The sequence below is a fragment of the Peribacillus kribbensis DSM 17871 genome, assembly GCF_000430765.1.
Taxonomy (GTDB): Bacteria; Bacillota; Bacilli; order Bacillales; family DSM-1321; genus Paraperibacillus; species Paraperibacillus kribbensis.
The window spans coordinates 1-42,389 of the sequence record NZ_AUMQ01000044.1 but is presented as its reverse complement, the minus strand read 5'-3'; the positions used below and the strand labels follow the sequence as shown (position 1 = coordinate 42,389).

Annotated in this window: 43 protein-coding genes, 1 rRNA gene and 3 pseudogenes; 17 read left to right on the top strand and 30 right to left on the bottom strand. The window is 42.6% G+C overall.

What is annotated here, in order from left to right; translation table 11 throughout:
• The 5 genes from H539_RS0110030 to H539_RS0110010 all read right to left on the bottom strand — a co-directional run.
• Positions 1-219 (bottom strand): 16S ribosomal RNA (locus H539_RS0110030); the annotation flags it as partial.
• Between the two features lie 361 nt (positions 220-580).
• The gene (locus H539_RS0110025; protein ID WP_026693412.1) at positions 581-1,042 is read right to left on the bottom strand and encodes a pyridoxamine 5'-phosphate oxidase family protein; all 462 of its coding nucleotides are present in this window, start codon (positions 1,040-1,042) and stop codon (positions 581-583) included.
• Positions 1,043-1,120: 78 nt separating this feature from the next.
• Entirely contained in the window at positions 1,121-1,351 is a 231-nt protein-coding gene (locus tag H539_RS0110020; RefSeq protein ID WP_026693411.1) for a non-oxidative hydroxyarylic acid decarboxylases subunit D, read from the bottom strand.
• 49 nt (positions 1,352-1,400) lie between these two features.
• Positions 1,401-2,819: a non-oxidative hydroxyarylic acid decarboxylases subunit C gene (locus H539_RS0110015; protein ID WP_026693410.1), complete on the bottom strand. Its 1,419-nt coding sequence runs from the start codon at positions 2,817-2,819 to the stop codon at positions 1,401-1,403.
• Entirely contained in the window at positions 2,820-3,401 is a 582-nt protein-coding gene (locus H539_RS0110010; protein ID WP_026693409.1) for a non-oxidative hydroxyarylic acid decarboxylases subunit B, read from the bottom strand.
• A gap of 253 nt (positions 3,402-3,654) precedes the next feature.
• Here H539_RS0110010 and H539_RS0110005 point away from each other — a divergent pair, with 253 nt between their 5' ends.
• The 3 genes from H539_RS0110005 to poxB all read left to right on the top strand — a co-directional run bounded on the left by H539_RS0110005 (position 3,655) and on the right by poxB (position 8,356).
• The gene (locus H539_RS0110005; RefSeq protein ID WP_026693408.1) at positions 3,655-4,533 is read left to right on the top strand and encodes a LysR family transcriptional regulator; all 879 of its coding nucleotides are present in this window, start codon (positions 3,655-3,657) and stop codon (positions 4,531-4,533) included.
• A 489-nt stretch (positions 4,534-5,022) separates the two neighbouring features.
• A complete protein-coding gene (locus tag H539_RS0110000; RefSeq protein ID WP_026693407.1) occupies positions 5,023-6,516 on the top strand; it encodes a peptide MFS transporter in 1,494 nt (497 codons plus the stop codon).
• Between the two features lie 115 nt (positions 6,517-6,631).
• On the top strand, positions 6,632-8,356 hold the full coding sequence (gene poxB, locus H539_RS0109995; protein ID WP_026693406.1) for a ubiquinone-dependent pyruvate dehydrogenase: 1,725 nt from the start codon (positions 6,632-6,634) through the stop codon (positions 8,354-8,356).
• 316 nt (positions 8,357-8,672) lie between these two features.
• Here poxB and H539_RS0109990 read toward each other — a convergent pair whose 3' ends face one another.
• Positions 8,673-9,530: a glycerophosphodiester phosphodiesterase gene (locus H539_RS0109990; RefSeq protein WP_026693405.1), complete on the bottom strand. Its 858-nt coding sequence runs from the start codon at positions 9,528-9,530 to the stop codon at positions 8,673-8,675.
• A 372-nt stretch (positions 9,531-9,902) separates the two neighbouring features.
• Here H539_RS0109990 and H539_RS28280 point away from each other — a divergent pair, with 372 nt between their 5' ends.
• Positions 9,903-11,084, top strand: coding sequence for a sensor domain-containing diguanylate cyclase (locus H539_RS28280; RefSeq protein WP_051348532.1), 1,182 nt, complete (start codon positions 9,903-9,905; stop codon positions 11,082-11,084).
• A 58-nt stretch (positions 11,085-11,142) separates the two neighbouring features.
• Here the strand turns inward: H539_RS28280 and H539_RS0109980 are convergent, their stop codons facing one another.
• The 11 genes from H539_RS0109980 to H539_RS0109930 form a co-directional block, all read right to left on the bottom strand.
• On the bottom strand, positions 11,143-11,325 hold the full coding sequence (locus H539_RS0109980; protein ID WP_026693404.1) for a hypothetical protein: 183 nt from the start codon (positions 11,323-11,325) through the stop codon (positions 11,143-11,145).
• A 35-nt stretch (positions 11,326-11,360) separates the two neighbouring features.
• Positions 11,361-11,492, bottom strand: coding sequence for a hypothetical protein (locus tag H539_RS33090; RefSeq protein WP_281171411.1), 132 nt, complete (start codon positions 11,490-11,492; stop codon positions 11,361-11,363).
• Between the two features lie 42 nt (positions 11,493-11,534).
• The gene (locus tag H539_RS0109970) at positions 11,535-12,554 is read right to left on the bottom strand and encodes an alpha/beta fold hydrolase (protein WP_081415840.1); all 1,020 of its coding nucleotides are present in this window, start codon (positions 12,552-12,554) and stop codon (positions 11,535-11,537) included.
• Positions 12,551-12,982 carry a hypothetical protein gene (locus H539_RS0109965; RefSeq protein ID WP_026693402.1) on the bottom strand — a complete coding sequence of 144 codons (432 nt, stop codon included), beginning with the start codon at positions 12,980-12,982 and terminating at the stop codon, positions 12,551-12,553. Before H539_RS0109965 ends, H539_RS0109970 begins: the two co-directional genes overlap by 4 nt.
• Positions 12,983-13,006: 24 nt before the next feature.
• Entirely contained in the window at positions 13,007-13,771 is a 765-nt protein-coding gene (locus H539_RS0109960) for an SDR family oxidoreductase (RefSeq protein ID WP_026693401.1), read from the bottom strand.
• 89 nt (positions 13,772-13,860) lie between these two features.
• Positions 13,861-14,391, bottom strand: a complete 531-nt coding sequence (locus H539_RS0109955; RefSeq protein ID WP_155889995.1) for a protein kinase family protein — start codon at positions 14,389-14,391, stop codon at positions 13,861-13,863.
• Positions 14,392-14,414: 23 nt separating this feature from the next.
• A complete protein-coding gene (locus H539_RS0109950) occupies positions 14,415-15,752 on the bottom strand; it encodes a cytochrome P450 (RefSeq protein ID WP_026693399.1) in 1,338 nt (445 codons plus the stop codon).
• 85 nt (positions 15,753-15,837) lie between these two features.
• Positions 15,838-16,002, bottom strand: a complete 165-nt coding sequence (locus tag H539_RS31445) for a hypothetical protein (RefSeq protein WP_155889993.1) — start codon at positions 16,000-16,002, stop codon at positions 15,838-15,840.
• Between the two features lie 139 nt (positions 16,003-16,141).
• Positions 16,142-16,969, bottom strand: a complete 828-nt coding sequence (locus H539_RS0109940) for an alpha/beta fold hydrolase (RefSeq protein WP_026693398.1) — start codon at positions 16,967-16,969, stop codon at positions 16,142-16,144.
• A gap of 154 nt (positions 16,970-17,123) precedes the next feature.
• Positions 17,124-17,699, bottom strand: a complete 576-nt coding sequence (locus tag H539_RS0109935) for a GNAT family N-acetyltransferase (protein WP_026693397.1) — start codon at positions 17,697-17,699, stop codon at positions 17,124-17,126.
• 400 nt (positions 17,700-18,099) lie between these two features.
• Positions 18,100-18,597 carry a hypothetical protein gene (locus tag H539_RS0109930; protein WP_026693396.1) on the bottom strand — a complete coding sequence of 166 codons (498 nt, stop codon included), beginning with the start codon at positions 18,595-18,597 and terminating at the stop codon, positions 18,100-18,102.
• Positions 18,598-18,899: 302 nt separating this feature from the next.
• Between H539_RS0109930 and H539_RS28275 the strand changes: the two genes are divergently transcribed.
• The 3 genes from H539_RS28275 to H539_RS31440 all read left to right on the top strand — a co-directional run bounded on the left by H539_RS28275 (position 18,900) and on the right by H539_RS31440 (position 20,754).
• Entirely contained in the window at positions 18,900-19,610 is a 711-nt protein-coding gene (locus tag H539_RS28275; protein WP_035322308.1) for a L,D-transpeptidase family protein, read from the top strand.
• Between the two features lie 370 nt (positions 19,611-19,980).
• Positions 19,981-20,268, top strand: a complete 288-nt coding sequence (locus H539_RS0109920; RefSeq protein WP_026693395.1) for a hypothetical protein — start codon at positions 19,981-19,983, stop codon at positions 20,266-20,268.
• Between the two features lie 207 nt (positions 20,269-20,475).
• Positions 20,476-20,754 (top strand): hypothetical protein, encoded by a 279-nt coding sequence (locus H539_RS31440; protein WP_026693394.1) that lies wholly within the window; start codon positions 20,476-20,478, stop codon positions 20,752-20,754.
• Positions 20,755-20,902: 148 nt separating this feature from the next.
• Here H539_RS31440 and H539_RS32805 read toward each other — a convergent pair.
• The 3 genes and pseudogenes from H539_RS32805 to H539_RS0109895 all read right to left on the bottom strand — a co-directional run.
• Positions 20,903-21,047 (bottom strand): annotated as a pseudogene (locus H539_RS32805) (GNAT family N-acetyltransferase); the annotation flags it as partial.
• A gap of 74 nt (positions 21,048-21,121) precedes the next feature.
• Positions 21,122-21,598, bottom strand: a complete 477-nt coding sequence (locus H539_RS0109900) for a flavin reductase family protein (RefSeq protein WP_026693393.1) — start codon at positions 21,596-21,598, stop codon at positions 21,122-21,124.
• A 125-nt stretch (positions 21,599-21,723) separates the two neighbouring features.
• Positions 21,724-22,494 carry a carbon-nitrogen family hydrolase gene (locus H539_RS0109895; protein WP_026693392.1) on the bottom strand — a complete coding sequence of 257 codons (771 nt, stop codon included), beginning with the start codon at positions 22,492-22,494 and terminating at the stop codon, positions 21,724-21,726.
• Positions 22,495-22,625: 131 nt separating this feature from the next.
• On the opposite strand from H539_RS0109895, the gene H539_RS0109890 reads away from it, so the two are divergent.
• Positions 22,626-22,808 carry a hypothetical protein gene (locus H539_RS0109890; protein WP_026693391.1) on the top strand — a complete coding sequence of 61 codons (183 nt, stop codon included), beginning with the start codon at positions 22,626-22,628 and terminating at the stop codon, positions 22,806-22,808.
• Between the two features lie 129 nt (positions 22,809-22,937).
• Here H539_RS0109890 and H539_RS0109885 read toward each other — a convergent pair whose 3' ends face one another.
• Together H539_RS0109885 and H539_RS0109880 are read right to left on the bottom strand one after the other, a co-directional pair.
• Positions 22,938-23,384 (bottom strand): DUF948 domain-containing protein, encoded by a 447-nt coding sequence (locus tag H539_RS0109885; RefSeq protein ID WP_026693390.1) that lies wholly within the window; start codon positions 23,382-23,384, stop codon positions 22,938-22,940.
• Between the two features lie 99 nt (positions 23,385-23,483).
• Complete coding sequence (locus tag H539_RS0109880) at positions 23,484-24,482, bottom strand: Gfo/Idh/MocA family protein (protein ID WP_026693389.1); 999 nt, start codon at positions 24,480-24,482, stop codon at positions 23,484-23,486.
• Positions 24,483-24,571: 89 nt separating this feature from the next.
• Between H539_RS0109880 and H539_RS28265 the strand changes: the two are divergent.
• Positions 24,572-24,993: pseudogene (locus H539_RS28265) on the top strand (methionine ABC transporter permease); the annotation flags it as partial.
• Between the two features lie 30 nt (positions 24,994-25,023).
• Positions 25,024-25,839, top strand: a complete 816-nt coding sequence (locus tag H539_RS0109870; protein ID WP_026693388.1) for a MetQ/NlpA family ABC transporter substrate-binding protein — start codon at positions 25,024-25,026, stop codon at positions 25,837-25,839.
• Between the two features lie 48 nt (positions 25,840-25,887).
• Here the strand turns inward: H539_RS0109870 and H539_RS0109865 are convergent, their stop codons facing one another.
• On the bottom strand, positions 25,888-27,075 hold the full coding sequence (locus H539_RS0109865) for a MalY/PatB family protein (RefSeq protein WP_026693387.1): 1,188 nt from the start codon (positions 27,073-27,075) through the stop codon (positions 25,888-25,890).
• A gap of 276 nt (positions 27,076-27,351) precedes the next feature.
• Here H539_RS0109865 and H539_RS0109860 point away from each other — a divergent pair, with 276 nt between their 5' ends.
• From H539_RS0109860 to H539_RS0109840, 5 genes are all read left to right on the top strand, one after another.
• On the top strand, positions 27,352-27,771 hold the full coding sequence (locus H539_RS0109860) for a GtrA family protein (RefSeq protein ID WP_026693386.1): 420 nt from the start codon (positions 27,352-27,354) through the stop codon (positions 27,769-27,771).
• A gap of 14 nt (positions 27,772-27,785) precedes the next feature.
• Positions 27,786-28,673, top strand: coding sequence for a UTP--glucose-1-phosphate uridylyltransferase GalU (gene galU, locus H539_RS0109855; protein WP_026693385.1), 888 nt, complete (start codon positions 27,786-27,788; stop codon positions 28,671-28,673).
• 19 nt (positions 28,674-28,692) lie between these two features.
• The gene (locus tag H539_RS0109850) at positions 28,693-30,393 is read left to right on the top strand and encodes a DUF6044 family protein (RefSeq protein WP_051348534.1); all 1,701 of its coding nucleotides are present in this window, start codon (positions 28,693-28,695) and stop codon (positions 30,391-30,393) included.
• Between the two features lie 20 nt (positions 30,394-30,413).
• The gene (locus H539_RS0109845; protein ID WP_026693383.1) at positions 30,414-31,415 is read left to right on the top strand and encodes a glycosyltransferase family 2 protein; all 1,002 of its coding nucleotides are present in this window, start codon (positions 30,414-30,416) and stop codon (positions 31,413-31,415) included.
• Between the two features lie 195 nt (positions 31,416-31,610).
• Entirely contained in the window at positions 31,611-32,240 is a 630-nt protein-coding gene (locus H539_RS0109840) for a VTT domain-containing protein (RefSeq protein WP_026693382.1), read from the top strand.
• A 507-nt stretch (positions 32,241-32,747) separates the two neighbouring features.
• Here H539_RS0109840 and H539_RS0109835 read toward each other — a convergent pair.
• A complete protein-coding gene (locus H539_RS0109835) occupies positions 32,748-33,176 on the bottom strand; it encodes a MarR family winged helix-turn-helix transcriptional regulator (RefSeq protein WP_026693381.1) in 429 nt (142 codons plus the stop codon).
• Between the two features lie 222 nt (positions 33,177-33,398).
• Here H539_RS0109835 and H539_RS31435 point away from each other — a divergent pair, with 222 nt between their 5' ends.
• On the top strand, positions 33,399-33,563 hold the full coding sequence (locus H539_RS31435) for a hypothetical protein (protein ID WP_155889991.1): 165 nt from the start codon (positions 33,399-33,401) through the stop codon (positions 33,561-33,563).
• A 443-nt stretch (positions 33,564-34,006) separates the two neighbouring features.
• On the opposite strand, the gene H539_RS0109825 is transcribed toward H539_RS31435, so the two are convergent.
• From H539_RS0109825 to H539_RS0109810, 3 genes are all read right to left on the bottom strand, one after another.
• Positions 34,007-34,198 (bottom strand): hypothetical protein, encoded by a 192-nt coding sequence (locus H539_RS0109825; protein WP_026693380.1) that lies wholly within the window; start codon positions 34,196-34,198, stop codon positions 34,007-34,009.
• A gap of 602 nt (positions 34,199-34,800) precedes the next feature.
• Complete coding sequence (locus H539_RS0109815) at positions 34,801-36,492, bottom strand: DUF6044 family protein (protein ID WP_035322299.1); 1,692 nt, start codon at positions 36,490-36,492, stop codon at positions 34,801-34,803.
• 593 nt (positions 36,493-37,085) lie between these two features.
• Positions 37,086-37,643 (bottom strand): hypothetical protein, encoded by a 558-nt coding sequence (locus tag H539_RS0109810; RefSeq protein WP_026693377.1) that lies wholly within the window; start codon positions 37,641-37,643, stop codon positions 37,086-37,088.
• A 289-nt stretch (positions 37,644-37,932) separates the two neighbouring features.
• Here H539_RS0109810 and H539_RS28260 point away from each other — a divergent pair, with 289 nt between their 5' ends.
• Positions 37,933-38,391 carry a VTT domain-containing protein gene (locus H539_RS28260; RefSeq protein WP_155889989.1) on the top strand — a complete coding sequence of 153 codons (459 nt, stop codon included), beginning with the start codon at positions 37,933-37,935 and terminating at the stop codon, positions 38,389-38,391.
• Positions 38,392-38,585: 194 nt separating this feature from the next.
• Here the strand turns inward: H539_RS28260 and H539_RS0109800 are convergent, their stop codons facing one another.
• From H539_RS0109800 to H539_RS28250, 3 genes and pseudogenes are all read right to left on the bottom strand, one after another.
• On the bottom strand, positions 38,586-39,830 hold the full coding sequence (locus H539_RS0109800; RefSeq protein ID WP_026693376.1) for a sugar efflux transporter: 1,245 nt from the start codon (positions 39,828-39,830) through the stop codon (positions 38,586-38,588).
• Positions 39,831-40,369: 539 nt separating this feature from the next.
• A pseudogene (locus H539_RS28255) lies at positions 40,370-41,807 on the bottom strand (glycoside hydrolase family 1 protein).
• A gap of 386 nt (positions 41,808-42,193) precedes the next feature.
• Positions 42,194-42,389 (bottom strand): IS3 family transposase (locus H539_RS28250; protein ID WP_035322297.1); only part of this gene is annotated, 196 nt, incomplete at its 5' end.

The window sequence follows — 42,389 nt, the reverse complement described above, 5'->3', positions numbered from 1 at the left end:
CGAAACCGTCTTTCCACTTCCCTTCATGTGAAGGAAAGTCATATCCGGTATTAGCTCCGGTTTCCCGAAGTTATCCCGATCTTAGGGGCAGGTTGCCCACGTGTTACTCACCCGTCCGCCGCTGATCTCAGGAAGCAAGCTTCCATCGATCCGCTCGACTTGCATGTATTAGGCACGCCGCCAGCGTTCGTCCTGAGCCAGGATCAAACTCTCCGAAGAATGTTTGATGTAGCTCATAAAAGTTTAAAACTTGTTTTTGTATTTTCTCGAAAGAAAATAACGTTGGCGTCTTGTTTCGTTCAGTTTTCAAAGAGCAGTTCGTGTTGGTCAAGAATAATCAATGTCTCAACGACAACTTAATTAGTATATCATGTTCGAATGAACAAGTCAACACTTTAATTGCTTCAGAGTGAATCTGTGAAACAGCATTACTGCATTGAAGGATATCATTTTCCACAACAATGGTTATGTCGTGTATTAAATATACTATCACCCTCCAGCAGATACGTCTACCTAAAACCAGCAATTTATAATCGGTATTTTTTTCCAAATCAGTAAACCCTATTAATATAAGAAAGAACTAACACTTTCTCATGGCTTTCACGGTATTCTTCCAGCGGGCCAGCACTGATTCGGAATCCAAAAGAGATATCTGAATACCTGTTGTTATCTCCGCGTACTTGGCTTCGTCTTCCTTAAAAGCTTCCACTTTTGCGTTAAATAGCTCCAGGCTGGTCTTTTGATCCGGTAAAGCTCCCATGCTTTCCAAGGACAGACGCACATAATTAACCCTGCCTTTATAAACAGCTGCTAAAAGCGCTCGTTTATTCCGCTTGATATTTTCTGTTGTCGTGGTGCCCTGCCAGAGTGCAAGTCTTAATGTGCTTTTATCGAATGCGGTCAGCTCCCCCACGCTGATCATCGCATTGTGCGGCCACCCGTCTTCAGTGAGTGTCATTAGGAACATTGCCTCATTCTGTTTTTGTTCCAGCTGTTTTCCGTTCAGAAGCTCGAATAGTAAATCTGAAATTTTAATTTCCATGTCCAATCTTCCCTTCTTTCTTCTATTATATATGAAGGCTGACTCCTCATGCCAAGGAGTCAGCCTTGTTTCTTATCCTTATTTATTTACGTATTTAGCAGGCAGCGGCGGCACATTTTCCGCCAACGGAATATCAGCCGGGTCTACTTTAAAAGCACGGTTGTATTTTTCCGGCTTCGTAATGCTCTCCGGTTCAATTGAACGCCAGGTAAAAATACAGACGGGGCACATATAAACTTCCCATGCACCTTCTACCGGTGATTTTGCCATTAAATCTGCTTTAGATTCACAGCGTGGACAAGTATGCATCATCGAACAACTCCTCGTATCTCTTTTGTATTCATCAACTGAAAACTATTTACTGCATTAATTCCCTTAGGCGTTTTTCCCATTTATCTACATCAAGAGGTGAATCCAGCGGCTGTGAATAATGGCCTCTTGTTTCAGGTGCCAGCGGCGTAGTAGCATCCAAAATCATCTTGTGGGAAATTCCTGCTGGAGATGAACCAGGATCAAGCGGCAAAACAGACAAATCTGGAATGATGACGGCATCGTGCTTAGGGTGCATCTTGGTTGACAATGCCCACATGACCTGCGGCAGATTGAATGGATCCACGTCCTCATCGACGACAATGACCAATTTACAATACCCTAGACCATGCGGAGTAGTCATTGCACGCATGCCGACTGCTTTTGCAAAACCACCATAACGGCGCTTAGTAGAAACAATGGCGACAAGTCCATGTGTATACATAGCATTTACAGCCACGATTTCATTTGGATAGGCTTCCTTCAGCTGCTGATAAAGCGGAACACTTGTATTAACACCGATCATATAATCTGTTTCAGTCCATGGCATACCGATATACAAATGCTCAAATATTGGGTTAGCCCGGTGGTATACTCTATTGATCTTAATTATAGGCATACTGCGTCCGCCAGAATAATGGCCAGTAAACTCCCCGAAAGGTCCTTCGAATTCCCTAACACCAGCAAGAAGTTCCCCTTCAAGCACCACTTCGGCTCCCCATGGAATATCAAGGCTGGAGTCCTTGGCTTTTACGATTCGGTATGGCTCACCCTGGATCGCACCTGCCATTTCATATTCAGATTGATCATATAAAAGCGGGGTAGCAGCAGCCGTTGTAATAGCTGGTTCATTCCCCAGAGCAATAACCACCGGGAGGTTTTCACCGCGCTCCTCAGCCTGCCTTAAGTGGATGGCGATATCATGCTGTGGAACAGGCTGGATTCCCAGACGATCTTTACCTTTGACCTGCATACGATAAATCCCCACATTTTGCTTGCCAAAATGTTCAGGATCATCCAGATCGCGGGAAATGACACATGCCTTATCAATATAAAAGCCTCCGTCACCTTGATTCAAACGGAATAACGGCAGGATATCAAATAGGTTAATATCTTCTGTTATTTCCACTTCATGAAAAGGGGCTTTTTCTTCGCGCTGTACAGGCATAGGGAACTTGCTGTAACGGTCTGCGAATTCAAAAAATTGATCTTTAAGCGGTGTATTTTTCGGCATTCCCATCATAAGGGCATGGTTAGGCCATGAGCCCATGACGTTCATGGCCACACGTGCATTTGTGTATCCATAAATGTTATCAAACAGCATGGCAGGTGTCTCCTGGCCAAGCTTGCTCATTGCATTGGTTGCCGCTGCAATATCCGGCTCAGGTTTTACTTCATCATGTATGTTTAGAAGCTGTCCTTCTTGTTCGAGTTTTGTTAAAAATTCTCGAAAATCTTTATATGCCATTTAATTTTCCTCCTGTTTTTTAGATTTCATGCCTTCCCAGCGCTTCGCCTTCGTCAACTGGATGTCAAACTGATCCAGTGCCCGGACTGCGATGTGATCTACCATATCATCCAATCCTTCAGGATGATTATAGAAGGCTGGCATCGGCGGGAATATGATGGTCCCCATTCGTGAAAGCTCCAGCATATTCTGAAGATGAATGGAATTTAAAGGCGTTTCCCTTGTCATCAATAAAAGTTTTTTTCTTTCCTTGAGCATGACATCAGCCGCTCTTGTAAGCAGGTTATCAGCCATCCCCATCCGTATGGAAGCAAGCGACTTCATGCTGCACGGCGCCACAATCATTCCATCAACCCGGAAAGAACCGCTCGAAATTTTTGCCGCCTGGTCTTTATAGGAATAAACAAAATCGGCCATTTCCTCTACCTCTTTGACGGTAAAACCTGTTTCAAAAGGAATATTGGCTGTCGCCCATGACGACATGACCAGGTGGGTTTCAACATCTGTTTCTTTCAAAAGCTGAAGGATGCGGATGCCAAAAATAACACCGGTAGCTCCGGTAATCCCAACAATAAGTTTCATCTGCCCCCGCCTTTCCTGACTCTTACTGCTTATCTAGTGCCTTGCAGTGTCAGTATACACTTCGTTATTCAATCAATAAAATATATATATTTTATGCTTTACATATATTTTTCTTATGCAATATACATCCAAGGCATTTCTGCCGGCTGTTTATGCCTGGGTTAACTTTCCATTCTATTTTTATAAGCCCTTCGCTTTCCCTTCCTGCCAGGCTTTTATATAATAAGCACACCAGTTTTTTAAGGAGAATACGATGGATATCCGCCAATTACGCTATTACATTACAATAATTGAAGAAAAACAGATTACGAAGGCAGCGAGGCACCTTCATATTGCCCAGCCAGCATTAAGTCTGCAGCTTCGTCAGCTGGAGGAGGAACTTGGGGTGACCCTGATTGTACGGGAGGGAAAGCAGTGGCAGATAACCGAAGCGGGAAAAGCCCTTTATTCACGCGCTAAAACGATGCTGCAAGATGTGGATTCCATAAAAAAAGAGATATCCGAGATTAAAGAAGGAATCAGCGGAACGGTCTGCATCGGGACCTCCACGATTTGTGTATCTCATCTAGCTGAACATTTGACTAACTTCCATCGAATGTACCCGAAGGTTTATGTGAAAATCCTGAATGGCGATACACATTATCTGGAGGCATTGCTGCAGCAGAATAAAATAGATATGGCCTTGCTGCTGCTTCCTATAGAAGGAGATAACTATGAAATGATTTCCCTTAATGAAGATCCTTTCGTAGCGGTCATCCCGAGGAAATGGGAATCGCGTTTTCCTGAGAACTGCATTTCTTTGAGCGAAGTAGCCAGGCAGGACCTTTTGTTGACCAAGAGAATTTCCGGGCATGGAGTTTACGAGGATATCCTGCAGACTTTTAAGGATCACAACTTAACTCCCAGAGTGGTGATGGACGGACCTGATATTTCCACTATTCTGACCCTTGTTGCTACGGAAATGGGCATGACGATTATTCCTAAGTCTGAAATCCACCAGGCCTATGATGGAAAATTCAAAGTCTTAGAAATAGAAGAGCCCTTTATGACGGCAAAGCCGGCAGTGATATGGTTTAAGGATCGATATCTCTCAAAGGCTGCCTGTGAATTGTTAAAACTTCTGAAAGAGTAATTCTTAAGTAAAAAGCGTGGATGAGCCTCCCTGCTCTCCACCCTTTTTTGCCCATAAGGCGGCATCCCCCCCCCCCGCTTCATATGGTTTCCTTCTCTATTAGCCTGATTGTATCGTTGACCCATTTTTTTTGATTAGAAAAAATCATGAGGATTTACCTACGAAAACCACCTCATTATGAATGACATACTTTCTAATGGTGATTTAAGGGAGGGCCTTATATTATTTATCATTTCCAGTTCAGGGTACTTTTTTCAAGTACCTGCATCGTTCTACTCTTGATTAAAAACTTGGAATGCATACAGGACGGAGGTGAAGTTTAATCCAGGTCATATTCAAATAAATTTAAATAAAATTCTAAACATTATCATTATTCTTAAATAACTATTTATCTGCTTACTCCTAGTTAAAACTTTATAAATTCACAAAATATTATTTACATAATCGACAATTAAAGTTATTATAAAATAACTTAAAGGAGGAGAGATGATGGCAGAATTAAATAAACAGAAAATTGCGGATTCTGTGCCACAAAAAGGATTCTTTGGACATCCTAAAGGACTGTTCACCCTTTTCTTCACAGAATTTTGGGAGAGATTCTCCTACTACGGCATGCGCGCAATTCTCGTCTATTACTTATATTATTCAGTTTCTAAAGGCGGACTTGGCATCGACCAAGGCACTGCTCTTGCGATTGCTTCCATATATGGGTCACTCGTTTATATGTCCGGAATCATCGGCGGCTGGGTAGCTGACCGGCTTCTGGGTACTACCAAATCCGTGTTTATCGGCGGAATCTTAATTATGTTCGGGCATATCGCCTTGTCCATTCCAGGCAGCCTGGCGATGTTCTTCGTATCCATGGTCTTGATTGTCCTTGGTACAGGGATGCTAAAACCTAACGTATCCAGTGTTGTGGGACAGATTTATCCTGAAAATGACAACCGCCGTGACGCAGGTTTCAGTATTTTTTACATGGGAATCAACTCCGGTGCGTTTCTATCACCTCTGATCGTCGGGACGGTCGGTATGAATTACAGCTTCCATCTAGGTTTTCTTCTGGCAGCGATCGGAATGCTTCTGGGCTTGATTGTCTTCATGGTGACTAAAAACAAAAATCTAGGGCTTGCCGGGTCTGCTCCAGCTAACCCGCTGTCCCGTGAAGAAAGAGCATCTGCTTTCGTCAGAATCGGAGGCGGAACGGTGATCCTTGCTGCTATCATCGTAATTTTTGTGGTTACCGGCAAGTTTACCATTGGTGGATTTATTAATACCGTAGCCATTTTAGGCTTCATCATTCCGGCTCTTTATTTCATTTTCATGTATTTCAGCAAAAAAACAACCACTGTTGAACGTTCCCGTTTGATCGCTTATATTCCGTTGTTTTTAGCTGCGGTTATGTTCTGGGCCATCCAGGAACAGGGATCTACCATTCTTGCAAGCTATGCCGATAAGCGCACTCAGCTTGATTTTGCCGGCATTCATATTTCTCCTGCGTGGTTCCAGTCCCTTAATCCATTATTCATCATCGTCCTTGCACCTGTATTTGCATGGCTGTGGATCAAGCTTGGGAAACGCCAGCCTACTATTGCGCAAAAGTTCTCCCTGGGATTGTTATTCGCAGGACTATCCTTCTTGGTCATCCTTCTGCCGGCATATTTCGGCGGAGACCATTCTCTTGTGAATCCACTATGGCTCGTACTCAGCTACTTCCTGGTGGTGATCGGAGAGCTTTGCCTGTCTCCGGTAGGCCTTTCTGCTACTACTAAACTAGCTCCTGCTGCATTTTCTGCACAGACGATGAGCTTATGGTTCCTGGCAAGTGCCGCCGCTCAGGCACTGAACGCATTAGTTGTTAAGTTTTACTCTCCAGCCACTGAAATGGTGTACTTCGGAGTGATCGGTGTAGCATCCCTTGTTCTGGGGCTCATCCTGTTCGTACTCGCCCCTAAAATTCAAGATTTAATGAAGGGTATTCGATAATAATTTTACAGAGAGACATCCGGCTTTCCCGGATGTCTTTTTTTGTTTTTATACAAGGATAGTATAGCCAGTTCAGGGCAAATTATCGGAAGAACTTTGTTTAGGAGAGATGTATATGAAGAAAACCATCGCGGATCTGCTGATCGACTCTCTGCTTCAGGCAGGAGTTAAGCGGATTTATGGCATTGTCGGTGATTCGCTCAATGCTGTACTTGACTCAATAAGGCGCTCAAAAAAAATCGAGTGGATCAGTGTCCGACATGAAGAGGTTGCCGCCTTTGCTGCCGGTGCCGATTCACTCCTGAGCGGAAGCATTGCTGTCTGCGCCGGGAGCAGCGGTCCAGGGAATCTGCACCTAATCAACGGATTATACGACTGCCACAGAAGCAGGATCCCTGTCCTTGCCATCGCTGCCCATATTCCCAGCAATGAGCTCGGAAGCGAATATTTTCAGCAGACCCATCCCGAACAGCTGTTTAAGGAATGCAGCCATTTTGCCGAGGTTGTAACCCGTCCGGAGCAGATGCCTCGAATGGTGACCATCGCTTTGCAGCACGCAGTATCCAATAAAGGAGTGTCTGTTTTGGTCCTCCCTGGTGATGTAGCTGCCCTTGGAGATGATGAGACGGTACCTGAGCATGTCATGCATGTCACACAGCCTGTAATTATTCCATCCCAGGATGAATTGACAAGGCTCGCCGGTTTCCTGAATGAGGGCAAAAGAATTACCCTTTTGTGCGGGGCTGGCTGTGAGGGAGCTCACTCCCAGCTTATGGAGCTGTGTGACCGGCTTAAATCCCCCATGGTCATAGCCCTAAGGGGAAAAGAGTTCCTTGAATATGATAATCCTTATTCCGTAGGGCTCACCGGGCTGATTGGATACTCTTCCGGCTATCATGCCATGATGAACTGCGATGTTCTTTTAATGCTCGGAACTGATTTTCCATACCGCCAGTTTTTTTCAAAAAAGGCCACCACCCTCCAGGTCGATATAAGGGCTCAGCATCTCGGCCGCCGCGCATCGCTCACGATGGGTGTATGCGGAGACATAAAGCATACCGTTAATGCACTCCTGCCTCTTTTGACTGACGCCCATGATGACACTCATCTGAGAAGGCATGTTGAGGATTACAGTGAGGTACGAAAAGGGCTGAATGAACTCGCCACCGGAAAGCCGGGAAGGAAACCGATTCATCCTCAGCACCTTACAAAAGCTGTAAGCGACCTTGCCAGTGAACATGCGGTATTTACCTGTGATGTAGGAACACCGACCCTATGGGCAGCGCGTTACCTTGAAATGAATGGAAAGAGACGGCTCCTCGGCTCATTTAATCATGGGACAATGGCAAATGCCCTGCCACAGGCAATCGGTGCACAAGTCGCTGACCGCAAAAGGCAGGTCATCGCTCTATCAGGCGATGGAGGTCTCGCCATGCTGATGGGGGATTTATTGACCCTGAAGCAGCATAATCTTCCTGTGAAAGTAATCGTATTCAATAACAGCGCATTAAGCTTTGTCGAGTTAGAAATGAAAGCAGCGGGATATCTTGAAACAGGCACCGGGCTGGAAAATCCCAATTTCGCCAATGTCGCTCAGGCGATGGGAATTGAGGGCATCCGTGTTGAAGACCCAGGAGATGTAGAATCCTCCATTAAACGTGCCTTTGAAATAGATGGCCCTGTTTTGCTCGATGTCCTGGTCAACCGGCAGGAGCTTTCCCTGCCTCCAAAAATCGAATTGGAACAGGCCCACGGATTCACACTGTGGATGATCAAAGCCGTCTTGAATGGCGAGGGAAGCAAATTGATCGAGCTGGCTAAAACGAATCTGCTTCGATAATTAAAGCGATCAAGAAAACGAAAGGCGCAGATATCTGATTCCTTTCGTTTTTTGTTTGTTGTAGCAGGCTTGTCCAAGGCTGGATCCGAAAAGCTTTCAATAGTTGGAGCCATAACTTGTCCGAACCCCTTCGGACTACTTTGACAGTCAACCGGCTCTACCTGTCCGAATTCAGTCATTAAAAAAAGCCTTCGACGGCACTTTTATGCTTGCATAAAAACCCCCGAGAAAGCTAAAAAAAACAGCAGCCGCTGCTCTATTACATGAGCCGGCTGCAGTCTATTATTCACATTCATCATAAAATAAAGTGCTGCTTCTACTTCCCTTTTTTAACTTCCTCCAAAAGATTTGGGAAATTCGTGAACATTCCTGTTACTCCCCAATCAATCAGTTTTTTCATCGTTTCCTTATCATTTACAGTATATGGATGAATCCCAAGTCCAGATGAGATCACTTTTTGGACATAGTCTCTGCTTAGGTAGGTATAATTAGGGCCGATTGCTTCTGCATATTGCTTAATGTCTGATATTTGTTCATCCGTAATGACAGCATTGGATGAATAAGACAAGAGCTGAACAAGATGCAGGGATGGATCCAAATCATGGACAATCTTCAGGCTTGGCGTACTGAAGGATTGAATGAGAAGCTTGTCCTTGTTGATGTGATATTTATTGACCAGGCGCAGGAGCTCCTTTTCCATTCCTGGGTAAACTTCTGGTGACTTGGTTTCGATATAATAAGCATTATTTTTCCCGAATTTCGTGAATATTTCTTCAAGGGTTGGCACCTTCAGCCCCTCATAACCTTGAACAGCATATTGGGGATATTTTTCATTGAACCAGCTTCCGGCATCGAGTTTTTTAATTTGATCAAGGGTATAGTCTCTGACAAGACCCTTCCCATTGGTTGTCCGATCCACACTCTCATCATGCATGGCAATCAATTTGCCGTCCTTTGTCATCTGAAGATCAATTTCAATATAATCTCCGTGCATCTTTTCTCCAAGAGCATAGGAAGCCATGGTATGCTCAGGCGCATAGCCTGAAGCACCGCGGTGGGCCACATTGACAATATTTTTATACTTTTCGGATGCAGCAGCTTCCCCTCCTCCGCCAGAGGCCAAGCTGATTCCAATGGCAAGAGCTCCAATCATCGACAGCCATTTCCCTTTCATTCTATCCATCTCCTATTCTATGTATGGTACAATCATAGATTAAGGGAAGGATATTAAGCTAGCATTTCATGAAAGTAAAAGTTGCTTTTCATTGAAGTAAATTTGAAGTAAAGATTCAGTCCGTTTTGCACAGCTTTTCACAGCAGCCAGGACAGCATAATGGGGCCAAAGGGGCGGCCCTTAGTTCCAACATAAATTCTGCCGATATATTCCCCGCTAGTCCCGAGATGGAATGTCAATTAATTCAAGATTTTTCTGAAAAATGTCTTTTCGAAATAACCTAAAAGCGGTAATGTATTATGTAGGCTTTCTTACAGCAGGGATGCTCCTAACTATAAAGCTTAACAAAAATTAGCGATTTGGATGATGCCAATGAATAGCAGTAAATATAACAATCAGCTGGAGAATATCCTTCAAACCATAAAAAGCCTCGGGACTTCCCAGTTTATCCGCATAAACCTGAATGAATCAGACAGTACTGATTTCCCGACTTTATCTTCCATTTACGAGACATTGTACGAACTGGATGAGTCTTTAAGAGACTTAACCTGGCTGAACAGCCATTTGCGTATCGTCCATGATTTTGGACGGACCTGTGCACAGACCCTTGATGAGAAAGTATTAATGGAAAAAGCCTATGATCTGGTGTCGCGCGTGATGCCTACGGATGCTTTTTTCATTGCTCTAAAAGATGATTCAAGAAATGTGATTGACTTCCCCTTCATGGTTGATGAGGGAGAGATTGTGGAGCCTGATACCCTGCCTATGGATAAGGACAGTTTTACAATTAAGGTCATAAACTCTAAATCGACCCTGCATGCTAAAACTGCGGAGGAGCTCGATCAATTCAATGTGCAATTCGGGACAGGCAATCAGGGGAAAACATGCATCTTTGTGCCAATTATCATCGATGACAAAGTCAGGGGTGTCATTTCTGCACAAAGCAACCAGGAATTTGCCTACCGCAAGGAGCATGAAGAACTGCTGCAGATGATCGGAAACCAGGTGATAAGCTCCATTATCACAGCACAGCTTTATTCCAGGAATTACAAAATGTCCCTTACGGATGAAATGACCGGGCTTGGGAATTATAGGGCTTTTCATTCTGATCTGGAGACCTTCATTGCCAATAATGAACCTCTTGCTTTATTAATGATCGATACGGATGGATTAAAAGGAATCAATGATACGTATGGGCACCATGCAGGTGATCTATATATAAAAACACTGGCAGAAGGAATTGATCAGATCCGTCCTCCACATTCTACAGGGTATCGGTATTCTGGTGATGAATTCATGATTATTCTGAAGCAGCCCACTACCCAAAGCATCGTTGAATTATTTAATAATCTCCGCCGGTATATGAGCGATCATCCATTTGAAATCAATAACAGCAAAATTACTGTTGCGTTCAGCGGAGGAACCTCTCTATTTCCGTGTCAGACACTGGATGCTGAAGAATTAAAAAAGTTTGCCGATCTTTCCTTATATGAGGCAAAAAGGAATGGAAGGAATCAGGAAATGATTGTTTCAGTTGAGTGCCTTTCTACTTGATTGGCAAAGTAAAAACGGCGGTTTCTCAAGAAACGCCGTTTTTTAGGTTGAAAATCATCTATCTTCTTAAGCATCTTAAATCGTCCAGGAAAGCTTTTTGATCTTCTATCGACTGTCGAATAAACTCTCTTTGGCTTGCAAGTGATTGACGAAGGAATTCTCTTTGGGCTCTAAGGGAATCTCTTTGAAAATCAACCGTTTTTTCAATAGCTTTTTTAAGCCGGCTTCTTCTGTTCTTCATTAGATCACCTCCTTAAATATAGAAAGCTGAAAGCTCTAGTCTTCATCACCCTGTCCATGCTCTTCTTGCAGATCTTTAAAAAATCCAGAGAAAACATAAGCACCAAATCCAAGGTATTCATGGACAGGCTCAAGGGGAGCATCCCCGCTTGGAAATAGCATGTACATTCTCCATCCCTCCTTTCCTGATATAGACCTCATGGTTTACGGTCATGACCTTGAAGGGAGCCATTCTGCCAAAAAGTCTGGTAGTTCACCGTTTGATATCATAGCCGAATGTCCGTTATCCAGGAATCTAAAGGTTTTATCCCCGCTTGATACAAGTTCGGTTATTTTGCTGCTCATTGAATCCGGTACCAGCTTATCATCCTTACCTGCGACGCCAAGCAGATTGGCGGTAATATTCTTTAGATCTGCCCTTTTTTCTCTTATCATGAGAGTGCCATTGACAAGCTTATTCTCTTTTCCAATATCATTCATTAACTGCTTCATCACCGCGCCGGGAACAGGAAGTGTGCTGTTCACCCATTCGTTGAACCTCAGCCATTTCTGAACATAAGCTGGATTATCTGCTTTATTTAAAAGGGAAAGATACGGAGAGTAATAGATTGGTGAGGTAATTAGACGGATTCCAAATTGGACAGCAAACCCAGGAAGAACCTGCAAGACATCCAGAACATCATCAAAATTTGCTTTACCTTCCTTAAAGGATTGTTCCCACTGATCAAATTCGGAATGTGAGAAATCGATTGGAGTAGTGGATAGTATGATATTTTTAATTGGCTCCTCCGCAATGGCGGCATACATCGCAGTAAGTGTCCCGCCAAGACAGAAGCCGTAAAGGGTGATTTCCTTTGCTCCAGAATGCCTGAGTGCCCTTTGAACTCCTTTTTGCAAATAATCTACAACCAAATCATCTACATTTATATGTCCGTCCTCATAGCCCGGGACTCCAAAGTCCAGTAAATATACTTCCCAGCCGCCATTTGTCAGGCTTTCGATCAGACTCATTCCTGGTCCTAAATCAAGGATTACGGGCTGGTTTATAAGGGAGAATACAAGAAAAACTGGAACCTTGTATTTCTTTTCAGCCGGCCGATAGTACCATAAGGTAGCTTTATTCTTCTTCCATACTTCTTCCCTTGGAGTTACTCCCATGTCGGGAGCAGGTCCGCTTAGAGCTTCAGCTGCCAATTTCCATTTTGACGGTTTCCGTTTCTTTTTCTTCATGGTAATTCCGTCCCTGATTTAAATGGACTGGATGCCGTTATAGCCTTAATAAGGTCATCAATCCTTTTTTCTTTATCCATTTTTATATCTGTAATGGACTTTTTTTTCTTCTTTTTCCTGATGTTTTTTTTCATCTCTAAAAGAATTTCTTCTAGATGGTCGATTTTCTCCTCCATCTGAACCTGCATTCGAGCGACATTTGCGACATCCCTTTTTGTCGGGATATTTCCGATGACAGACATCATTTCCATTAATTCCTGCAGTTTTTTTGCTTCTTTCGCTGCAGCATTCGATTCTAGGCTTGCCTTTTCAATTAATTCTCGGCTATTTAGCCATTTTTGAATTTTCTCATTTAACTCTGCCTCTAATTTGGTTCCCTTTTTTTTAAGCACCTTCAACAATTCATCTTCTGATTTCTTTTTCCCCATAAGTACTCTCCTTTCCTGTTCATTTTACGCCTGAGCAGTTATGCCCCCATCTATATTTAGAATCTGCCCCGTCATATAATCGGACGCATTTGAGGCTAAAAAGACCGCAGCTCCTTTAAGGTCTGAGTCCCCCCCAAAGCGCCCTGCAGGCACGCCCTTCAAAAATGAACTCTGCAATACTTTACTCGTTATCTTGGTCGGAAAAAAACCAGGGGCAATGGCGTTCACTTGAATGCCATACTTAGCCAATTTAAGGGCAAGATCCTTAGTGAATGTAATAACGGCACCTTTGCTAGTGTTATAAGCCAAAGCTTCCATCACCTCCGGCGGTGTCCCCCCATGTCCGGCAATCGATGCGATATTAATAATTTTCCCCGACGACTGCTTGAGCATTTCCCTAACAGCAGCCTGCGAAAATAAAAAGGTGCCGTTCACATTTACATCCATGACCATCTTCCACTTATCTTCCGGATAATCAACAACGGGAGAAATCCATGAAATCCCACTGTTATTCACAAGAATATCGATTTTGCCAAAGGCTTTTATGGTTTCATCTATAACATTTTGAATCTCTTCTTTTTTGGTAATATCACAGGAAAATGCCAGAATATTAACACCCTGTTCTTTTAATTGCGTGCATACTTCATTGCAGGCAGCTAAGTTTCGTGAACAAACCACAATATTGGCGCCAGCCTCGGCAAGCCCTTCCGCGATCTGCTTTCCCAGCCCCCGCCCGCCGCCGGTTACAATAGCCGTTTTACTGGTTAAATCAAAAAGTTTATTTTCCATAAGGGCTCCTTATCATTCAATAGAATCGTTCATTGCTTTCTACTAAAATATGTCCTTCCATCCAAAAGGCAACGGACAAGTGTGTAACTTTAGACAAATTTCATAAAAAGGCCATAGTCAATAATCTTCAGTTTTCCCTTTTTATCCAGCGCAGTATTCACTGGCCGCAAGTCTACGGGTAAAATCCCTTGAGAAAAGAATCTTGCATGCAGGTTTATCAGTTTATTAAAGTTTTGTAGGGTTGGAGGGAGTTTGTCATCCATCTTCTTCATTACAATCCACCCATTTCCATGCTCTTTCACAGGACAGAGATATTTCTTAACGCTTGGATGACAGTCAGTGTATAGAGAGTGTTCATTCTTGTTGCTCAATAGTCCAACTTCTGATAATGCTATCTTTAATACATGCCCATTTCCAAGATCGAAGACAATGCGGTTCAGTCCCTGCCCAAGGATACGGTAAGAATGGCTGAACATATTCTTGATATAAGTTATTTTTTGGTTCTGAGTATGCAAAGAATAGCGGTTTAACTTTTTGATCCAGGTTTCAATAGACGTTACTTCTTCATGTGTTAAGAAGCTGCTTTTTGTGATCCTCTGGCTTATACTGTCCTTGCCCACCGTTAATGCTCCTTTCTTATGAATCATCTTCTTTCTATCCGCATTTTCAAGCCGCCCTTAGGCCTAAGCGTAATGGAAGGAAAAGGCTTCACGATCTGACCTTCGGGAAGAATGACTTTAAAATGCTGGAGTATGGAGGCGAGTACAAGTACAGCTTCCATAAGTGCAAAATGATTCCCTATGCAGACCCTTGGTCCGCCCCCAAAGGGGAAATAAGCAAAGGCAGGAATCGTTCTTAGATAGTTATTGTCAAACCTCTCAGGCCTAAAAGTCTCTGGTTCCGGAAAATATTCGCTTTTTCGATGCATAACATATTGACTTGCCAGCACCATATCGCCTTTTTTGAACGTATAGCCATTAATTTCAACATCTTTATCAACCTTACGGCCTGCCACAAAACCTGGCGGGAACAATCGCAAGGATTCCCAGACAACATTCTGGGTATATACCAGCTTCATAAAATCCTCTGGCCTAGGGTCCCTGCCGCCAATCACTTCGTCAATCTCACGGTGCACTTTTGCTTCTGCCTCCGGATTCCGAGACAGCAGATAGAGTGTCCAGGAAAGCGCATTAGCGGTCGTTTCATGTCCGGCAAGGAAGATCGTCATCAGTTCGTCACGCACCTGTTCGTCTGTCATACCAAGACCATCCTCAGATCTGGCGTCCAGTAAGATCCCCAGCATATCATTTCTGCTTCCCGCATCCTGTCTTCGTTCCCCAATCAGACTATAAAGAACCTCATCAAGGGTCTGTATCGCTTTTTTATAGTTTCTGTTGTTTTTTGTCGGGACCCATAACGGAGGCTTAATAAGGCCTCTCATACTCTTAATGGCCATTCGCATTGAGGTTTCAATCGAATTGCCAATATGATCGTATCCACCCTGGAAATCCTTGCTGAACATGGTTTTCGATACAATAGCGAGTGTAATATCCATCATATCGTGATTGATAATTCGCTCCTCTCCTTCCTTCCAGGCTGAAGCATAGCTTTTAGTGATGTCAATCATATCCTGGCCGTACTGCATGATTTCAGTCTTTTTAAAAGAAGGCTGTATTAATCTTCTCTGCCGCATGTGAAACTCTTTCTCGCTGGTGAGCAAACCTTCCCCCAGCAAAGGCTTTAATGATTCGAAATCCTGCGATTTAACAAAATACTTTTGCTTAGTGACCAATACTTCTTTAATCATTTCAGGGTCTGAAATGAGATACACCTTTTGAAATGGCCCAAAACGGAATTTGGCTACCGGTCCGTAAGATTCGGCCAGACCTGCCATAAAACCAAGCGGATCTGCCGAGAACATCTTGGTATGGCCGGTGAAAAGTTTCCCCTTCGGCCCTTGTGCCTTTTTATTCTTAGTCAAGCGAACATTCCCTCCCGATATAATAGTCTTCTATACTATATGGATAGGATTTATTAACGCTTGTACTCTATAATGAAAAAATGATTCAAAGGCCAAATTCCGCAAGAGCCCTCTTTTCCTGGTAGGAAATAGGAATAAAAACCACTTCCTCTTTTTTAGCTGCACCAAGATTCAAGCTCAGCTCAATCAATAGATAGAACTTCCCGCCAATCCTGACCACAAAAGAATCATTTATATTTACAACTTCCAACTATCACTACCTCCATCATCATCGAAATAGATCTTTCCCCGGGTTGGCTGCTAAAGAGACAAGACTGCCTTTGATTATCGGTTAGGATATAAAAATGCTAAAGAATATTTATTCTTGATAAAATTAAGCAGGGATATGCTCATTGCTTTAATCGGGTAAGGTGAAGTAAAACATGTTTATTCACAGCATATGGATTTTCAATTTGTATAAAGTGTCCTATATTATTGATAACCTGCACATCTGCATGAAGAAGACTTTCAATTTTTAGCTTGAATGCAAATTTCAGAGGAACGTACGGATCAAGTTCCCCCCATAGGATTGTTACCGGACATTTGATGGCTTTCAATTTTCCCTGGTAAAGCTGAACATCTTCCTTGTTCATTGAACGATAAAGTTCTAATATCACCCTGCTTGTATCTTCATTACGGAAGACCTGGTAAAAATCCAAGAGAGTCTCATCATCAATATTAGGTATCGATTTTTTTGTTTCTGCATGAAAACCCATAAAGTCTTCCATTTGCTTCATTACCTTTTCCCCTGTTAAGGGGGTCCTCCACAGCTGCGCCAGCTTATGCCATACATAATCAGTAGAAATAGTGGAGTTCGAGACCATCAGACTTCGAACGCGTTCAGGAAAGTCACACGCCCACCTTAATCCAATTAGTCCTCCCCAATCGTGGACTATTAAATGAAAATCCTCCAAATTCATATGGGCTGTAAACTCTGTAATAAACTCTGTATATCGTTCCCAAGTGGAAGCTTCTTCAAAGGGTTCACTCTGCCCAAATCCGGGAAGATCAGGCGCGATCGCTCTAAACCCGCAGGAAACAATCTCTGGTATCATTTCCTTCCATACAAGACTTGTTTCTGGCACGCCATGAACCAAAAAGACTGCAGGATCATTTTCATTCCCTGCCTCTAAATAGGCGACCTTCCTCCCATTTAGCAGTACATCTTTTTTTTTCATTCCAGGTCCCCCTCTAAAGTAAATTTACAAAACTTGTCCATATTTATATATGCTTTTCCAATTAGTTTGATTGGGTTATACCGGAATTTAAATGCTGCGCTTAAAAGCTATATGAAACAAAAAAGGCACCTTCTTAAAGAAAGGTGCCTTTAACTTATATATCCTCTAAAATATTTTCTGTTTGTTCTTTTTCTTTGAAGGTCAGGACCTCTTCTACCCGCTCGTAAGAGGATCCGTAAAACTCTTGGTCTCTATAAGTATGGATCAACTTATACGTTTTTTTCATTGCTTCATAAATCTCTTCTTCAGATTCATTATTTGGTGCCCAATAAAGGATTTCCATTTCATTGATTTCATTCGTTGCGAGAGATCTTCTTCTGTACCCAATCGAGGAAGCATGAGTGAAGTCTTCCCGCTTGTAAAATCTCAGCCTTTTCTCCGTATCGGTTTCCTCGTAATTAACCGGCTCGACTTCAAGAATGATGGGCTTCCCCTTTTCCTTCATTTTTTCGATCAGCTTGTGGCCAAGCCCCTGTCCCCTGGCATCCTTAGAAACAAACAGATAGTCGATAAAGACAAAATTATCGAGTTCCGCATACATCAGCACATGATTCGGGCCCTCATCCTTGTGATAAATATCGGAACGCTCCTCAAGCAGCGTCTCCATGTGTTCTTTTGATTTCATTTCTTCGATCGGGAAGTACTTATTTAATTTCTCATACCAGTGCATCCAACTAACTCCTTTTTGTCTTCCTATTAGTCATTATGATTTCACTATGTTCTCTTACCCTTATTTTTAGAACTTAATAATGGAAGTATCTGCTTTTTTTATGATTGGCATGCATGTATAAATGAAGCTTATGCCGCGCCAGGGCTGTTTATTTCCGTTCCAGACACTTCGCTTTCCGCGGGGCGGGCGGTGAGCCTCCTCGGCTTCGCCTGCGGGGTCTCACCTGTCCCGCTAATTCCGCAGGAGTCTTCGTGCCTGGACCGTAGATCAACAGGTTTTCTCCATTAGATCGTGCGTTACCGAAACATGTAAAAAAATAATAAAGATTCTTTCAAAAACTCTACCTTAAAAAAATTAAAGGGTTAAATTGTAAAAATCCCTTTGTTCACAAGGAACAGCTTTATTCAGATTTCCCCCAAAAGTCATAGATAGCGGTTCGGAGGATTTGGTCCAGTTCTTTCTTTTTTTTGCCTGCGATCCATTCAGCTTGGTCGATCGGGAGGGTGAGGTTGAGTTTAACTTTTACCTGGGGCATTTCCACCTTCCGGATTTCTTCAATGGTCAGGTCTTGGTCGATCCGCGGGAAGCTGGTTTCATTTTCATTTACAATCATGACATCAGGATATTCATTGGCATCATCTATATAGGTATACAGACTTAATTGAGGCAGCCCACCCGGTATTGGCTGTATATGCATGATGGAATTAAATACTCTTCCATCCTCAAGCTCGATTTCCAAAATAAGGTTTTCTTCCTTTTTGTATCTTTCCTGCGTGATTTCAGTGACAATCATATCAAGGATCAGGCTCCATCCGGCACTTGCTTCAAGAATATATAAGACACTGTTAAATATATATATATCTTCACCATCAATTTTTACAGTTTTCACCTTAGTCATATCTACAATCCTCTCCTGAAGGTCTTGAAGAAGGAAAATATTCTTTACGGATAACCAATTCAACTTTTATTTTAGTACCTAAAGGTCTTTTTATAAAGACTCTTTATACCATTTTTCCATCTTTGTCTATTTCTTTCTTCATCTATTCAACTAGTAATGCGTGTCCATTCTTTTCCACTAAAATCCTAATGCTGAAACGATAGTTGCAATGTACAATATATTGATATAGTGCATCTGTACTACATATTTTTTTGCACAGAGTTTTCCAAAGGCAAGATTTTTTGGTTGAAGGGGATAGGAATATGAAAAAGCTGACAGCCCTTCTGTTAGGCTTCCTGGTGTTTCAAGCATCAGCCCATACTGCGCTTGGCGCACAAATGGTTATAGTGAACAAAGCTCACAATGAGCTCGCCTTTTATGATCAAAACAAATTGGTCAGGACTTTCAAAGTGGCTACAGGGAGAGATAATTCCCTCACACCTCAAGGTGCCTTTAAGATTGTTACTAAAATTAAGGATCGTCCTTATTATACAGGCCATATCGCGGGAGGAGATCCACGCAATCCTCTTGGGACCCGCTGGCTGGGCATAGATGCGAATGGGACCGATGGGAACCATTATGCCATTCACGGAAATAACAACCCAGCATCAATTGGAACGTACGCATCAAGCGGCTGTGTAAGAATGCTCAATAATGAAATTGAATGGCTGTTTGATCAGGTATCTATAAAAACACCTGTGGTGATTACTTATACTTCACAGACCTTTGATCAGATTGCAGACCAAAACGGATATTACATCTCAACCTGGACCCTGCTGAAAAAGGGGTCAAAAGGAGAAGCAGTGAAACACCTGCAGGCACGCCTGACTTCTCTCGGGTATTCAACAAAAGGAACCGATGGAATTTATGGAGAGAACACGGTGCTGGCAGTTAAAGCATTTCAGTCCAGCCATCATCTGAATGCGGACGGCGTAACAGGTTCTCTTACAAAGAAAGCTCTAGGCCAATTATAAAAAACTAAAGAAGGGGCTGTCCAATAAGTCCCTAAATCAAGCAGGTGGAGAAAAACTAACGTTATTCTCCACCTGTTTTTTGTTTGTCTGTTTTCTCCATTCGTTTTTTGTGCCCGCTTATGCCGCCCTGACGGATACATAGACGGAAAATATCCGCTTAATTCGTAATTAGTATGAAAAAAGCTGGTTATTTAAAATGGAATATGTCGGTTACTATGAGGAGTTTTACTTTTTTCATTTTCAGTACATATTTTAAAAAAGCACCTCAAAACAGGACTTATTAAAATGCCCGCTAAAAAACTATCATATTTTCCTTCAAAACTGAATGTAATAGATATAGAAAATCTATTAAGACTGGAGGCGGGCAAACATGGGCCGTATCAGGGTCACTCATCCCATTATGTTAGTGTTTTTAGGCATTACTATTATTCTCGAATGCTTCTTCATCCATTTTTATTTTTACGGAGGTGTGCATGTTATTCTGGCAAAAATATACCTGTCCCTCTCTGCCGCCCTCGGCATTTTCCTCGGAACCTATTGCCTTATAAAATACCGTGAAGAAATGATTTCCTTTCTATTATCAGGCATTTCCCTCCTTCTCGGTACAGCCCTCCTTTGCATCTTTGCCCTGGAGGCTGCCCTGTCCGCAACTACTTAAAAGCATTCTACGAAATCAATCAGCGTTTCTTGATTTTCGATAAAAGAAACCCTCAGAATATCTCTATAAAAGAGTAAAATAGAGGTTTTTGACGGGAATTTGGCGATAAAAAGAGCCTTTCTCTTGAAGGATTCCTTAAGGGATGCGTGGAATTTGATAGGCATAGGGAACAAAGACCCTCGATTCTTTTGGAAAGGTAGTGAAAGTATGTATCATCTGAAACTGCGTACCAAAAATCGTGCCAAAGCTCCTTCATCCAGCCGCAAAGAGGCGGTTCTAAAGGGAATCCTTGAATTCTTCCGCGAAGGTCAAAAATCGATTCTTGTGTCCGAACCCGCTGCTGGCTCACTGACAAACCGTCCAATCCGAACACTTCTTGAGGGTCTTAAGGTGAAATTTGAAGCATACTCTCCGGCTGGCCTATTGTTCCTAGGTCCAGGCGATACATGGGCAACTTCAATGGGGAGAGGAGTGGTAGCCGTATAAAGCAGGCCTTCTTCAATGGCCTTTAAAGGAAGTGCACACCTTTTAGGGCCACGGCCGAGGAGACCGGACATACAATTGAATAGAAAAGGACTGGGGGCAGCGGCCACCTGCAAATAAAGCACTGAGAAGGTGCTTTTTTTGTGCATCATTACAGAGTCAAATACATTTCGAATTGCGCAGGGAAGCTCTTGCTTAAATCCAAGATGCTTGATAAAGCCTTCCAGCAGATGGTTATCGGGGAAGGATATTGATAGATTCTTAAGATTAAGTTCATCCTCGGCATTCTTTAATAATCCCGCTGGCCCGTCAACTGACATCATTATCCACCCAAAATAGAATACCGCCTAAAAAGACGGTATTCCGTAGTTCAGCTCTTATTACCCAATCCTCCGGGAAGATCATAACGGCCTTCAAAAAACGTCAGCGGATTGCCTTCTCTTAAGACAAGTTCCTGCACCTCACCCAGGAAAAGTGTATGATCCCCCGCTTTGTGAGAATCATAGACGGTACATAAAATGCTGGCAATGGCATCCGGAATCAACGGATAATCATCGATCCATCCGTATGGTATGTCCCTTTTCTCTTTGATTTGTCCGGCAAAATACATGGAATATTCCTTTTGGGTGTCAGCCAGGATATTCACTGCAAATTTTCCTGTTTCCTTCAATCTGTCATGCATTCTTGCCTTCTCCCCTACGGAAACTGCAATCAGCTTTGGATCAAGTGATACCGACATGAATGCATTGGCTGTCATACCATGTGCCTCGCCTTCATAATTTGTGGTAATCACAGTCACACCTGTAGCGAATTTTCCCATGGCCGTGCGGAATATACGATCATCCATCATTATGCCTCCTACGCTTCAATAGATTTAGATCAACCTTTTGTTTCAGAAACCGGCTTTGGATATGTCCATCATATGGGACTCTCAGGTATTATATGACTGGATAGGAGCAGGTTTTTGCTTTCCTAGAGGACTCTGTGTTTCAACTGGGGAAATACTTCCCGTATCTGTTCAATTTGGGATAAATTAATTTCTGCTTTTAGGACTGTTTCAAATTCACCTGCACTTGCGATTGTCACTCCCCATGGGTCCACCACCTGGCTGTGGCCTCCCAGCAGGGTATGATTCGTTTTTCCTGCGCAATTGCTAGAGATCAAAAAGCACTGGTTCTCAAGGGCTCTTGCTGCGTTAAACAAATTCCAATGCTGCAGCCTTTGATGCGGCCAGGCGGAAGTTACCAGGAAAATGGTTGCCCCCTTATCGACCTGTGCCCGGTACAGCTCAGGAAAACGAAGGTCATAGCAGGTGGACAGCCCGATTCTTCCAAACTCTGTGTCGATGACTGCCGGCTCTTCCCCGCGTGCCAGCAATTCTCCTTCCATTGATCCATATCGGAATAAGTGTATTTTTCTGCTTGTCCCGACCAGCTCTCCCTCCCGGTTGAACACTACGCTCGTATTGTACAGCTGGCCGCCATCCTTCTCTACAAAGCTTCCGGCATGAAGATAGCTTCCCAGTTCCCTCGCTTTCTTAGAAAAATGAGCCACAAAGGGGCCATCCAGCGGCTCTGCTTCTTTTGCGTAGGAATCGAAGGAAAAATAGCCAGTGGCCCATATTTCCGGAAGCAAAATTAAATCCGTACCCTTTAATTCATTTAAAAGGGAGCTCACCCTCTCTATTCGTTCCTCTTTCGTCTCAGTGTCTTTTATTTCAACTTGTACAGATGCCAGTTTCATAGATATACCTCATTTCATGATCAATAAATATTTTGACTATTGATTTATTTCTAAATAAATTATACTTGAAATATCTCAGATAATCTCATAAAAATTCATCCATACCAACTTCCTTTAAAGGACTGATTGAATTGTCTTTAAAGAAAAACAAAAAGCCAAGCCTTAAAAAGAGAAAACATCGGGACGGGGAATCAACCTGGCTGCTTGTGATTGATATATTCCTTGAATTTGGCGAGTATATCATCAAAGGAATCTTTCATTTGATCCTCCATGGAATCAGGCTGGTCCTGAAGCTGCTTAATGCCTCCAATTAGCAGGGCAGAGCGTACATGCCAAAGGCCTCATATTAGGTATGAGCTTCCACAATTGACTGTGCGGTCTCTAAGAAACACAAATAAATATACAAAAAAAGGTTCCGGAATGAATTCCAGAACCTTTTTTTGTTATTGCATGCCTGCCGTATTGACCGCACGTTTTGATGTTTTTCTGTCCTTATAGCGGTCATACATTTCCTTTGCAAAGTTGGTCCATTTGATAATATTGGCGATTCTTGACTGGTTGCCTTCAATTCCAGTCTGCGCTCTGACGGATACTTTTTTCAGAGAGGAATTGAAGCCCTGAAGGGAGTCTCCCATATGCTTCACATTCACAAACACAGAATCCAGGTTTTCCGATTTTTCCTGAATGTTTTCTGCGAGAGCATTTGTCTTGTGCAGCAGCTGTGCTGTTTCAGCCGTTACTCCCTGAAGCTGGCCTTCAAGGCGGGATATGGTATCCGAGACAGTCAGCATCGTTTTTTCAAGGGCTTTAAGCGTTCTTCCTAAATATAAAACCAATAGAACAAAGGCTATTGCAATGACAGCAATGCTTAAATAAAGAATAATTCTCATCTGTACACCTCCGGATTAGTATAGTTCTTAATTACCCGTCATCCAGCAGGATAAACTGCTAATTAAAAAAGCCGAAAGGCCAGATTCAGTTATGTTACTTTATTCAAGCTCTGCTGCTTCCACCCGCCTGTTTTCTTTTTCCGATAAGGCAGCCATTTCATTCACCAGTGTAAGATGGAAAGCATCCTGGCTGGTTATGGAGGGAGGGATATTTTCTTTAATTGCATCGGCCCACTGATCCAGCGGCATTTTTTCCGCGGGCGGCACATCATCCGGTACCATCCATTCATTCCCTGCATGGCGGGATTTTATCCGGATCTTCTGGTCTTCAATTATCAGTGTGCCATCTGTGCCGTAAAGTTCCAGGAGGAACGGGCTTCCGCCTGATAGAAAGCTGGTTTCCAGAATCCCCAGAGTGCCGGATTCATATTCTGCCAGAACTGCAGAATTCACATCCACAGGAAAACCTGACTTTTGCAGCCTGGCTGAAATGGACTTTGGCTTCCCGGCCAGCCTGTTGCACAGATAAATAGGATGGGCACCGAGATCGATGAACGCACCTCCGCCAGTCTCCGCTTCATCAAAAAAATGCCTGGGCAGCCAGCCCTGCGGATGCTCTTCTGATGCTGCCGCCCCATTATGCGCCGTTCGGCATCTGATCGTGGTCAGAGTACCAAGCAGTCCCTGATCCAGAGCCTGCTGTGCATATAAGTAATAGTCTGAAGTCAATCTAGGGAGTGACAGAGTCAGGATGACATGATTTCTCTCAACTGCCTCTAAAACTTTCTTGCAATCCTCCACTGAAGCGGTAAGGACCTTTTCTGTAAAGATGTGTTTTTTTCCTTCAGCAGCTTTTAATAGAATTTCGGTATGCAAAAGCGTGGGTGCTGCAACAATGACTGCATCAATATCCGGGTCTGATAGCACCTTATCGAGCTCAGGTTCGAAAGGAACACCGATTTTATCTGCCCACTCCTCACCTCTCCCCGGAATTTCATCCCATACCTTAACAATTTGAAGATATGGGTTTTCTGCCGCCTGCTCTGCATATTCATCCGCATGAACATGCCATCTGCTTAACAGTGCTGTCTTGATCATCCTCTTCCCCTCCTATTTCCATACTGCCTGATATCACTCATTATAGTACCGTTTTCATAAAATTGAAAATTTGATGATACTGAAAGACATTGACGAATCTCATTACCGGGACAACCATCGGGCCGTCGGCAGCGAGCGTTTCCTTATCGGTGGCAGCTATCCCCTTCTTCGCAAGGCTGTGGATATTTCGCAGCGGGAAATTGACAAAGTAATCATTGAAGCAGCCGTATCTGCAGGTGCGACGCCTTGGATGATCATCAAGGATGTGCTCTTGGCGGAAGCGCGTCCCGGCATTACTCAGGGAATTACCCTTACCGCCATCAGCTTGATCGGGTTTTCGGCAATGGCAGGAATTGTTGGCGGCGGCGGGATTGGCGACCTCGCCATCCGATTTGGTTATTACCGCTATGATAACACCGTCATGCTGACAACGGTCATTATCTTAATCTGTTTAGTACAGCTCATACAGCTTTTCGGAGACTGGATTTCTGCGAGGCTGAATAAGCGCTAAAAATATACCTAATTATAAGGAGGAAGCAACATGAAAAAGCTTATGGTTTTATGCATTTTCTTACTAACTGCAAGTCTTCTTGCAGCATGCGGCAGTTCAGAGTCTTCTAAGAACATGGAGGTTACAATCGGGGCAACAACCGGCCCATATAGTGATATGGTTACCAAAGGGATCAAGCCTCAGCTCGAGAAAAAAGGCTATAAAGTAAAGGTTGTTGAATTCAGCGATTACGTACAGCCAAATATTGCGCTCGGAAAAGGCGATCTTGATGCCAACTTATTTCAGCATAAGATTTACATGGACAGTTTCGCAAAAGAACATCATTTAAAGTTATCAGAGCTTGTTATTGTACCGACAGCTCCCATGGGCATCTATTCAAAGAAGTATACATCCCTTGATTCAGTGAAGAATAGGGCGACTGTCGCTATTCCAAACGATCCTTCTAACCCGGCACGGGCACTCGGAGTCCTTCAGGATGCAAAATTGATCGTGCTTGATCCTAAAGCCGATCCGCTGACTGTATCGGAGAAGAATGTAAAGGACAACCCAAAACATCTTCAGTTCAAGCCGATTGAAGCCGCACAGCTTCCAAGGTCCGTAGACAGTGTAGACCTGTCAGCGGTGCCTGGGAACTTTGCCCTTGCAGCTAAAATGGACCTGACGGATGCCCTCAAGCTTGAAAACATGCCGGAGGATTACCGCAACCGTGTGGTTGTGAATACGAAGGATTTAGATTCAAAAGTTTCTAAAGATATTAAAACAGCCGTGGAGTCCAAGGAGTTCGAGAAGGTCATTGATGAGCAGTTCAAAGGCTTCGGAAAACCGGAATGGATGAAAAACAACTAAAGAAAAACGAGACTGTCCTTTCCCGGCAGTCTCGTTTTCTATGTTCTCTTATGAAAGTGATTCCTTCTTACCGGAAAACGCCTTTTTAAGTCTTTCTAATCCCTCGATAAGTGTAGAGCGCGGACAGGCGATATTCATGCGGATAAAGCCTTCTCCTCCCTCCCCAAATCCATATCCTTGATTGAAAGCGACCTTCGCTTCTTTATGGACAAGCCTCTCCAGTTCTTTGGCAGAGAGACCATGCTTGCGGCAGTCGATCCAAAGCAGATAGGTCCCTTCAAGAGGATACACCTTTAGATCCTCCATATGCCGGCTGATATAGTCTTTTGCATATGTATAGTTTTCATATATATAGGAAATCAGCTGTGAAAGCCAGTCTCCTCCATAGCGATAAGCACTCTCGGCGGCAACCATCCCAAATGTATTAATCGAACCCATAAAGTTTTGTTCAAGCGCCTTACGGAATTTTACACGGAGCTCCTGATTGGCTATGATAATATTAGAAGTCTGAAGTCCCGCTAAATTAAAGGTTTTACTTGGTGCGGTGCACGTGATCGTCCTTTCGGATAACGCCTCAGAAAGAGAAGCGAGCGGAATATGCCTATGTCCCGGCATAATCAGATCAGCGTGTACTTCATCCGCTGCAATCAGAACGCCGTGTTTCAGGCAGATTTCTCCAAGCCTATTGAGTTCTTCCCTGCTCCATACCCTGCCTACAGGATTATGGGGACTGCTCAGGATGATCAGCTTCGCCCCTTTTCGAGCTTTTTCCTCCAGGTCCTCAAAATCCATTACATAGCGTCCATCCTCTTCTTTAAGGGGATTGGAAAGCAGGGTCCTTCCATTCATTTCCACTACCTTTGTGAATGGATAATAGACGGGGTGCTGAATAATCACTCCATCCCCAGGCTTCGTAAAGGCCTGTACAATTAAGTTCAGCGCCGGTACAACCCCGGGGCTGTGTGTGATCCAGTCTGTTTCCACTCTCCAGTCGAACCTTTCATTCATCCAGCTGCTTACGGCCTCCAAGTAGGCTTGAGATCCTTTTGAATAGCCGAATATCCCATGCTCCACCTTCTCTTTTAAGGCATCGATGACCGGCTGCGGGGCACGGAAATCCATATCTGCCACCCACATTGGTATCATTTCCTTTTCGCCGAACAGCTCTTCAGAATGGTCCCACTTCACCGATCCGGTCCCTGTGCGGATGATTCGTTCATCAAAATTATAGTTCATGTTCAAGCCTCCCTTTTTAAACTTCCACCCTTTCTTTTAGGATACCCTTCCAACTGTGAGAGTTCAAAAATTTGATTTTCATTAAACTTCGATTTTAATTAAACTTTAATGGTTGCTTCATCTCATTTTTATTTTTCAGTCTTACAATGTAAAGGTCCAGAAAATCCAAAATGCATGTATATGATTCCTGCCCGGCAGGTTAGGATGAAAGGGATAGGGTAAAGAAATTCGATAGATATCCCTTTCTACACTAAATGATTTAGTTGGTGACTTAGCATGAAGCACTCATTTTTCAGGTTTTTGCTTGTGGGAGTGATTAATACTCTCGTGGGACTATCCATTATGTATACCCTGTTAAACGCGTTTGGACTCAGCTACTGGGTTTCCACATTCGCTGGCAATATGATTGGGGCAGGTGTCAGTTACATATTAAACAGGACATTTACCTTCCAGAGCCGTGCAGCTGTTCCAGGCAGTATGATCCGCTTTGCTTTTGTGATTCTATTCTGTTATGTGACTTCCTATTACATTGCACTGGTCCTTTCTAAGGCTGTCATGAATATGACTACCGTTCTTCCACATCTCGTTCAAAATAATCTAGCTGTTTTAATCGGAACCGGCCTCTATACCATCATGAATTATTCTGGCCAGAGGTATTTCGTATTCCATGCAAAAGATAAAACTGCAGAATCGTAAGGAGGAGCCTAGTGATGAAAAAAATAAAAAAAGCCATTATTCCTGCAGCTGGCTTAGGAACTAGATTCCTGCCCGCCACAAAAGCCATGCCGAAGGAAATGCTGCCTATTGTGGATAAGCCCACCATTCAATACATTGTGGAAGAGGCTGTTGCTTCCGGCATTGAAGATATCATCATTGTGACCGGGAAGGGAAAAAGGGCCATCGAGGACCATTTTGATCATGCCTATGAACTGGAAGATACGCTCTCTAAGAGAGGTAAACTTCATGTGCTGGAAATGGTCCAGAAATCCTCCAATATGGTGGATATACATTATATAAGACAGAAGGAACCAAAAGGGCTCGGGCATGCCATCTGGTGCGCCAGAAAGTTTGTCGGCGATGAGCCGTTTGCTGTTCTGCTCGGAGATGATATCATTACGTCCGATGTTCCCTGCACGAAGCAATTAATGAATCAATACGAGTTGACTGAACGCACGGTAATCGGGGTGAAACAGATTCCTAAAACGGAATCTCACCGATACGGCATGATTGATTTTAGTGAACATAACGAAAGGCTGTATCAGGTGGAGCACCTAGTAGAAAAGCCTTCGCCGGCAGAGGCCCCATCTGACCTTGCCATCATGGGCCGGTATATCCTGACGCCAGATATATTCCCTTTTCTTGAAAGGCAGGAAAAAGGAATCGGCGGGGAAATTCAGCTGACCGATGCCATCCAGAGTCTGAGTCTGCAGCAGCAGGTTTTTGCCTATCAGTTCGAAGGGAAACGGTTTGATGTCGGGGAAAAGCTCGGATTTATCATGACGAATTTAGAATTCGCCCTGAAGGACGCGGAACTTAGGGGACCCTTATTCGAAGAAATGAAAAAGCTTCTTGCGGAAGAGAGCAGCAGGAAATTTTGAATGCAATCAGGTACGCAGAATGCCAAGTATAAGTTTTAAAAGATTCAGAGACTGGAAGAAAGAAAGCAAATATATCTTTTTTTCCTATGTCATCATTGTTATTTATTTATCTCCCATGTTCATCCTGGGAGAACATTCACATATCCGGGTCCATGATAATCTGGATTCAAATATTGCCTGGTATAAGGTCCTTCACCATAGCGGTCTCTTATTTGGCGGAATAAATTCAGTAGTCCCTCAAATTATAGGCGGCCTTCCGCGCAATGCCTATGGGACTGAATTCAGCGGAATCCAATGGCTTCATAATCTGCTTCCTTCTATGGAGGCATACAGCATCAGCCAGGCCATTACAAGGGTCTTTGCCTTTTTGGGGATGTACCTGCTTTTAAGAAGGCATTTCCTGAAAGGACAGGAATACCTCCTTATTACAGCAGGGGTATCCCTCTGCTTCGCGCTGACTCCTTTTTGGCCGTCTGGCATGCTTAGCACCCTGGGACATCCTTTGGCTTTATGGGCTTTCTTGAATATACGGAGCGGCAGGTCCTCATATAAGGACTGGCTGACATTGGTGCTGCTGCCCTTCTATTCCAGCTTCGTACTTGGATTCTTCTTTTTCCTCGCTGCGATGGGGATATTGTGGGTAAGGGATGTTCTTGTCAAGAAGAAATGGAATTTTAGATTTTTCGGCAGCATCGCCTTAATGACTGCGGTTTACCTGCTGATAGAATACCGGCTTGTTTATTCTCTGGTTTTCCCTACAGCACCGACTAGCAGAAATGAATTCGTCAGCTCCAAGCTAAGCTTTGGACGGACCATCTGGCTGTTTATCAAAAATTACTTTCTTGGCCATACCCATGTCATGACCCTGCATACGCTTGTCATCGTCCCACTCTCATTCATTGTGTTCTGGATGATTTACAAAAAAAAGGCATGGAGAGAACATCAAACATTTGTAAGGCTGTTTGCCCTTAATATCCTCCTGTCTTTATGGTATGCCTTTTGGTTTTATAAAGGCTGGGAGCCTTTAAAAGATCGGTACCAGCTGCTGAATACATTTAATTTTGCCCGTTTCCACTTTTTGAGGCCGCTTGTCATTTATATGATGTTTGCAGTCGGCGCCGCCATCCTCTGGAATCGGAACGGAAGGTGGAAGATCTTTGTGAAGGTCTGCCTCCTGGTACAGCTTCTGGTCCTGTTTGGCGCCAATCCGGAAATTTATTACCGTGCTGCCGGCTATCCTTCCTTCCAGCAGTTTTATGCTGAAAAGCAGTTTAAGGAAATCAAAGAGTATATCGGCATGCCTCAAAAGGATTACCGAGTTGCAAGTATCGGACTCCACCCTGCCATCGCACAGTACAATGGCTTTTACACAGTGGATACGTACAATAATTTTTACGATCTATCCTATAAGCATCAATTTAGGAAAATCATCGCACCCGAGCTTCAAAAAAGCCATGTCCTAAGGACCTATTTTGATGAATGGGGCGGACGCTGCTACATTTTCTCAAGCGAGCTCGGGAAGTATTATTTATTTCAAAAGGATTCAAAGAAGAAGATCCGGCATCTCCAGCTGGATACGGAGGCATTCAAAAAGCTGGGCGGACGCTATTTTCTATCTTCCGTTCCCATACTGAATGCAGAGGATATCCATCTGGACTTATTAAGGACCTTCAACGATAAGAATTCCGCCTGGAAAATTTACTTATATGAGGTCCAATAATGTATTTTAGGAGGGATAGTATGAACTCACCCGTTTTAAGGATTGTGGTTCCTTGTTATAACGAAGAAGAAGTGTTCAGCGATACAGCCAGACAGCTGTCTGCCCTGCTCACCGAGATGATTTCTGAAAACCTGGTCTCCGATGACAGCAGGCTGCTGTTTGTAGATGATGGCAGCAAGGATGATACATGGAAATTAATCGAGGAAGAAAATGGACGGAATAAGTATGTCGAGGGTTTAAAGCTTTCAAGGAATGTGGGACATCAGAATGCCCTTTTGGCAGGTCTTGAAGAGGCGAACAGAACATCGGACTGCGTCATTTCAATAGATGCTGACCTTCAGGATGATATTTCTGTTATTCCTGCCTTTATAGAAAAATACTGGCAGGGCTATGAGGTGGTCTATGGAGTCCGGGACAGCCGTGATACAGACACCGTGTTTAAAAGAAAAACCGCGCTATGGTTTTATTCCTTTATGAAAAGGCTTGGCATTAACCTGGTACAGAATCATGCAGACTTCCGGCTGATGGGAAAGCAGGCGTTGACAGAGCTTTTGAAATACCAGGAATCCAATGTTTTCCTAAGGGGCCTTGTGCCGCTGGTCGGTTTCCCTTCTGAGAAGATCTATTATGATCGAAAAGAGCGGATGGCCGGGGAGTCTAAATATCCGTTCAAGAAGATGATTGCCTTTGCCATGGATGGTCTCACATCCTTCAGTGTGGCTCCCATCCGCTTAGTCACACTGATCGGCTTCATCTCCTTTCTTTTGAGCCTTTTATTTGGCGGCTATGCCCTTACGATGAAACTCCTTGACCACACCGCCATTGGCTGGACCTCCCTCATCGTAAGCATCTGGACAGTCGGGGGCCTTCAGCTCATCGGAATCGGCCTCATCGGGGAATACATCGGCAAAATATTCAAAGAAGTCAAAGGCCGGCCCAAATATGCCATCGAAAAAACACTCTATGGGAACAGTCCCCATCTCCCGGTCCTGCCCCAAAGGGAGGGCCAGTACAGCAGATAGCGGTATGAAGCTATCTGCTTTTTATGAGGTTTTATCTTCCAGTATGGATGGTTATACTGGGGGATAAGAGAGTTTTTTTATAAACCTTAGAAATACCTGTTATTTATCGATATAATGGGAGTAACTGAACTTGGGCATTGTTCCCTGATTTTTTTAGCCTGCACCTAGCAAAAAATATGATCTGGACCGGATGTGGTGATAGACTTGCAGCAGCATATATCTTTATTAATTGAACATTACGGATACGGCGGGATTATGATCGCGCTGGTTGCAGGGATTGTCGGACTCCCCCTTCCAGATGAAGTGCTGCTCGCATTTGTCGGCTTTCAAGTATATAAGGGAGACATGCTTTTTCTTCCCTCTGTACTCAGTGCATTTATAGGGGCCGCCGGCGGGATTTCCCTAAGCTATCTTTTAGGGATCAAACTGGGTCTGCCCTTCATCCATAGATATGGACCGCGGCTGCATCTGACAGAAAAAAAGCTTGATTCCGCCAGGAAGTCCTTTATAAAATTCGGGCCCATTCTTCTTTTCTTCGGTTATTTCATCCCGGGTTTCCGCCATATAACAGCCTATTTGGCTGGCATAAACGGGTATTCTTATCAAAAGTTTTCCAAGTATGCCTATACAGGAGCCTTTCTTTGGACCCTCGTGTTCATCACACTCGGCCGCTCCCTCGGGAGAGAATGGATCAAAGCAGACGAGCTGATTGCCCGCTATAGCATCCCCCTTCTGATTATTGCCGTTCTGGCAATTGGGATCGGTCTTGTAATCTGGAATCAGGCAAAAGCAAAAAAAACCAATGAAAAAAGGAGACAGACTTAAAGTCTGCCTCCTTTTTTCAAGGCCAAAGCTGAATATATTAAGAAGAGTACCCACGATAAAAATGCCAATAAAGCTTAAATAAATCCTTCTGATTCCAAACCTTCCTGACAGGATCCGCCCAGGCGGTACACCAAAAGCAAACGCCAGATTGGAAGCGACAGATGGAAGCAGCATATCATGAGTGCTCAGCTTCAAACCGGTCTGAATCAAGTTTTGCTTCATGATATAAGAAAGATTCGTAAAATATTGCGGTCCGAATGAGTCAATATAGAAACCAGCAAATATTTAGGAAGCCCAAAATGCTTTGTTTCTTCAGGTGATGATTGACTCATCATTTTCCTCCTTTCTATTTTGTCGAATCTGCTTAAATGAAAATTTGAATACCTCTGTTCAATAACTTGTATTTAACAAATTGTATTATACAACATATAAACCAAATTACAATAGTAAAATGCATGCGGCAATTCACTCTTCCTGCACGGAAGGCCGGGTCAGGCTGCTCCCCCCCTATTTCCGCCAACTTTTAAAATCATGGTTCAGCCTCGTTAAATTTTTCTCCAGAACCTGCAGTTCTTCAGGTGTCCAATCCTTTAAAATCTCCGAGTATACATCATGGCGCGCCTTCTTGACCCTGTCTAAGCTTTTCAGCCCCTCCGGCTTTATTTCAATCAGACTGATTCTCCCGTTCTGCGGGTCTGGATACCGGCAGATATAACTCTTGGATTCCAGGGCAGCAATCTGCCTGCTTGCGGTCGATAAATTCAGTTTCAGATATTCCGCCAATAAATTAATGGCAGTAGGACCGCGCTGTTCAAGTTCGCGCAGCAATAAATATTCAGACCGGTCCAGTTTTCCAAGTTTTGGGCTGTGGGCAGTCGTAAGGCGCACAAGCAATGCAATGTCATATTCAATGGATCGGATGGAGTCGTTGCTCATAAATGCTTCCCCTTTTCAAAAACAATACTGATTGAATAAATTATAGCTAATGCATGGCACTTTTGGAAGGCTGTTTAGATTTCCCCTGTTATAGCCATATTAAAGATGGCAAGCGGTGCATGCAGAAATTGGATGCTGATTTCCAGCCGAACGACGTTTTTCCGTGTAAATTAGTGGAATATATATACTATGCAGGGCAATACGAAATGGAGGGATTGGAGCATGACCTTAACATCTGCTTTTAACTTGCTGCACGGGCCAAAGCGCTATTCAGCAGATCCCAAGCGTAGATTCGTATGGATGACCCCTGACAGTCTTGATGCTAATCGCTATACTTGGCCAAAGAAACGCATTGTTAAAGAATTGCCTGTTGAAGTCTACTTCTAAGCAAAGATTTCCGCAGCAGAGTTCATATAAAAAGATGATTCATAGTTACCAGCCACTTGCAGTAGAGCCCTGCATAGCCCCATCCGTGCGAAAGCATGGATGGGGCTTTTTTGGATGCCTATATCCACATTTCCATGTCATGTGGGTGCGGGAGAATCCTTTTTGTGGTTTATAGATCGTTCGTCATAAATATGGAACCTTTCCATAATTTCCATTTCTCCCTAACTTATGTTTGGCCATTAATCTCTGAATTCAGATCATTAATTTAAAAAAACGGCTCATATAAGTGAAAATCGGATCATTTATTTTGGATTCCGTTTTAAAACTACACTGCCAGCCTGGTTGAATCCTAGTTCTCCCCCCGGTCCTTTATTCCACAGTCAATGATTTAATTTTACAGCTGCAAAAAAGAAAAACGGCACCAATCAGCCGTCTTTAACAGTTTAATTTATCTGCTCCTCGATATATAAATTATGTAAACTTTTGTTCAATACGCTCTCCACATCCTCACCTACACTGACTGCCAGCTTTCTTCCCCTCCACAATTTCGTTCCGCACGTAACCCACCCCTCTTTAGGTATGGCAAAATGGACCTCAATAAAAGAGTTCTTATGAAACAGCAAATTAATCTTCAAGTATGGTTCCCCCTTTCATGGAAGAATTTTCATCTTGGATGGCAGCCGGCATAGAAATCATAAAACGTTTCTTATTGAAGGATATTCTGAAGAATGAAGATGTTTCCGGGAATTTTTTTACGAAAGAGAGACGCGCAGTAAAAAAGCCTGCCTGCATTAAGGATAAAGGGTTCCATTTTGAGGGGCAAAATAAATGACTCGTTAAATAACATTCAAATTGTGGAGTGTCTTTTCATTTATCCCTGTTTTATTAAGGCTGTTTTCGTAAATATTGTTGCACATAGGGGATTAAAAAAACTCGCAATAATATGCGAGATTTCTTTTAATATAAGGATTTAGAAGCCCATTTTGCTGCTTGTACCTCTTCAGTCTGTAGAAGGTGTAACCCACCAAGAAGGACCCAATATAGTTAGAGGTAAAGGTGAGATAGAATACGAAGTCTATTTGAATACTCGCAGTGACATTTGGTCAAAGCGTTACCTAATCGTAAGAAAAGGGCTGCCTCAGCAGCCCAGCCTTCTTAAAATCCATCAGTTTACTTCGATTTTCTTCCGAATGCCTCGCTTATTCGCTGGATACCAAAACTCCACACAAACGAAGTGTTAAGTAATTTTGTATAAATAAATCCGCCAGTAGGCATCCTTTGAATCAAATACCTTTTGTAACTTGAGGTGATTTTCCGATGCATTTTTAATAGGGACAGCCGACAGGATATAATTCCCGCCCATTTGTTTTAGAACTTTACTATTTATATTTAAATGCCGAATGACTTTGGTGGACTCTTTTGGAAACATATATTTTTTGCCCAGCTCACTAACAAATAAATAGCAGCGTCCTCCCCATTGATCAAAATAATCTCTAATGGTTTTGCTTTTAGCGAGTTCTGGTGCAATTATTTGCCGGAATTGATGCTTATAGGACAATGGGTAAAAATTATTATAGGTATCTAATGTATATAAGCCATTATATTGAGCAATGGCAGGGTGAAGTCCGATACTGACAACCCGGTATTTTTGAACTGGTTTACCGATAAATGTCTTGATGTTATTAAATTCATCCACTGCATAGAATTGCTGAAACGTAGGCAATTTATGATAAAGGATTTGTTCGTTAGAAGGAACTAGTACAGCAATTTGTAATATAGCAAAAACAACTGATAATTTCCGCCATTTTATATTGAGCTGCCATAGTATCCGCAAAGAAACAGCAAACAAAATGTAAATGATCATTGGTCTTAAGTAATGATAACGGGAAAAATTAAAGGTGTTTAGAATGCTGATTTTTTCTTTTATAGGCACCCAGCCTTGATACCACCAAAAAGAATACCAGACAGATAACAATAAATTAGCTAGATGTAATCCAATAAACAACTTTTCCTGTTTCCATCTTTTTTGCATGATGACAATAATTAAAGCAATCAAAGCCGTTGGGAAGATGACAAACTCATAAAGAGTTTGATCTTGGTTATGTCCCATAAAATAATTTTTGAAAATTAATTGAATGGTTTGAATGAGGTTGTTTTTGGATTCGTAAAACTCTGAACGATTTGTCTTTTCATGTGTAAAAATTAAGGATGCCACTTCACGGTACTCAATTGCCAAATAAATGATTGTCATATACAAAATGGAGAGGAACAGTCTTAACTGGGCTTTCTTGGTTTTTATGACATCAATAAGCCAAAATACACCCATTGCACTTAAGAAAAAGAAAAAGCCCAACATAAAAGTTGAATAAAACGGTAAAAGCGTTAAAGTCACTAGACTGACCCATGTCTTTTCGTGATTTCTAATATTTAAAAAAGCCCATAAAGCAAGCGGCATCCCTAATGTACTTAACATTCCATTTGCCCAGAACGGTGTCAAAGCAAATGTTAATGCGGCGATAACCCGGATAAACCCCTGATTTTCCTCTTTAATCACATATCTTCTTAATAATAAATACATACCTAAAAACGCGATAAAACGACTAATCGCCTGGTTTATTCCGTATGCAATAACAGGAGAAAAAAATTTAAATAATTCAACAATCCCGTAGTATTGGGAATAATAAGCGTTTCTCGATAATTCACCATTAATAACCTGGGGTATCATCGCATTAATGGGTCCAAATAGCTGCCCGCTGTCAATTAAAACTTTGTACCATGAGATATTAGAATCCATGTTATCTTGAAGGCGCATATGTGCGTGTTGTCCAAGTACAAAATAGGGCAAAACCCAAATTGCAATAATAATTAGTGCGATAAACAAATATGCTTTTTCCTGTTTATAACATGTTTTAAAAATAGATGAAGTCATTTAATCCTCAATTCCTTATAAAACAAATTTATATTCATTCACTTTTAAAATCTTAACATTATTTTTTTAATATAATTTATCTTAATCAATATTTAATAATAAAATTAGACATTTTTAAGATTTTACTTCTAATGGATGAGTGAATTTTTAGTTTCAGGAAGAAAAATCTGCTCACAAAAGTGTATACAAGCGGGTATTTAATGATTACACCACTTGCAATTAGTAAGTATTACTATAAAGTTGTAAACAGAACTTCCTCTTAATGTTTCATTAAATAACATTTAAATTTAAGGGCATCCTTTTTTAAATCCTTGTTTAAACCCTTGAAGAACAAATAAAAAACCAACTATCCTGAGGATTGGGATGTTGGGCTTGGCAATTAGTCCAATAACATTCCGATGCTAGTGCTGCGGTTAAATAGGTATAGTCCTAATTTAATACTTCTGTTTTTTTAAAAGCTTTGCAACTATATAAAAAAATCAGGAGCCTTCATAGTAACTGCCTTCAAACTTATTTTCCTGTCGGTTCAGTCACTCTTATCATGAACGCTCCCCTGATACCATACTCTCGCAACTAATGTGTAAAATCAATGGTTACCTGATGGATCTCCCTTTGGTGAGTGCGTTCTCAACAAAATAACCCACTTCGTCTAATACATATTGTTCAAATGAATTTAGTTTTTCTCCATTTTTAAGTTTATTCAGAAGTAATTGCACAAAACCTCGATTGCCTTCATCTTCTATTTCATGATCTAGTAAGGATTGTAAAATATATATGGGTAAAGTAGATTGTTTTGTCTTTAACTCGTCATCTAAGGCGATCCCTTCACCTTCTTGGGTTAGAAATGAACTTTTTTCATATTGGGGAATAGCTAATTTTTCCGCCCCTTCTATTTCTTTTGATTTGCTTACCAAAAGTATGCTGCATTTTCCGGTGTGAATTTCAAATTCACCATTTAGCCAAGCATCATCCTTTACCAGTATGTTTACTCTTTCCTTATACATATTCAGTGTATTTATATAATTTACTACGGTTGGATGGACACTTAGCTCCACTTCGACCAAGGAAAAATTTTCATAATTAACCAATCGCATTGTTCCTTTTTGAAATAGAATGTCAGTATTTTTAATTGAGACCTTGTATACCTTCATTTTTAACGCCCCCAAGCAGTGATCTGTAACTAATGGTTAAACATGCCACTATTTATAGATACATTACCTCAACAAACTGAAATTCCCCTTAAAGTAACATTAAAAATAAATGATAAATTAAGACAAAGAGGATTCTTTAACAAATAGTATTTTGTAAAGAAGCTTTATTCGTAGTAACTATCTTAATAACATTACCTAGGTATTTAGGAATCATTCTTGTGCTAATCGGTGGGATAATTGGGCTGCCGATTCCTGACGAAGTGTTGGATATAATGTATTTTTAGGGAGAATGTCGTATGAAATTTCTTTAGTTTGTTCGTTTTTAGGGGCAATAGGAGGAATATCCCTCAGTTATTTTATGGGGTTAAAATTAGGGCTTCCCTTCTTAATAAAGTTAAGTCCAAAATTACATATCACTGAATCTAGAATTGCACTGACCCGCCGTTTGTTTTCAAAACTAGGTCCCTACTTGCTATTCTTAGGGTATTTTATTCCAGGAGTCAGACATGTAACAGCTTATTTGGCTGGTATTAATTCCTTGACGTTTAAGCGTTTTTCATTATTTTCTTTTTCAGGAGCTGCACTTTGGGTTTTTACATTTATCTCGTTAGGATATAACCTTGGTTCCGAGTGGAAACAAGTACAAAAGCACACGGAAAAGTGGAGTGTGCTGATTCTTTCTATTTTAATAGGATTAATTTTCCTTATTATATTTCTATACAAAAAAACAAAGAAAGACAACACTTAAATGCTAATGCTGCCATTTATCTATGTGGTTAATGGGATCTTTTTAACCTGAATGTTCCTTAGTATTTTACTCAATAGAAAAGCAGAAATCCTTACTATCATACCATTAAGAACCGCAGTAAAATCCCAGATTGGTTTACTCTGATCCTGTTACGGAAGCCCCTTTCCCTTTTAATCTCAAAAGAACGCCTCATTTTACATGTTCATATTATTATCCTTGGCAGGAGCTACCCTATGTCTGCCAAAAGCCACGAGGAATAGACAGGCTGCGGCGGCGAACAGAGTGTAAATGGTAATCAAACGTCCATAGCTGATCGCAGAGGAGATAAAGCCAAATAGCAGGTATCCTGCCGTTGAACCGATCTGGGTGATATTCATATAAAGAGTGGTGGCGGTTCCCGGTGCTTCCGGAATAAAATCCTGAAAGTATGAAATCGCGATTCCTGCGGTAATGGAAACCTGCGCAGCGCTCAAAATCTGAAGCGGATAAATCTGCCATGGTTCTGATACAAATCCAAAGATTAAAAAATATCCAAACGCTATAAAGTAGCCGATTCGAATGAGAATCGCATTATCCATCCTGGTTGCCAGCATTCCGATGATGATCATCATCGGAACCTCAAAAATGGGCGCCACACTAAATACAATTCCTACCTGCATCTCCGTACCATGAAGAACCTTGGTAACAAATTGAGGGACATTTAGCATATGGATGGAGGTCGCAGCATACAGGAGGAACGCTGCAGCAAGATTTCCGAAGATATGCGGCCGGCTGATATACTTCGTGACTTTCAGGTTCTCCGTGCTCGCAATTTTATGTCTTTCCACATCCTTCAAAAGGAAGATGATGGTCAGGAAAGCCAAGAAATAACAAGCAGCCACAAATAAGAATAAGCCCTTAAAGTCAAACATCATCAGCAGCCAAGCCCCGACGGCAGGTCCCACCGTCCAGGAAAGGGCAAAGAACATCCTTAAGATATTCATCACAAAAGGCGTATCCTCGCTGCTTACATCAGCCTCGGTCAACGCATCCCGGGCATACGCCCATAGCTGCGGCACCGCAGCCGCCGAACAGCCCAGAAGAAAAAAGGCGCTGATTGCCAAACCATAGTAATTCCGTATAAATGCAAAAAGTATGTAGCCCATGACGCCGGCAAGGGAAGTAAAAATCAGGATTCTCCTCCTGCTGGCCGTGGTGTCAGACTTCTTTGCGATAAAGCTGCTGATTGCCACACCGCCAATGGCCATAATCGTCATAAAAATTCCGAATCCCGCATTGCTCATCCCTGCTTCATCAATTCCAAACAAAGAAGAGAAAGGAGCAAAAAAGGACGCCGCTAGACCAAATATCGTATTTAACAGAAATAGGACTGGGAAAGAAGGAAGCCTCCAGACAAAGACAATCTTTTCTTTGAGGGCCGAAAAAACATTTGTATGCATAATGATCAGTCCTATCGTTTATTTTCCAGGTGTACGTGTACCAGTTATAAACCATTTAGCCGCATGCACGGAGACAGGAGCTGTTCCAAGAAGCTCCTGTCTCTGCATGTGTCTGGTGTATGTACTTTCAATTAGCCCATTTCTTTCTTGCTGAACCGGAGCAAGCTGGATATCCGGTTGTTCTCAGGTTATGGTTATGAAGCCTTCCTGAACCAATCTTTGACTTTTGATGAGTTTCGTTCATGAGAGTCCCTCTTTAAACCATTTCTCTGAATCTATCACGGGTAATGATCATGTAAACCGTTCTCTGAACCATTTTTCTGACTCTTCCACGCAATCTTGGTGTTGAGAAACCTCCTCACGGACTAAGGTTAGACTCACCTAACGAGTTTTGTCCTTTAGAAGTACTCTCACGGACTTATCTTTGACCCACCTGCAGGGTTTTGTCCTTTAGAGGCACTCTCACGGACTTATCTTTGACCTTCCTACCGGGTTTCGTCCTTTAGAGGCCCTCCAGTATAAACAAAAGGATCCGCAGCTTACAAATTTTCTCCATTCGTTTCAATAACATCTTTATACCAGTAATAGCTCTTCTTTTTGATGCGGCGGAGGTCGTGGCCGCCTTCTTCATGCTGGTTGATGTAGACGAAGCCGTATCGTTTTTGGAAGCCGTTGAGCCAGCTTAAGAGATCTGTGAAAGACCACACGCAGTAGCCGAGAAGGTCCACTCCATCAGAAACAGCTTCCTTCATGGCTTTTACATGGGAGCTGATATAGTCTATGCGGTAGTCATCATTAATTATATCGCCTTCTTCCAGCTTGTCATACTCTCCTAATCCATTTTCGCTGATGAGGATCGGCAGGCCGTAACGGCTTGTGATTCTCTTAAGGGCAACTCTCAAGCCCTGTGGATCGATATTCCAGTCCCAGTTGGTTTTTTCAAGGTTAGGATTTTCTGTGGTTTTAAAAACACCAGGGATTCCAGAATCCTTGGAGGTTCCTTTTTTGCCCGTTGTATTCATTTCCCCCTGGGAAACGCCTCCTTCTAAAGGGTTTTCTTCAAATGTGGTGGTCTGGTAATAGTTCAGACCCATGAAGTCCGGCTTTCCTTTTCTTAGAAGTTCCAGGTCTCCTTCTTCTATGACCGGTGCAAATCCTTTTTCTTCAAGATACGCCAAGGCTGCTTTTGGGTATCTGCCCCATGCATAGATGTCCATCCACCAATGGCTGTTCAGCTCTTCGGCATTTTCTGCAGCCAGGATATCCATAGGGCTTGATGATGCCGGGTAAGCAGGGGAATAGGCAAAGCTTGGTCCGATTTTCCCATCCGGCACATAGCTGCGGAATTCCTTGATGACCCGCGCATTGGCCAAATTGGCATGATGATTGACCTGGTAAAAGAGCTTTTCATCCTTTACGCCCGGCGGATGTGCGGCCATTTTATAGCCAAAGCTTGTAAAGATTCTGCTCGTTCAGGCTTACCCAATATTTGACTCTGTCGCCGAATCGCTTGAACAGTTCCACACTGTAGTTCGCAAAGTCCTCGATGATCTGCCTGGATTCCCAGCCGCCATACTCATCCTGAAGCGCCTGCGGCAAATCCCAGTGGTAAAGAGTTAAAATAGGTTCGATGTTATTCTCCCTAAGCTCGTTGATCAAGTTATCATAAAATTCCAGGCCTTTTTCGTTTACTTCCCCTTTTCCATTAGGGAAAATACGGGTCCAGGCAACAGAAAAGCGGTAAGCCTTCATCCCCATCTCCGCCATCAGGCGGACGTCTTCTTTATAGCGGTGGTAGTGATCCACTGCTACATCGCCATTGGTTCCTTTAAAGGTTTTTCCCGGGATACGGACAAACTGGTCCCAGTTTGAAACTCCCTTTCCATCCTCATTCCAGGCCCCTTCTATTTGATAGGCGGCGGATGCTGCGCCCCATAAAAAATTCTGCGGAAACGGCTTTAGTGTTTTATGTATCATTCAATTCTCTCCTCCGTTGCTGTATATATCCCTAAAATCACTAGGCAAAAATTGTCAGTTATACACTTTCCTATTCTCAAAAAATCACACTCTAAAACCTTATTTATATATTTTCTCCTGAAGGACCGGCAGATTCCTTGTTTGGATCCGTTCTCTCTACCAATAGGCTGATTTTTTCAATTGGCGGTTCCGGTATTCTTCCAGGTTGATCTTAACAAGCCCGTTATCGTTTTTAAAGGCATTCATGGGGGAATTATAAGTTCAAGTGGACTTCTGTCAAGAAAGTGGACACTGTTTTTTGAGCTGCTTATTTAGCGAAACTACTACCGCACTTCGTTTGGTAAAGCTTGAAAAGTGACAAGTCCTACACCGGGACTCACCACTTTTTAAGCTAAATGGTTACTTAAGGAGCTCTGTTTCTCTGCTTTCAGAAGATGCTTTCTCTCAAAATTATTGGGAGAACAATAGCCCAAGGTCGAATGTTTCCTTTTTTCGTTATACCTGCTTGTTATATAGTTCGTGATGGACTGGACGGCTTCTTTTCGAGTGGTATATCTTCTGCGATAGATTAATTCCTTTTTG

What these genes read in the sequence shown, in the direction of transcription:
- H539_RS33090 (WP_281171411.1), bottom strand. Translation starts at nt 11,492, where the DNA reads ATGTACATGCTATTTCCAAGCGGGGATGCTCCCCTTGAGCCTGTCCAT.
- H539_RS0109940 (WP_026693398.1), bottom strand. Translation starts at nt 16,969, where the DNA reads ATGAAAAAAAAAGATGTACTGCTAAATGGGAGGAAGGTCGCCTATTTA.
- H539_RS0110025 (WP_026693412.1), bottom strand. Translation starts at nt 1,042, where the DNA reads ATGGAAATTAAAATTTCAGATTTACTATTCGAGCTTCTGAACGGAAAA.
- H539_RS0109935 (WP_026693397.1), bottom strand. Translation starts at nt 17,699, where the DNA reads ATGCACTGGTATGAGAAATTAAATAAGTACTTCCCGATCGAAGAAATG.
- H539_RS0109980 (WP_026693404.1), bottom strand. Translation starts at nt 11,325, where the DNA reads ATGAAGAACAGAAGAAGCCGGCTTAAAAAAGCTATTGAAAAAACGGTT.
- H539_RS0109880 (WP_026693389.1), bottom strand. Translation starts at nt 24,482, where the DNA reads ATGATCAAGACAGCACTGTTAAGCAGATGGCATGTTCATGCGGATGAA.
- H539_RS0109920 (WP_026693395.1), top strand. Translation starts at nt 19,981, where the DNA reads ATGGGCCGTATCAGGGTCACTCATCCCATTATGTTAGTGTTTTTAGGC.
- H539_RS0109850 (WP_051348534.1), top strand. Translation starts at nt 28,693, where the DNA reads ATGCCAAGTATAAGTTTTAAAAGATTCAGAGACTGGAAGAAAGAAAGC.
- H539_RS0109990 (WP_026693405.1), bottom strand. Translation starts at nt 9,530, where the DNA reads ATGAAAGGGAAATGGCTGTCGATGATTGGAGCTCTTGCCATTGGAATC.
- H539_RS0109930 (WP_026693396.1), bottom strand. Translation starts at nt 18,597, where the DNA reads ATGACTAAGGTGAAAACTGTAAAAATTGATGGTGAAGATATATATATA.
- H539_RS0109960 (WP_026693401.1), bottom strand. Translation starts at nt 13,771, where the DNA reads ATGGAAAATAAACTTTTTGATTTAACCAGTAAAACGGCTATTGTAACC.
- H539_RS0110015 (WP_026693410.1), bottom strand. Translation starts at nt 2,819, where the DNA reads ATGGCATATAAAGATTTTCGAGAATTTTTAACAAAACTCGAACAAGAA.
- galU (WP_026693385.1), top strand. Translation starts at nt 27,786, where the DNA reads ATGAAAAAAATAAAAAAAGCCATTATTCCTGCAGCTGGCTTAGGAACT.
- H539_RS31435 (WP_155889991.1), top strand. Translation starts at nt 33,399, where the DNA reads ATGACCTTAACATCTGCTTTTAACTTGCTGCACGGGCCAAAGCGCTAT.
- H539_RS28275 (WP_035322308.1), top strand. Translation starts at nt 18,900, where the DNA reads ATGAAAAAGCTGACAGCCCTTCTGTTAGGCTTCCTGGTGTTTCAAGCA.
- H539_RS0109860 (WP_026693386.1), top strand. Translation starts at nt 27,352, where the DNA reads ATGAAGCACTCATTTTTCAGGTTTTTGCTTGTGGGAGTGATTAATACT.
- H539_RS31440 (WP_026693394.1), top strand. Translation starts at nt 20,476, where the DNA reads ATGTATCATCTGAAACTGCGTACCAAAAATCGTGCCAAAGCTCCTTCA.
- H539_RS0109815 (WP_035322299.1), bottom strand. Translation starts at nt 36,492, where the DNA reads ATGACTTCATCTATTTTTAAAACATGTTATAAACAGGAAAAAGCATAT.
- H539_RS28260 (WP_155889989.1), top strand. Translation starts at nt 37,933, where the DNA reads ATGTCGTATGAAATTTCTTTAGTTTGTTCGTTTTTAGGGGCAATAGGA.
- H539_RS0109970 (WP_081415840.1), bottom strand. Translation starts at nt 12,554, where the DNA reads ATGAAGAAAAAGAAACGGAAACCGTCAAAATGGAAATTGGCAGCTGAA.
- H539_RS0109870 (WP_026693388.1), top strand. Translation starts at nt 25,024, where the DNA reads ATGAAAAAGCTTATGGTTTTATGCATTTTCTTACTAACTGCAAGTCTT.
- H539_RS0109885 (WP_026693390.1), bottom strand. Translation starts at nt 23,384, where the DNA reads ATGAGAATTATTCTTTATTTAAGCATTGCTGTCATTGCAATAGCCTTT.
- H539_RS0109965 (WP_026693402.1), bottom strand. Translation starts at nt 12,982, where the DNA reads ATGGGGAAAAAGAAATCAGAAGATGAATTGTTGAAGGTGCTTAAAAAA.
- H539_RS0109800 (WP_026693376.1), bottom strand. Translation starts at nt 39,830, where the DNA reads ATGCATACAAATGTTTTTTCGGCCCTCAAAGAAAAGATTGTCTTTGTC.
- H539_RS0109835 (WP_026693381.1), bottom strand. Translation starts at nt 33,176, where the DNA reads ATGAGCAACGACTCCATCCGATCCATTGAATATGACATTGCATTGCTT.
- H539_RS0110020 (WP_026693411.1), bottom strand. Translation starts at nt 1,351, where the DNA reads ATGCATACTTGTCCACGCTGTGAATCTAAAGCAGATTTAATGGCAAAA.
- poxB (WP_026693406.1), top strand. Translation starts at nt 6,632, where the DNA reads ATGAAGAAAACCATCGCGGATCTGCTGATCGACTCTCTGCTTCAGGCA.
- H539_RS0110010 (WP_026693409.1), bottom strand. Translation starts at nt 3,401, where the DNA reads ATGAAACTTATTGTTGGGATTACCGGAGCTACCGGTGTTATTTTTGGC.
- H539_RS0109810 (WP_026693377.1), bottom strand. Translation starts at nt 37,643, where the DNA reads ATGAAGGTATACAAGGTCTCAATTAAAAATACTGACATTCTATTTCAA.
- H539_RS0109865 (WP_026693387.1), bottom strand. Translation starts at nt 27,075, where the DNA reads ATGAACTATAATTTTGATGAACGAATCATCCGCACAGGGACCGGATCG.
- H539_RS0109895 (WP_026693392.1), bottom strand. Translation starts at nt 22,494, where the DNA reads ATGAAACTGGCATCTGTACAAGTTGAAATAAAAGACACTGAGACGAAA.
- H539_RS0110005 (WP_026693408.1), top strand. Translation starts at nt 3,655, where the DNA reads ATGGATATCCGCCAATTACGCTATTACATTACAATAATTGAAGAAAAA.
- H539_RS28280 (WP_051348532.1), top strand. Translation starts at nt 9,903, where the DNA reads ATGAATAGCAGTAAATATAACAATCAGCTGGAGAATATCCTTCAAACC.
- H539_RS0110000 (WP_026693407.1), top strand. Translation starts at nt 5,023, where the DNA reads ATGGCAGAATTAAATAAACAGAAAATTGCGGATTCTGTGCCACAAAAA.
- H539_RS0109845 (WP_026693383.1), top strand. Translation starts at nt 30,414, where the DNA reads ATGAACTCACCCGTTTTAAGGATTGTGGTTCCTTGTTATAACGAAGAA.
- H539_RS0109900 (WP_026693393.1), bottom strand. Translation starts at nt 21,598, where the DNA reads ATGGATGATCGTATATTCCGCACGGCCATGGGAAAATTCGCTACAGGT.